The organism is Iningainema tapete BLCC-T55 (assembly GCF_014698965.1).
Taxonomy (GTDB): Bacteria; Cyanobacteriota; Cyanobacteriia; order Cyanobacteriales; family Nostocaceae; genus Iningainema; species Iningainema tapete.
In genome coordinates this window covers 1-57,671 of record NZ_JACXAE010000093.1, presented here as the reverse complement: position 1 = coordinate 57,671, position 57,671 = coordinate 1, and the positions used below count along the sequence as shown (strand labels likewise).

The window sequence follows — 57,671 nt, the reverse complement described above, 5'->3', positions numbered from 1 at the left end:
TTACTATCTCTCAGTCATTTGCTTGAGCAAAAAGTACAGATGCAGTTGGTAATTGAACCAAATATTCCTAATATTCCTAATGGGTTTAGCGATGTGTTTTTATATAATCCTTCGCCAAGATTTAAATCTGAGCTTGAGAAGATAGCTCAGCTTGATAGTGTTTACAAAAAAGGTAGATTATGGCGAGTGAGTCAATAAAGGCAGAGGGCAGAAGGAGCAATTAGTATGTTAGCGCCAAAAAAATTATTCAATAATTGGATTTTGCGGATTTTAGTTATTCAATTTGTAGGGTTGTTGATTGTGGGTATTTTTACTCTTCGTGGTAATTTGAGTACTCATGATTTGAGTTTATATTATAAATCTTCGCTTTATTTAATAGAAGGTAAGTTACCTTACAGAGATTTTGCGTTGGAGTATCCTCCTTTTGCTTTGGTGGCTTTTGCAATACCGCGAATTTTTACATTGGGATTAACTAATAATTACTATATATATGCATTTTTCTTTTTATTAGAAAATATAGTATTTAGCACCATTAATATGTTGTTAATGCTAAAACTTATGTCATCATACTCTCAACGAAAAAAAATAATAGCGTTAGCATTTTATACACTGTTTGCTCTCTGTATTGCACCAGTTATGCTTTGGCGATATGACTTATTTCCTACAGTATTAACTGTTTTAGGTTTAGTAAGTGTTATATCTACTCGCCCAACAGAAGCTGGTATTTCTCTTGGATTTGGGATTGCGGCTAAACTTTATCCGGTAATTTTGCTACCTATATTTACTGTATACTATCTTGCTAACAAAGCACACCGTGCCTTGTTAAATTTATGGATAGGAACAATAGGTACAGTAGGTCTAATTTTACTACCATTTTTTATAGTAACTCATGAGCGGCTATTTTCTTTTTTGAGCTACCATAAAGCACGTGGTTTGCAAATAGAATCTTTTTTCGCTGGTATAATTGCCTTTGGGCATAGGTGGGGATTAATAGAAGCTAAAACAGTTGCTAGTTACGGTTCGCGAGATATAGTTTCTCCTCTAAGTAATACGGTGCTGCATTTACTGCCTTGGTTCTTTATTGTTATATATGGTGTAATGTTAATCAATTGCTTTTACCGATTTAGACAAGAACGTTTCACAAGCGAATTGGTAAAAAGTAATAGTTTGATAATATATACAATGCTGGCTTTGTTAATATTTATTATTACTAATAAGGTATTTTCTCCTCAATATCTTGTCTGGATAATTCCCTTGGCAGCACTTTTGAATTTACGTCAAGCATTTTTAATGTTGGCAGTTTGTATCACTACCTACATAATGCTGTCAGTCGGGAGTTTTCGGCAGCTAGATTATGCAAAAGTATTATGGCTAAATTTACGCAATTTTTTAATATTAGGATTAAGTATATGGGTATTTTTAGATAACCGTCCACATATCAATTTACGAGCTAATAGCCAGCGTCTAACAAGGACGGAGATTTGAAAATTAACCACAGATTAACACAGATGCACACAGATGAGGACACTATCTTGCGGGAGTTCCCCCTCCTGTTGAGGCATATGTCCGTTAATTTATCGGTGTTTATCTGTGTGCATCTGTGGTTAAAAATATTCATTAATCAAATGGCAAGAATTATAATCTAAAATGGTATATATGTTTGGCTAACAATTATCTGTGTCTACCGCAATTGATGCTATTCTTGAGCGTGCCCTCATGGGCAATGATTTATCTCCTGAAGAAGGAGTGGTATTATTACAACAAACTGACCCAAGTGCGATCGCTACTATTCGTGATGGAGCTGATAAACTACGTCAACAACAAGTGGGCGACACTGTTACCTACGTAATTAACCGTAATATTAACTTTACCAATATTTGTGAGCAGCACTGTAGTTTCTGTGCTTTCCGTCGAGATGAAGGTGAAGAGGATGCTTACTCGTTAGAAGAAGTGCAAATTTTAGCAAAGGTAAAAGATGCTGTAGCGCAGGGTGCAACAGAAATCTGTATGCAAGGGGGATTGAATCAAAAAGCAAAGGTGAATGGTAAATCTTTACTTTATTACCTAAAGTTAGTGGAAACTATTAAGCAGGAATTTCCCCAATTACACCTACACGCTTTTTCTCCTCAGGAGGTACAATTTATCTCACGAGAAGATGGACTTGAGTATATTGATGTAATTGCAGCTTTGCAGAATGCTGGGGTTGACTCAATGCCGGGAACAGCAGCTGAGGTGTTGGATGATGAGGTGCGGCATGTTATTTGTCCAGAAAAAATTGATACGGCGACTTGGTTGGAGATTGTCAGTACTGCTCATCAGTTAGGTTTGCCTACCACCAGTACAATGTTATCGGGGCATATAGAGACAAAAGAACAACAAATCAAACATTTGGCAAAATTGCGCAGTCTTCAACAAACAGCTATTCAGCGAGAGTATCCCAGTCAGATTAGTGAGTTTATTTTATTACCTTTTGTTGGCAAAGAAGCGCCCAAACCATTACGTCGCCGTGTGGGAAGAGATCAGCCAGTTTTAGCAGATGCACTACTACTTACCGCTGTAGCGAGAATTTTTTTGGGCAATTGGATTCAAAATCATCAACCAAGTTGGGTAAAGCTAGGTTTAGAAGGTGCAACTCAAGCTTTAGGTTGGGGTTGTAACGATATTGGTGGTACATTGATGGAAGAACACATCACGACAATGGCAGGCGCGATTGGTGGTACTTGCATGTCGGTAGAGTCTCTGCAAGGTGCGATCGCTTCCCTCAAGCGACCTTATCAACAACGTGATACTCTTTATCGAAGAGTTACGAATTATTTCACTTCTAATCCCTGTACAGACGCCCCGGCGGGGCGTCTCTACGATGATGATCCCTACGATCCCAATCCAGGATACCATTGACGTTGATTTACGTATTTCACACTCATGTTTATGAAGCGTTATTGGTCACGTTTGCTTGCCCTGGTTCTGGTTGTGGTGATTGGCTTAGTGGGCTGCTCTAGTCCAGATGGTTTATCAGGGAATTATCGCCAAGACACTTTAGATATTCTTAATATCCTGCGCAATACCCTTGAGTTGTCACAAGATTCGCCTGATAAAACATCACAACAAGCACTGGCGCGGCAAAAAATTAATGATTTTGCCGCACGCTACCAGCGCAATAGTTCCGTTGCTGGTTTGAGTTCTTTTACAACTATACGTACAGCCCTAAACTCTCTGGCTGGACATTATAGTTCTTACCCCAATCGTCCTGTGCCACAAAAGCTCAAGAACCGTTTGAAAAAAGAGTTTGATCAAGTAGAAGCGGCACTAAAACGAGAGGCTTAACCAACTCTTTACATTCTGCCTTTGAGTAAATCAGTAAATTTGGCAACAGAAATAGGGGTAATGAAGTCTCTTATGTGTGGGCTTCAAAACCCCTATTGTTAGTTTAAAATTTTATACACGCAAACAAAATTGCACCCAACTAGGTGTGAGTTAAAGTAAAAATTAATTTTGTCCTTGTAGTTTTACTTATGTCCAAAAGTGTCTTGAATGTTGCAACAATGTTCTGGCGACGCCTGTTGGTTGTTCTTGTGAGCAGTTGTCTGCTGCCTACCCACGTCAAGATTCAACCAGCACAGGCGCAGTTAACAGAGTTGTGTCAATTATCACCCCAGGCAGCGCAAGAAAAAGAAAACTTACGGTTGTCAGCAACCAAAGGCAATCAAGAAGCACAAAGCCGCTACCAACAATTGCTGCAACAACAAGCACAAGCTTTGCAAGAATGCCGCACGCGCAATTGGCCGCAAGTTCAAGCAATTTGGTTACGTTTGTATCCTTGTGATGCTCAACCGGGAGCAATCGATCAAGTTATGGATCGCATTGTCAACAGAGGGTATAATCAAGTATATTTGGAAGCTTTTTATGATGGGCAAGTACTGTTGCCCAAAGCAGCTAACCCGACGGCTTGGCCTTCTGTGGTTCGTAGCGCAGGCACAGAAAATGTAGATTTGCTAGCGATGGCAATTCAAAAAGGGCGCGAGCGCGGTCTGAAAGTTTATGCTTGGGCTTTTACCACTAATTTCGGCTATACTTACGCTCAGCGTCAAGATCGAGAACGAGCGATCGCCCGTAATGGCAAAGGTCAAACTAGTTTATATGTTGTCGATAACGGCTCTCAGGTATTTATCGATCCCTACAACTTGCAAGCAAAACGTGACTACTACCAAATGATACAGGAAGTGATGCGTCGTCGCCCGGATGGGTTGCTACTTGACTACGTGCGCTATCCACGCCAAGCAGGCAGCGATTCTATTGCCACGAAAGTCACAGATTTATGGTTATACAGTGAAGCCACTCAGCAAGCTTTATTTCGTCGGGCGTTAAATGAAAAAGGATTGGAATTAATTCGTCGCTATTTGAGTAAAGGACATATTACCGCAGGAGATGTAGCAGAAGCTGATAAACTTTATCCTCAAGAAGCAGAACCTTTATGGCAAGGACGTATTCCGCCTTCTGAACAAAAGGCGATCATTCCTGTTACTAGTAGACAACCAAATTTGCAACTTGAATTGTGGCAGCTTGCAGTCGCCCACGCCATGCAAGGTATCCTTGATTTTGTCAATTTAGCTGCTTATCCAGCACAGCAACAAGGTGTCCCCACAGGAGTTGTATTTTTCTCTGACGGCAACCAAATGGTCGGTCAAGGCTTTGATTCACGCTTACAACCTTGGGATCGATTTCCAAGTACCTTTGAATGGCATCCAATGGCTTACGGAAATTGCGGGAATGTTAATTGTATATTAGCGCAAGTACAGCGAGTCATCAACCAAGCAAAACCAGGTACTCAAGTAATTCCAGCATTAGCCGGTCAGTGGGGACAGTCAATTACTGGGCGTCCATCTCTAGAAGCGCAAATGCAAGCACTTCGCCAATATGCACCACAATTAAGAGGAGTGAGTCATTTTGCTTACTCTTGGCAAGAACCCGATCACGATAACAATCGCAAATTCTGCCGCCTGTAGTAATAGACATATCCAAAAAATAATGTAGAGACGTTCCGCCGGAACGTCTCTACAAAGATTGCAGATAATACTTTCTTTCAGTCCGTTTTAATGGACTTGCGCTCTTAGCCCTTACATAAGTCAAGGCGTATTTATTTGTTTTTATGAAAAATCTATCAAAAGTATGACGTTTGATTTTTGATTGTACTTCATCATATTTTTGAAAGCATTAAAAAAACTTAGTTGTCAGGACTCAGAACGCAGCATCAATTGGTTGAGGATTCAAACTTCCAACCAACAAGTATTAGTCAATAAAAACAAAAAATTTAATCCAGATTTTTCAGCATCTTATAGGTATAAAGCTTTAATTAGCAAGAAATCGAAGATAGAGAAACCAGGTTTCTCAAAGAAACCGGGTTTGTGATAGCTAGCATTTGCAATTCACATGGGATTGCTATATCAAAAATAAGTTATTGCATACTATGATTCCTAAAACTGGGTTCAAGTTTTTGGCGATCGCTGTGATAATCATTGGTATATTTTTTCGCTTTGTCAATCTGGACAAAAAAGTTTATTGGTTTGATGAAACTTATACATCATTAAGGACTTCTGGCTACACAATGTCAGAAGTAGTTGGACTTTGCAATGGTAATGCAACTAGTATCGAAGATTTACAGAAATATCAGCATCCTGCTCCAGGAAAAACCTTAACAGATACTATTAAATCTTTGGCAGTAGAAGATCCTCAACATCCTCCACTATATTATTTAATGACGCGATTTTGGGTGCAAAATTTTGGCAGTTCAGTCGCGGTAATCAGAAGTTTGTCTGCAGTGATTAGTTTACTAGCGTTTCCATGCATATATTGGCTATGCGTGGAATTATTTAAGTCATCACTGATTGGATGGGTAGCCGTGATGCTGCTGGCTGTGTCGCCTTTTCATGTGTTGTATGCACAGGAAGCACGAGAGTACAGTTTGTGGATTGTGACAATTTTACTGTCAAGTGCAACTGTACTCAGGTCAATGCGAATCAACACAAAGCTTAGTTGGGGAATGTATACAGTAACAGTGGCATTAGGATTATATACATTTTTGTTTTCTGGGTTTGTGACAATTGCTCATGGTATTTATATAATTACTTACGAAAAATTTCGATTCAGCAAGAAGGTTATTGCTTATCTGGGGGCTTCTTTATTGGGAGCTTTAGCTTTCCTACCTTGGGTTTTAGTGGTTATTACTCATTCAGAACAATTTAAAAATACAATCAGTTGGACAGATAAGAAGATTTCGCTGTTCAAACTAATAATGATATGGGGGATCAATCTTAGCCATTTTTTTATTGACTTGGGTTATGAGTTATTTCATAAAAATAATAACTTTGTTTGGAAAATTATTATAGGTGTTTCGATTTTACTCAGCTTAATTTTAGTAGGATATTCAATTTATTTTCTATGTCGTAATACTCCTAAGCAAATTTGGTTATTTGTCTTAACATTAATTGGTGTGACAGCGCTACCTTTGATCATACCAGATGTAATTTTGGGCGGGGTGCGATCGCAATCTCCTCGGTATCTCATCCCAGCTTATTTGGGTATTCAGCTAGCTGTTGCTTACTGTTTAGCGACAAAGATGAGTTCCATTTCGATCAGAACGTGGCAACTTATTACAGTTGCGCTGATATCATCTGGAGTTATATCTTGTGCAATCAGTTCTCAAGCAGAAACTTGGTGGCTTAAATATAGCGGTTTGTATACTCCTCAAGTAGTTAATATTATCAATCAGACTACCCGTCCACTAATAATTAGTTCTTGTGACGGAATTTGGTCTTTAGCAAGTGAACTATCTTTAAGTTATTGGCTGGAACCAAAAGTAAGATTTCAATTTTTGAAACAGTCAAACCCGCTCCAAATTTCTCCTGGTTTTACTGATATTTTTTTATATAATTCTCCCACCAATCCTCTCTCAACAACACTACAGTATAAATTGGAGAAACAGCACTACAAAATAGAGAAAGATATTTACCCCACTGAGTTGGGTTTATGGAAAGCCTTGAACTGAAGTTCAAGGCTAGTAGCTCAAGTCCCTTAAAACGGACTAAAAGAGTTATACCGTTTCTCCAAAAACTGGCTACATACGATCCCCTCTTACCCCCCCTTAATAAGGGGGGGTTGGGGGGGTTGGAGAGATCAGATGTGTGAAAACGATTATTTGTCCCAACCTACTTATGTGCATGTGACATCAAGGAGACGGAACTGCTACTCGATTGCTGGGAACAATCTGTGGCTGATAGGAAAAAACCTCTCGGCTGTTGGGTTTTACGGTTACCTTCAGCCATTGCACATCGTTGTTATCGTTCGCTGCACTGTTGCCAAATGTCTCGACACGAGTGAAGTTCTCAAGGCGTCTGCCTTGAGCATCCTGAAATGGTTTGTCAATGCGGAAGTAGTGCGAGTCACCGTGTACGTAAGCAACTGGTTTACGGAAAGCAATTACCTCATCGCGCAATGCTAATAAATAGCTCTGGAACCCATCAGGCTGCCCATCGGTTTGGGCAAGTGTCTTCGGATCGCGCACAGGTGCTCTAGTAGGATCGCTGAGATCCCATCCTGGATTGCCTTGGGAGATCAACATGACTGCTACCGAATTGTCTGCTTTTGCCACTCGGAAAGTTTCTTTCAACCATGCAATATTAGCTGCGTTTCGCGCTTCGTACTCTTCGGGATCAGGTGCAGTGTCGCATAGGTTGTTGCACGAACCCTGGACATTGAGTGTGGCATAAGTAACCTTACCGACTTTCCAACGGCGGTTCTCAACACAGGGTACAGCAGTGTTGTTTGCACTCAGGCATGATGCGGAGGTTTGCACCTCTTGGGCTAGTTGACGCTGTCCAAGGGTAAAATTCGTACTGAAGAATACCTGACGCTCGTAGTCAAGGCGTTCGCGGGAGTTGAATCCACCGTTGGAGGGGCGATCGCAGTCTGTCCAATCGTTGTCACCTGGTGTGAAGACTGCTGGTGCTTTCAGGGCATTGAAGTAGCCGAGCGACTGGGTGTAGAGAGCATCGTCGCAGGTAGTCGGCGTGATCGAGTTGGGTGTAGAGTTGCCCGCTTTCAAGTCGCCATTGTGGGCTGTGAAGGCAAGGTTTTGCGCGTTCATGTCAGCAATCAAGTTCGGGACTCCCGTCGTCGCCTGTATATCTGAGTATGGTAAATCGCCCCAAAGTCCGATCGCGTATGACTTGTTCTCACTCTCGTTCTTGTTCTTGCTGGCAGTAGCCATTGTAGAACTTGCTAGGAACGGTACAGTCAGTGCTATTAAGCACATTTTACGTAGCAAACGTGCATTGGTGATACGTTGAAACACTGGGTAGCTATTTGTCATCATTTATAATCCTTAATTATTCTTTGGTTTCGCAAGCGCATTGATTGTTAGCCCCTGCCCATGCCATTCGAGTCAGTAAATTAGAATACCGGATTGTTGATGACAGTTAGGTTATAGATGGGTTAAAAATTCGCTAATTCCCAGCAATCCGCCTAGAACTGCAGTTCTGGGCTGGACAGCTTAAGTCCGTTTTAATGCACTAAAAAGCAACTGTTTAGTCGGTTTTAACCGACTTGAGCTATGCAGCCCTGTACTTGAGTACATGGCGATCGTGTATAGAAATAGCCAGACTCTGCTATTGACTCCTTAAACAATGACAGAAAGCAACCGGATGGACAGAATAGAAAACCAGCTAATTGATATGCGCTTAGTGGTGAGCGCTTTTCTCGAAACTGTTACTTATCATCAGCGCAATTTTGAAAGGATGTAGCGCAATTTTGAGTCTAATAATAACAAGCTTACAGTTCTCATGACCGAAATTAGAAATATTCGAGCTGATACGCAAGCAATTCAGACTGACAAATATTCTGGAAATTAAACTGTAGTTAACTGAATCACATATTTACAAAAGATATATATAGTGAGCTGTCTTCTTACTTGAGCTATGCAGCCTAGAAATTTATTTCTAGGCGGATAAGAACGCAGATGCAAGATCTGAGGATATTGAGATGCCTATCCCGGTTTCGCAGGAGAAACCGGGCTTGTTGGAATGGGCAATTTGTACAAATCAATCACCCTTGAATTTGGTTTTTCAAAGCTTGCAAAGAAGCCCAACGGCGATCAACAGGTTGATTGGAATTATTAGCGGAACTTGGTTGAATACCAGGACACTTGTTATCACATAATTGTCGTTGGGGTATAGCTAAGCACATTTGCTCATACAACCATTCACTGGGATAAAAATATCCGTGAGGTGAAAGAGTTTCTACCAAATCTTCCAGAGCTACTTCTCGCTCTAAGGGCAAGTTATCTGTTTCGTTAGCTGCTTCATCTAACCAGACAATTTCTGTTGTATCAACAACCAAACGATGATTATAATTTTGCAAGCAGCGGTTACAAGTGCAAGTAATGATTGCTTCTGCTTGACCGGATACTTCCAGGTAATTGCCGTTGTGCTGAACACGTAAGCTACCGCGAACAGGCGTTAAAGTTTCCAATCCAGGGAGAAACTCTTGAACCTGAATCTCCTCTGTCCGCTCCGGGGCTTTAGTTAGCTGCGGAATAAAAATTGCGTCCATAGGATTTGTGAGACATCCTCACTTGAAATTTATCTATCATCAGCGCTCGGCTGAAAATACATCTTTAAGTTTAGCTTTTTTACTATGCACTTTTAAGAATTATTTGATTCGGATTGCCGAATTGTTTGGAGACGGAGACGCCCCACCGGGGCGTCTCTACTATCTGAATCCACGGCGTACAACTAGATGACGGTGAGGTTCTTTGCCTCGGCTGAAAGTTTCCAAATCATCAAAGTCCTTTAAAAAGGTATGGATTTGACGACGCTCTGCCGAACTGAGGGATTTAATTTCTACTTCTTGCCCAGAGGAACGTACTTGTTCGGCGGCTGATAAAGCCATATCACGAATTTCCGCTTGTCTCTTGACACGGTAGCCATTCAACTCAACAGTGTAAGAAGCTTGCTGCTCATATGCTTGGTTCAAATTGAGAATAGAATTAGCTAAATACTGAATGGCATCTAGCACTGAACCATCGGAACCAATAAAAGTCCGAATTTGTTCTGGCGTGAGGTTACTGTCATCAATTGTCAACCAGTAGCTATCTGGTTCTGGTTCTTGAGTATCCCCGTAACCAAAAGTGTTTGTTTCCAACTCGCTCTTAATCTCAACAGATACGCCAGTTAGTTGCAGGAGTGTTTTTAACCACTCTTCACCTCTTTGCATCCGAGTATCGGTCATCATTAACCTGTAGCCTTTTTCTTAGAACTTTTTGGTTCAAATGGCAACGCTTTTTGTTGTGTGCCTTCTGCCTCTTTTTCTTGTTGCTCTACAATTTTTTGTAATTCCTCTGGCAAAGGTTCGCGAGAGAGGATATAGGTTTGTAGAGTTTGGAAAATGTTACCTATAACCATATACATCAGCACCCCAGCAGGTAAGGGGAAGAACAAAAACATTCCGGAAAATATAACTGGAGTGATTTTGTTTACTGTGTCTTGCTGTGGGTTGGCACTTGTAGAATTCTGCCCAGAAAGTACTTGGCTAACGTAGAGGGTGATTCCAAACAAGACAACCATTGAGACAATATCCCAGTGGATTGTGCCGTCTGGATCAATTGCACCTACTCTGCCTAAAGCATCAATGAACAAAAATCCTTGGTTTGAGGCTAATCCGGGAACTGTTGCTTGAATTGTTACATCTCCCGGTTGCAAAGCTTCTATGTTACCTTCGGGATCTATTTTGATCCTGTCTTCCCCTTTGGTAATTTTCCATTCGGGGATTAATTTAGTTTCAGGATGTTCTGCCAAAAGTTCCTGAAATGGCTTGCCAACGGTAGTTTGATACACAATCTTGGTGTGTTCTCCTACCGCTAATTTATTACCTCCGGGAAGAATAGCACTTACCTGAACGTGTTCCCCTTCAGCAATGTAAACGTTTTGGGGAGGAGTCGCAAAGGCTTGGGGTTGAATTCGTTCGATTTGTTCAGTAGGTAAAATTTGTAAATTTAAATTGTAGTTAACTGAGGCAAAAGGCGATCCCCGTAATGTAGCAAATAGCGCTAACAAAACTGGCATCTGCAACAGTAAGGGAAAACATCCAGCTAATGGATTGCCAAATTCTTTTTGGACGCTGAGCATTTCCTCTTGCTGTTTTTGCGGATCGTCTTTATAGCGCTCTTTGATTTCTTGCATCCGCTTTTGCATTAGCGGTTGTACAACGCGCATCCGTCGCATGTTGCGAATTGAGCCTGCACTCAAAGGATAGAGCGCAAAGCGAATTAATAATGTTAATGCCACAATTGCCAATCCATAGCTAGGCACAATGCTATAGAACAAGTCTATGATTGGCAGCATTACATTATTTGAGAGGAACCCGATACCAAAGTCCATTATTCACCAATTCAACCGAGGTAATGTAATTTAACTGAATCTAATTTATCTAAATCGTGATTGAGGTGCGACTATAGTCACACTACGGATAGCCGCACAAAGAGGAAACAGAGCAGGGGAGCTATTTCTTTGCTCCACTGCTGTAGTTGGGGTTTTTTGCTGCAACTTTTTCTTCAATATAGTCGTAGATTTCCCGAAACTTGGGAATAGCCCGCATTTCCAGACGACTACCATCTCTTAAAGTTAGTACCATATCTCCCCACATGCCAATACCACGGGGAACTTTAACGATTTTGACAATTTCTGAGTAGATTACGTCAGAGCGATCGCGTCCTTGCCATCCGCCTGTTACGGAAACTCGGCGATCGGTAATGCGAAAGCGTAGCCACAATGCTCTCACAATTGCGCCCACAGTCAAGGGTAAGCCCACTATAGTTAATCCAATGAGGATATTGATAATTAGATCCCCAATATGAGGCCCACCTTCAAAATAAACTTCTTCACGAATGCCCATTGAACACCTCCGCTTGTGCCAACAACTGCTCTAATTCTTGCAGAAATTGTTGGCTTCCGCACTCAAGTTCTGCTGCTGTTGGTTTTACAACAACTACTAGCCGCCATCCCGGTGATAATTTGGGCAATAATCCATACATGAGTGCGGCAATTTGACGCTTGATCCGGTTGCGTACTACTGCTCTTTTGCTGACTTTTGTGCTAATCGTAATACCAATTTTGACGGGAGGAAGATGCGATCGCTCTGTTTGTGGCGGCATCTTCGGGGCAGTATCCTGAGAGGAAGATGTTTTTGCTGATGGTCTTAAAGCTCTCAATGTTAAGTGAGAACCATGACGACGAATTCCTTCAGTGAAAACTGCCTGGAAATCTTTTCGGGATTTTAGCCGATATGCTTTGGGCAGAGCCACAACTGCAACTAGACACTTAAACGATGACGCCCCTTTCTTCGCCGCGCTCTAATCACGTTTCTACCATCTGGTGTCCGCATTCTGGCTCTAAATCCAGAAGTTCTCTTTCTTTTTCTGTTAGTTCCGCCTAAGGTTCTTTGCATAATTCTTGCCTCTTACTTGTAGACGATTTTTATAAAAAATCACGATTTATAATTATATCATATGTCTTATTTGTCTGCAACCCTTGTAGAGACGTTCCATGGAACGTCTCTGATTGCTAAGAAATACTAATAATCCAAGTACCGATGTAACGGGTTAATGGTACATCGCCCGGAGATTGCACCGAGCAGTTGAAGTAGAAAATTCCACCAGATGCTGGGTTTTTCACATTCGAGAGCACAACTTCAACGTTATTACCTGCGGGAATCGCCTCAGCCGGGAAAATTTCAATTACGCGATTATCCTTATCCCACTTCACATCAGACAAAGGAATTTTTTTATCTTTAACTCTCACCTCAACATTCTTGGTATCAAAGCTTCCTTTATAATATTCAGGGTAACTAATGACAAAATGAGCAACAGCTATTCTCAGCTTCTTATTAGAAATTCTTAATCTGTAACGATCCCAACCATTTATCTGACCACCAAAATCCAAGCGATATTGCAACTGATTCTCACCTTTAACACCACTAAATAGTGTCAAACCTGGTAAACTCTGCGCCCAGCTAATAGCTGGGATCCCAGCTAGCAAACAGCCACTAACAGCTATGGCAGAAAGTAAACGTCGCATAGTTAAGCTCCTCATGGGGTAGAAAATTTGTCTGTATAACAGCTCGTGCTTCGTAATTAAACTGTACTACTTAACTGTTTGAGACGTGGAACGCCTGTAAAAAGTGTCCTTTGATGGGATTGTATTTCAAAATATGAACTAAGTGTATCTAAATTTAATACATTTGTTGTAAAAATTGAACAACAGCCTGGGTCATCACTAGTAAACTTGGGCTATGTCGAGCAAAAAAGCTTGAATCACAGCAGGAATGATGAAAACATGACTGGGATAAGATATTGAGAATTAAAAAATATTGCACCATGTAAAAAATTGAAAAGAAAATTTTTAAATCCCTAAAAGAAGTTGAAGACAAACAAGCAAGATCAAGGGATTAACATAGGATGTGCAATAGAAGACCTTCCTTAAATTGCCTAAAGCGCAACATCCAGCCAGAGCCATTAGGCTTGGTCTAGATAAGTAAATGCGATCTAATGGTTCAATATACTAGGCAAAAACCAGGTTTAATAGCCGTCACGTCCACGAATGAGTACACTTCCTCACTAGAAAAATTTCCCACCTTGCAAATAATAGGTATTTATCTCAAGGAGATTTCATGAGATTAGCAGTTGCCAAAGAAATAGAAGTTTGTGAACGCCGTGTTGCCCTCATTCCTGATACAGTTGCCAAATTGGTAAAACAAGGTGTAGAGGTATGGGTAGAAGCTGGAGCAGGTGAGCGAGCTTTCTTTAGTGATGAGGCTTATGAGAAGGCAGGAGCCAAAATTATTGCTGATACTACCACATTGTGGGGCGAAGCAGATATTTTGCTCAAAGTTAGCCCACCCCAAGAGCGAGAAAACGGACGCTCGGAAATTGACATGCTTCGCCCTGGGGCTGTACTAATCGCATTTCTCAATCCTTTAGGAAATCCATCTGTAGCACAGCAACTAGTAGAACGCAAAGTAACTGCTTTCAGTATGGAGCTGATCCCCCGTACTACCAGAGCGCAAAGTATTGATGCATTGTCATCACAAGCGTCAATCGCCGGTTATAAGGCGGTACTGATTGCAGCAGCAGCATTACCAAAATACTTCCCCATGTTGACAACAGCAGCAGGTACGATCGCCCCAGCAAAAGTGTTTATCATGGGAGCAGGCGTAGCTGGGTTACAAGCAATAGCAACCGCCAGACGCTTGGGAGCAGTAGTAGAAGCCTTTGATATCCGCCCTGCTGTTAAAGAAGAAGTACAAAGCTTGGGGGCAAAATTTGTTGAAGTCAAACTAGAGGAAGAAACAACAGCAGCCGGAGGCTACGCCAAAGAAATTTCTGAGGCTAGCAAACAGCGCACACAAGAAGTTGTTACCGAACACGTTAAGAATGCTGATGTAGTAATTACTACAGCCCAAGTACCTGGTAAAAAAGCACCAATTCTGGTAACAGAGGAAATGGTGGCACAAATGAAACCAGGTTCGGTAATTGTCGATCTTGCCGCCGAACAAGGTGGTAACTGCGCCTGTACCGATCCCGGTAAAGATATTGTCTGGAATGGTGTTACAATTATCGGCCCGATTAATTTACCATCTTCGATGCCCGTTCATGCCAGCCAATTGTACGCTAAGAACCTTACATCGTTGCTGCAACTGCTGATTAAAGACAAAGCTTTGCAAATCAACTTTGCCGACGACATCATCAATGCGGCTTGCATTACCCACGAAAGTGAAATTCGCAACCAACGGGTTAAAGATTCCCTTCAAGCTTTAAGTGGTGTTAAGTAATTAGGAATATAGCAATCCTATTTGAGTTATGAACCGCCAAGACGCCAAGAGCGCCAAGAGGAAATTGTTGTGTTTGCAAATCATTTAGGACTGCTATAGAAGACTGGCTAATAGGTGATAGAGCAATTAGCACGTAGGAGTTTTTCCCAGAATGACAGAAGCATTAATAGCAGCTTTGTTTGTATTTGTTTTGGCATCTTTTACTGGATTTGAAGTGATCAACAAAGTACCACCTACTTTGCACACCCCTTTAATGTCGGGTTCAAATGCGATTTCTGGCATCGCTGTACTTGGGGCAATAGTAGCTTCTGGTGCAAGAGACACAAATTTATCAGTGATTCTCGGTTTGATTGCTGTGGTACTAGCAACCGTCAACGTGGTGGGTGGTTTCCTAGTCACAGATCGAATGTTGCAAATGTTCAAGAAAAAGGCAACCAACTAATAGTTAATGGTTAATGGTTAATAGTTAATAGCAATTACTCAATTAACCATTAGCAATTAACAATTAGCAATTAGCAATTAGCAATTAACAATTAGCAAATACCACTGACTATGACTGACTTTCTACCAACTGGAATTCAACTAACGTACTTAGTCGCAGCATCCCTATTTATTCTGGGGTTGAAAAAGCTAGGTTCACCCGCAACAGCGCGGCAAGGTAATGTAGTAGCAGCTGTTGGAATGCTTTTGGCAATTGTGGCAACACTGCTGGATCGGCAGGTGTTGAACTATGAGATGATTTTGTTGGGATTGGCGATTGGTTCGGCAATAGGCGCGATCGCAGCTTATAAAGTCCAAATGACAGAAATGCCCCAGATGGTGGGTTTACTCAACGGATTGGGAGGTGCAGCTTCTGCCCTCGTCGCCGTAGCTGAATTCTGGCGGTTGTTGGCAGGCTCAGAGCCAATACCTCTTGATGTCAACATCTCCATGCTGCTAGATGTGTTAATTGGTGGTGTCACCTTCACGGGTAGCTTCGTTGCCTTTGCGAAATTGCAAGGAATCATGAGTGGTTCCCCGATTACATTTCCCTTCCAGCAACCCTTCAATGCTTTGCTGCTAGTTGCCTATGTAGTAGGCAGTGCCTTTCTATTAATCTCACCTGGTAACCTACCTGTATTCTTGGCAGTAGTTACTGTTTCCCTAGTGCTGGGTGTGATGTTCGTCATCCCCATCGGTGGCGGCGATATGCCCGTGGTAATTTCGCTGTTAAACTCGTTGTCGGGGATCGCTGCTGCTGCTGCTGGTTTTGTGGTGATGAACAACATGTTGATCATCGCTGGTGCTTTGGTAGGAGCTTCTGGTTTAATCCTTACCGAAATTATGTGTAAGGCGATGAACCGCTCTCTATTCAGTGTGCTGTTTAGTGCTTTTGGCACAGGCTCTGCTGGTGGTGGAGCTGCTGCTTCCGGTGGTGCAACTGATAAGAGTGTGCGCAGCATCGATCCAGAAGAAGGCGCAATGATGTTAGGTTATGCTCGTTCTGTGGTAATTGTTCCTGGATATGGGATGGCAGTAGCTCAGGCGCAGCATAGTGTGCGTGAGTTAGCGGATCAACTGGAACGCATGGGCGTTGATGTGAAGTATGCCATTCACCCGGTTGCTGGTAGAATGCCAGGACATATGAATGTGTTGCTGGCTGAGGCGAATGTGCCTTATGAGCAACTGCATGACATGGATGATATTAATCCCCAGTTCGATCAAACTGATGTGGCGTTGGTGATTGGCGCAAATGATGTAGTGAACCCAGCGGCGCGGAGTGATGCGAATAGTCCGATTTATGGAATGCCGATCTTAGAAGTAGATAAGGCGAAGCAAACTATTGTGATTAAGCGCGGCATGAGTGCAGGTTTTGCTGGTGTGGATAACGATCTGTTCTACAAGAATAAAACCACAATGCTCTTTGGTAGCGCTAAGGATATGGTGGCAAAGTTGGTTTCTGAAGTGAAGCAACTTTAAGCATTTTGGATTGAGCGATCGCCCTTTTTCTTCCTAGCCCCCCTTTATAAGGGGGGTTGGGGGGATCAACAACGTGAAGCGCATGGCGTCGATCCCCCAAGCCACATTCGGTTATTTTCAAATCCAAAATTACTCTGGATGAGGCGTTGGCTAATATTCAAGACGCCATTCGTGAATATTTGGTAGCATTGGAAGATAGATTACAAGATGTAGAAATTCATGAAATTGAAGAGTGTTTGGGGTTTTGAGGCTATGAAATTTTACACATTATTAGGGCTTCTGACTGAATTAGATAATCTTAGCTTAGAAGAATTACTAGAAGTCAAAGAAAAGGTTGATAAGTTAATACAGTCAAAAACCTCTAATGTTGCTGTTTTTGGAAATATAACTCCTCCGCATCGAACGGGTGATTACACGGACACTAAACATCCCGACCATAAAAATGTCGAAGTATTCTTCTTTAAGGGGCATTACTCTGGAATAGCTCAAGATAGTGACATTGTTGTTTCATCAATAAATCAGGTGAACGACCAAAATGACATGCAAGCTTTGGATTCAATGATTAAGCTTGTAGATGAGTGGCTACAAGATGATTCAGGATATGACGAGGAAGTTTATCCTCTAATAGAAGTTGGTTTAATTCAAGATTGAAATGTTATTACGACTAATGTTAAACATATAGAACGTTTTGCAGTAAATAATGAGTTAGAGGTAGTTGATTGGGTAACTACCTTGAATAATTTTGTTGATAAACAGTCATCTTAAGGCTGTAATTAATTTTTTTGAACCTTTGGGAAAAGGGAAAAAGGTTGTAAGATAGATGAACTTGTAAGGAACCGCCAAGACACTGAAAACGGCAAAAGAATAAAAGATTGAGCGTAATGAAGAGGGATAAGTTCTTACAAATTAGGTCGTCTATAAACTTTTAAGCTGTAAGATGTTGAAGGACTACTTCCATACAGCTTTACTCTGATAAAATAGCTACCAGGATTAAGATAAAAGTTATTTAGAAACTCACTAGCTGTGCCACTATTATTTGTTCTCTGGGAAGTTTTCAAAGGCTCTCCATTTTCTTTGACAATTTCTAAATCAGCATCAGCAGTTAAATTGTATAGTGAAATATCAAATTTACTTGCTGTCTGAACCCAAATTTGATATTCTTGTTTGCCTGTACTTGTACTACCAGAGACTAAATTACCTTGGTAAATAACCTGTTGACCTGTAGATAATGAAAATGGATAGTAAGATAGCAAATTCTTGTAATAATTTACTTTTTCTCCTAGTTTTCCGCCTTCTGTGACAAGTTTTTCCCTATCTGCTGATAGTTGCTCGATTTTGTTTTGTAGTTCTTTAATTTGTTCTTTATAATCTCCTGTTGATGAAGAAATTTCTCTTTCAAGTCTATTAGCTTTTTGATACTGATTGAAACAAAGTATCCCTAATCCTATAATAGTTACTGAAGCAATTGCTGACAGACTATTTTTATATCTTGTAATTGCTGTTACTTCTGATTCTAAACGAGTTTTTAAAGTAGTAAATTCTTTATTTTTTGATTCTAATTCAAATGTTTTTTTATCTAATTTAGATTTTTTAGTTTTTATTTCTGATTCTAATTCAGAAACTTTTTTATTTAATTTAGAATTTTCAGTTTCTAATTCTGTTAACATTTTTGGTACACTTTCAGTTTTTACACTCGACTTTTCCTCCAACAAACTTTTATAAGTTAAATATTCTATGAATAGATCTTGTCTACCACAACACTCGCAGCCAGAAGGTAAATCTTCTGAGATAAATTCATGACTACATCTTATACACTTGTATTTTGGCATTGCTCTAAATTCTTATGGTTTAAGAGTTCCACGAATTCTGCTACTTTTTAAAGTTCCGTGTAGTCTACTTTTCCCAGATCCATTAAACTTGCTTTTATCTTCATCTGATTCACTTAACTCATGTTCAAGTGGTATACCATTGTCGTAGAGATTCTTAATAATGCGATGCACATCAGCAATTAGTGGACGCTTATTTGGATCTAAATCTAGCATTGTATCAATTAATTTATAAACCCCTACTCCGACTAAATCTTTACCAGAGTTAATAATCGTCTTTGTTTTAATACCCGTTCCTTTTAATCGAGAAGATCCAGGTGTTTTAGACTTCCTACTATCATCATCTCCATAGATAGGAATTATAAGTCTTTCTCCATTAAGAACTGCTTCATACGCATAAGGATAGGTACTAGAAAAAACTGGCAGTTTACCAGTCCAGTATTGGCAAAAGATTAAACCAAGTGAAAATATGTCAGAGCTTTTTGTAGGTATTGGAGTTGCACCATTAGTAGCAACATATCTACTAAATTCAGGTGAATAGTAAGCTGCATCACCAACAAGTAAATCAGCTTCTATTGACTCACCTTCAAGTATACTGCTGTCAAAATCTATTATCTTAGCAATTAGATTACTGCTGAATTCTTGAATTAGGATATTATCTGGCTTCAAGTCTAAGTGAATAATTCCCTTCGAGTGCAAAATCTTCAGTGCAAAAGCTGCGGTTAACATTACAAATAAACGATCCTTAGTTTTCAAGGTGTGAATTTTGCCAGACATCGAACTAGTATCAACTTTTTGGCAAACCTTGAAAAAGTGACTACCTATATCTGGATCTTTTCCATCAGCAAAAAAATCAACGGTTGTTACAACTAAACCACCTTCACCGCAGCTAGAAAGCGCTTCTTGAATAGCTATATGTCTTTTAGCAAATTCCTCACACTGCTTTCTTCTTTTCTGTTTATTTTTCTCACTTCCAGGTGCGCTTACACCAGGGTAGACAGGATTTAAAAACTTTTTAATAAAATATTCTGTACCGTTATACTCTACAAAACCCCACTGGCATTGACCTGCATTAGCACTATCAAAATCACGAGTTACTACATATTTTTCTGCAATTACATCTCCAATCTTATACGACATGATTTCCTATTCCTGTATTTAAAAATCTATTTAAAGTCTATCCTACTTATGTTGCCTTTAATTTCTTTTCAATCTCATTACATAAATTATCAATTTCTTGAACCTGTTGATATTTTTGTTCTACTTGATATAACTCCTTTGCTTTAAGTAAATTTTCTAAAGCGATTTCTAATAAATCTTGTTGCTTTTGGCTATATCCAATAACATGAAAAGCATAAGCGCAGTTGGGAACGTTTTGAATGATTTCATGACATACTTGAATTACTTTATCGTAATTACGATCTCCTAGCAGAGCTTTTAAATATATGTATTTATCTTCGCTAGTTTTAGTTATATATGGATTAGAAAGCGCTTTTTCAAAAAAATTAACAGCTGTCTTGTGATGTCTAGATTTAAAGATATTAACATAAACTTTTTGCTCGAAGAAACCTAATTCCGTGTAAGCACAACCGAGTTTCCATTCAGTATCACAATTATCTGGATCTAATCGTAATGCATTACTATATTGATAAATTGCTAGTTGATATGAGTTCATTTTCCAGTATTTGTCACCTTGTTCTAATAATTTTACTACTTCCTTTTTGTTTAATTGCTCTCTATCTTCACCGAAAGATTTTTGCTGAAAAGTATCATTTACTTTTACTTGTTGCTCATCTTCATATTCTGATGTTTTCACCACTTTTTGAGATTGTTTATGATGAGAAACTAAAGGTTCTTGATTATATTTAGTTGTCAAATATTCACTTTTTATTTTTTCTTCATAATTCTGTTTATAAATGCTCCAATGTGTTTCTAGTTTTTGGTAATCATCAATCTGGTAGCTAAAACGATCTCTGATTATTGCGAAACGTTGTTTATACGAATCTTGCAAAGCATGAAAACTCTCAAAGCCAACAGATCGTAAGACAAGAGAAACATCATCTTGCTTAATCTTTGTATAAGCATCTAACAGTAAATTTTGCCAATCAGTAAACGACTGACACTGAATCAAAGTCTCTAAAAGTAGCTTTTCAAATGCCCAAGGTGACTCTAAGTATTGAAAACAACCATCTGTACAAGCAAGGACACAGCCATTTTCTGAAAACTCCTCAGTTTTAAAATTAATTCGCCAGTTAGCATTCATATCTGCCGTTAAATATTGAGACATTGGTGGATCTTCACGTATTAACTTGAATGCATCATTTTCTATCGTCAGATCATCTTTTGTCAGCTGCTGTAACCCTTTTGTTGGACTTAAAAAATAAATGCGGGAATCTCCTATCCAACCTAAACTTAACCGGAATGAATTATTGGCTGGAGTTATATAGGATATACTAACAAGCGCTAGAGTTGTACACAAGCGTTTGCCAGCCATCGTGCCTTGTAGCCTTGATTGTTTAATTTTAGTATCTGCGTTGGTTTTTAATAGATTGCATATATCTTTTTGAAGCTGAGTAATATCCTGCTCATTAAAATGTCCATATCTTTGTTGCAAAAATTGTTTTGTAATCCGAGAAGCCAAACTAGAAGCAATCTTCCCTCCTGTCATTCCATCATATCCAGCAGACCTACCACCTAATCCATCAAAAACACCCATCGCTACTGTTTTTTGATATGGGACAACTACAGGTTCGCCATCTTCGCCTCGCTCGTTGATGGCTTCGAGAAAAACACATAAACCAAATTCACAATTCATGGGTTCAAGGCTCAAAATATTAACAAAGGGCGTTGGTAACACAAAACATATATGAGCTAGTAAATTATGTCAGAAATCTTAGACACTGCTAGCGATCGCGTCTAGGATTTCTGAAAACTCAAATTCTTCCAAACCCGACCCCCCTTTAGAAGGAAAATGTATAGCGTTATCCCAGCTACAACCAATTACAGACCAAGGATTTGTATCTGGCGCATATAAAATTAGACGTTTGGCACTTTTTGGTATTTCAGACCAGTAGTCGGTTAATTCATCGAATGTTTGCGGAATCTCTTGAGGATAGTGGCTTGGCTTTAATCCTTTATCCAGACTATGAGCGCTGGCATCAGTCCACATCAATATAACGTATCGTTGCTTTGCAAAATCTTGTGCTTTTTCCCAGTTTGACGTCAGAGCTAATCCCAAAGCTTCTAGACCGTTTTCCGGCTCATCCCCGCCTCCCTCCGCTACAATTTCAGATATAAAAGCGGCAAAGTCAGAGGCTTGAGTTCTCAAGTTTAAAAAATTGGAACAGACCATTACTTTTTCTGCTGGATCTGCCCAATAATCTCGAAAGACTATTACTTTAGCTCGAAGTTGATCGATTCTTTTGTTTTTTTCTGCCATCTTCGCCTCTAGCTTATCATAGAAGCTGAGTGCTGATGCCTTAACCTCCTCTATTATGGGAAACATTGAGCCTGTGCCATCGATACACATTACCAAATCAACAGCATATCTTACACCTGGAGTATTAGTGGCTGTAGTCATCGATAGTTGCCTCTATTATGTTAATCTGTTACCGAATACACAGGTAAATTATAAGGCAATTAGTCAATAATTTTTCAGGCTAGTTTACGTAAGTATAAACAGCATGGCAATTAATCTATGTTACTTATAATGATAACAGCCTATTTAGTAACAAAAGTTATTCTATTGTCTTAGATATATTTAGTAAAGTAAAGATATATGAATAAATATTTGATAATATTTAACAAAATTGTCTTATCAGTATTATCTACAGTATGCTTAGGATTAGTTACTTGTTATAAATGGTATTTAAATTACAAAACTCAGCGAAAGCAAAAAATTTTACTAAAGGCTCGTAAGAAAAAACAACTAATCCAATTGGCAGAGATATTAAAACAAGAACTAGATAAATATAAGGGCATAAGGTCTGATGAAGAACTTGAAAAAATAAAACAAGTTATAGATAGATGCCTAGATGAAAACAATTTAAAGGAATTAACAAAATTTTACTGTCTTCTCTTTCCAAAAGAAGCGAAGGAAATTGAAAAGTATTTTAATAAATTTGAATAGATTTGATTTTTTAGGAGTAAAAATTACTAAATGAATGAGATACCCAGTTCTAAATATTTTGGTATATTTTTAATGGATTTTATTAATGCTATTCGAGACAAAAATTTAGAATGGTATGAGAAAACAGCAGATAGAACGAAAGCTCTTAAAGAGAAAAATGAATTATCTTCAGTACAGATTGAACAAGCAATCAAAAAATCAGTGCAAGATTTTGAACAGGAAATAGCTCTTAAGAAAATAACATATGATCAACAGATGGAGAACGCCAAACTTAAAGCAAAGAAAACTATGCAAAAGTATGAAAAATTTTTAGAAGAAATTGATGAACTAAGAAATAGAATTCAAGAATTTTATCCAAATATGCCCTTACCCCTAGTGTCTTTAATTCATCATCATGCTAGTCAATTACTAGATGAAATGTGGCAAGCGTCTGAAAATAAAAGGGAACTTAATTGTAAAAAAGAGTTTATTCAGTTTTTAACGGTAGTGTATGAAGATACTGACCCTACAGCACTAAAAGGAAACCCTCGTCTTCCTTTGAGAATTCTGAAATATATAGAAGAAAGTAAATAAATTTTTTACTTCTTTACTACTTTTTAAAAAAAGCGTAAGGATTCCAGTGTGACACTCCTACACCGATTGCAAAGCAATACGGTGTAGGCTTCTAAGTCCTGTTAAAATTTCTGTTGCTTCTTCAGGAACATCTCCAAGTACTCGCTCGAGGGCGATCGCATCAAGCCTGTCCTAAAATAAGGGTGGGCAGGACAACCCACCCGAGAAGAACTATATTGAACGTAATTAAGAATCGCGATCAAGTCCTAATTTTCCTGAATATCGGGATTTTGTGAAAGTAATTGCTGAAAATCGGCAACTGAATTGACACTTACCGTCTCTAAATGCAGCCTTTGCAATTCAGAAATATCCTCAATGTTATTGATAGCTTTAACTAACTCATCTGGTACTGTTTCAAACCGCTTCTGCAACAAACTAATGATGTTGGATTGAAGGGTTTGTCTAGTTGCCTTTTCCATTGCCATCAATTCCATATTGCTGAGTAATGGCATTTTTCTGTCCTCCTCATAACGTCTAAGTCTTTCGTTAAACTTTTGCTGTAACTCTGTTGGTAATGTCATCATCTTGTCAATCATCTGAAAGAGTTTGATGATCTCCTGTCGCTCAAAACCTCGCTCATATAATCCGCGAACTAAACTCCATTTCCACTGTTCTCTTTCTGGTGATTTGCCCCCTGTGGCTTTTGTTTTCAAGTGCGCCATTGCAATGACAGCAAAGGGATTTGTGCTTGCCTCTAAATCCTGCCACTGTGACTCATAATCTAATAGTTTAACAATTGGATACTTTAGACTAACTTCACAACCACCTAAAGTATAACCATAAGATGAAGGTCGCCAATTAGAGCGCTCATCTCCTAATATTGCTAGACTAATTACAGGCTTTTCGTAAAGGTCGAAGGCACGGTAATTATAAATATACATGCGTTTAGCAAATTCTGACTCCTCTTGGCTTTGCACTTCAATATGAATTAAGATCCAAGTTTCTTGATTATTATGTCGCCACACCTGATACAATTTGTCGGCAAAACGTAAACCAGAGTCAGATGATGCTGTAATCTGTTGGAGTTCCTTATCTAGTGAATTCGGGAGTTTGCTCCAGTCTATCAAAGCATGAACTTGAGGGAAAAAGAACTCTAAAAAAGGCTCAAAATATTCTTCTAGAGCTTCTTTCCACGGTTCATCATAGTTGGCATTGGGTTCTTTCATCACCTTAGTTAAAAGCGGTACCGGAAATAAGGTGATAATTATATTACCTCAAAACACGCAAGAGAGACGCGAAATTTGAGCCAGTGCGTTACCTTGGGAAACAAAGTTGAAGCGTAATGGTAACAAATTGATAATTGACTTGTTCACTAGGTCTAACGTTACCAAAGTTGTACCTCCTCCTGAACCCAGAGAAATGGCGTAAATCGTACCATCTAGTGACTGCGCCAGATTACTGTACCGTCGGTGCGGTATTAGTTGCGGTAAACCTGAATCAGCACCAAAACTTAATACCCCCTGTATTGAGGCTAATGGATACCAATAAAAAAGGTGGAGTACTTAGAGAAAACGCCTATTATTGATTGCTCAAGACTGCATCTTCTTTGCTTCTCCCTGCAAAATCCCAATAATCGTCCGCGTGACAAACTCCAAATCCTGCGGTACTGGATGCAGTGGTAAATACTCTACCACATGATGTGCTGCGCGATCGTACAGACCAAATCGCCAAATTTCCCCGGTTGAAACGGCACCGTACAAAATTGGATTCTCACTTTCTACCCAGCGATCAAGCGCAATTAATTCAACGGCAAGTTGAGTAAAACCTTTGGTCAAATCCGATTGTTTTGCTTCAATAATCAGAAGATTACTCGGACTGGGAATATAGTAATCAAGGGAGCCTTTTAACCAATTGCTCACATTAACCGTATACTCAATATTGATTGAATAGTCTAAAAAATCGCAAATCTGATCGAGCAACGGAAAAATCAATGCCTCCCGGCGGGCTTGTTCAGTGGTTGTATTTACCCGTTTCAGTCTGCGCCGCATACTCTGTGTGAGTTCAGCTAACCAATCTAATTCACATTGCGTGTAGGGGAGATCTTCGCGATCGCTGCGCTCGATCGTACAGCCCAAATCTGCCAAAATATCTTCAGGTGAGTAAGGCAAATCAAAATACTTGCTAAAGGTATAGGACTCTTTTGGATCTAAAACCTTGGGCATGGTGTCGTCCTGACTAAAACAGTATGCTTATTCTATCGAAGCTAGTGGGCGATCGCTAGGACAATTTCTCCAGTAAATCTGAGCTTAATGGGTTAATTTTCACTAACGCACTACTTCAAATGGAATCGACATCACGGCTAATTTATTTGTATCAACTCCACGTTCTCCGTCAGGAAGTTGGATATTATCAGCACTAGTTGCACTGCGAGTGCTTCTATCTAAATCATCAAGTAGGTTATTAGTTAAATTTAAAAATTCATCTCCGGTTGCTGTTATTGGACTGCGTTTACCAGCTTGTCCTTGAGAAGCCGCGAGTGTTTGTAGTTTGTCAAGTAAATCGCGTAAAGGTATTGGACTGGCGATGATAAGTATTTCTGAAAAGCCCAATGGTTCACCAATATTCATCCTTGTTCCGGTTCGTTGATGTTCGGGCTTGGGAATTAATACTTTACTTCCTGCTTCTATTGATGCGGCTAGTATAGTGTCCTCCATCCAATCATAAGGAAAGAGAATCGCCATGTCTCCAGCACTATCTATACCTAAAATACTGACATAAAGGGGTACTGATTCTTTATTTTGAATCTGGAAGGCAATTTTCGTTTTCAAGGGTAATTTTGGTATACCGACGGAAATATTTACTGGTTTGGTTGGTGTTGATTGGTTTCCCGTTTCATTATTTAGCTTGGCACCACGAGTTGTAAAAGTCTCGGCAAGGAGTTCTTGACTATCAGCAATAATCATCGAAACAGAAATATTTATTTTTGATGTATTTTTGTTGCCAAGAATGTCTTTAACAATTCTAGCAGCCCAGAATGATTGAAGTTTTGGTTGTAAGCGTTTAACTGCTGTAGTTACTGTTTCTCCTGCATCGCCAAAGGAGTTAACAATAATGGCATCTAAGGAAGGTGTAAATAAACCAAAGCTACCCACCGCAGGTAAATTTGGTATGCGTTGTTTCTGTAATTCCTGATATTTGGCTTGAGTCATGCGAGCAAATATATATTGCACTTCCTTTTGTCGTAGAGGTAGGGCTTCGATGCTGCGTATTGCCTGTAGTGCTTGTTTCGCCTGAGTAATAGTATTACTATCAAGAGAACTGTCATCTAGTCCGATTTTTAAAGTTATATTTTTTGGGATAGTGCGGATACGTTCTTGTAAAAGTGTTCCTTTAGCTAATGTTGTTTGTGTGCGCGTGGTATCGAGTAATTTACCTTTAGCAAATAAGCCCTTGCGTGATTCAATTTGCACCTGTCCGCGTGGTTCTCCTTTTTCATCGACAACTGTTAAAGTTGCGCTTTTGTTAAAACCTTCTATACTTTGTGATTCAATTCCACCCAACCATAAATTGACTTGGTTGCCATTCACACCCGTGACTACGGCTTCTGCAGGAATCTTTCTTGGAGGTAAAAAGTATAATGGGGTGTTAGCATTTTTGATATTTGTTTCTATTTCTGCTTCTTGAAAACCACCTGTGTTCGATGCTAAATTCTGAGCATTGCGGCTAACACCTGCGAAAGTTCTTGCAAAAGATTCATTTCTATTTAGCTGCCAAAGATATTGAGTTAAAGCGTAGGTAAAAGCCCCTGCACTGAAATCACTAAATTGACCATCTACAGCAAATTGGTCACGTTTTGCAGCTGCAATTACGATTCCTTTAGCAACGTTTTTGCGGCGTTTGTTGATAAATTCTGGTTGTGAAAGTCTGGTTTTCGCCAACAATTTACGCTGTTCCTCATATTCTGCATCACTGGGTAAGAAATTACTTCCACCATCGCGGGATCGAACAGCAAAATTTCCCCGTTTTGTACCCCCTGAGTGACAGCAATCTAACACCACGGTGACGTTTTCGGTTTGCAATGCGTACATGAGTAAAAACAGCGTGTGTCCCATGATATCTTGTACTACACCACCATTTGGAGGTAAGGAACTATCAACGGGGACAATTGTACCGTTGACTCCATCGGGCATATCTTTGTCTCTGTCTTTTACCCGCGAACCATGTCCGGAGAAGTGGAATACCACTACATCACCGGGTTTGGCTTGCTTGATCAGGTGTTCGTCAAATGCTTGTAAAATGTTTTGGCGTGTGGCTTGTGCGTTGATCAAAGTGAGAATATTTTTTTCATTAAAACCAAAGCGGTTGGTTAGTAACTCCTGTTGTAAGGAAACGTCGGTTACGCAACCACCTAGAGGGGGTATGCCATTTTTGTAATCGTTAATTCCCACAAGTAACGCCAGTTTGCGGGGTGTATCTTGTGCTAGAGCTTTTGCGTAACGTTTTCCTTGACGCATAATATCTAACTGGCTAATACCCATTGTGGCTATAGCAGAACCAGCGAATTGGATGAATTGACGGCGTTTGATGTGGGACATGGTGATTTTGGATCTTAGTTGCGCGATTTTGGTTTGTTTGGTTATTTGTATTTCTGGGAGTGAGGGAGTTTCTCTCGTTACAAGGCTCTGACTTGTTTCTCTCGTTACAAGGCTCTGACTTGTTTCTCTCGTTACAAAGCTCTGACTTCTCTCTCGTTACAAGGCTCTGACTTGTAACGTATTTCCGGAGGCTCTGCCTCCAGTGCAGGGTGGGAAGTGGGTTAGGTCATTCAGCCTCCCCAATGAGAGTAAAAGCTGCCCATTGTGATGGACTTGAATATTTTTTCTTGGTGTCAAGCATAGCTTTTCTTAATGCTGTGGCTTTGTCCATTTTTCGTTGCAAGTTTTGATAAAATTCGGTCATTAAAAATGCGGTTGAACCATCATCTACAGACCACAGGGAGACGATGACGCTGGGTGTACCTGCGCTGATTAAAGAGCGAGATAAACCGATAACACCGTCCCCTGTAATTTTTCCTCTACCTGTATCGCAAGCACTGAGAACTACTAAATTGGCGTTGAGTTTTAGATCGAGAATTTCGTCTGCTGTTAGGAGTCCATCGCGTTTTTTATCTTCTTTGCTTAGAGGGGATGAGAGGGAGGTAGGATTTTCTGGTGTTAGAGCAATGGAACTATCTAAACCCCGAATATCATCAAATAATCCGTGGGTGGCAAAGTGAATAATTTGTGCTTGGGGTAAGCGTTCGACTACGGTGGATTCTGTAGCTTGCTTGCCAATTAAGGGTTGGATTTTAAATAAATTGGCGATCGCTATTGCTTCTTTTTCTGCGCCAGCTAAAGGTGGTAATTGTTGCGGCGTTTCGCCAACTTTTATTGGGACTTTAGGCATGATGGGATTACCCACAATCAGCATCTTATTAGTCTGTATGGGTTTGTTTCCAAGTTTTTGATGTTGTTTTTTTGTTAAATCTAAAACCTGAATTGATGGAGATGTGAGGATGGTGTGTTTTTCTATCAGATATTTGCCGTTTTCGTTTTGTAATGCAGGGAAGGGAACTAGAAATAATGATTCTTGAGGGATGAATACTACTCTGTCGGTTTCTTTTTTCGGTAACAAGTCAGCGATGGGTGAGATTAATATTTCGTGGAGTTTTTGTAAGCATTTCTTTTGATTTTCTGGATTTGGTTTAGGTACGTTTTCAATTTCAACGCTTCTGACACTAATTGAGCGACGGCTGATTTTAACTAATTGCTCTAAATTTGTCTTTTCTTTCTGCCATAAAGGTTTGAAGTCGGCTTTGCGGAAGATCGCTTCACCTGTGGGCTTGATTACCCATATGTATAGTTCTGATTCTTTGGCTTGTTGTTTACCTGCAGTTTTGAAACTATCATAAATAATAGAATATTGAACGAGGGTAGCATTTTGTGATTTGGCAATTTGTTTAATTTGCTCAATTGTTGCGTCTGTGGAGGAAGAAACATTACCATTAGGGTCAAGACGACTAGCCAGTAAATCGACAAAAGCCCTTGCGCGTCCACTTTCTGCAACTTCTAAGGCTGCATCGGTTTGATTTTGGGCGATCAGCACTTTTTGTAAGATACGATAGGTGCGTGCTTGTTGCTCAAAAATGGAAATTTTAAAATCATCCCGATTACCTAATCTACTCCGTTGAGACTTCCAAACCTCAATCCCCTGTTTTAGGACTTTTTCCGCTTCTGCAAACTTCCAAGAGTAGAACAAAGCAGCTCCCAGATTATTCAGCGTAACACCTTCAACTTTACGAACACTGATTTCTTTAGCGATTGCTAGGCTTTGTTCGTAGAACTCAATGGCTTTTTGATAGTTCCCAAGTCCAGAGTAAGCATTTCCTAGATTAAGCAATCTTACACCAACCAAAGCGCGATTGCCGATTTCTTTAGTAATTGCTAAATTTTGTTGGTGAAACTCAATAGCTTTTTGATAATTTTCAAGTTCAGAGTAAGCATTTCCTAGATTACCTAGCGCACGAGCTTCAGCAGCGCGATTACCAATTTCTTTGGCAATTGCTAAATTTTGTTGGTGAAACTCAATAGCTTTTTGATAGTTCCCAAGTTCAAAGTAAGCATTTCCTAGATTACCCAACGCACGACCTTCACCAGCGCGATCGCCGATTTCTCTAGCGATTGCTAAACGTTGTTGGTGGAATTCAATGGCTTTTTGATAGTCCCCAAGGTTATAATAAGCAACCCCTAGATTCCCCAGAACACGACCGACAGAATCACGATCACCGATTTCTGTGGCAATTGCTAATTCTTGTTGGTGGAATTCAATAGCTTTTTTATAGTCTCCCAGGTAACGGTAAGCAATTCCCATATTACCCAGCGCACCACCTTCATCAGCGCGATTGCCTAATTCTTTGGCGATCACTAAACTTTGTTGGTTGAAATCAATAGCTTTTTGATAGTCTCCTAGCGAACCGTAAGTAGCTCCCAGATTACCCAAAACACCACCTTCACCAGGGCGATCTTTAATTTCTCGATATATCTGTAATGCTTGTTCCCAAGATAGCAAAGCTGCTTTAAATTGACCATTTTGAGAGTGCTGAATACCTTGTTGGTTTAGTCTATCTGCTTCTGATTTCTGAGGATTACTCCTGATTTTTGCATCTGCAAGCATTTTCTGCACTAGCGCTTCTAATTCTGAGTCTTTAATTTCCCGTGCAATTGCTAAAGACTGTTTGTAGTAATTCATCTGTTTAGGATAATCCGGCAACCTAGAGTTAACCAATCCCAAACCAAGCAGGGCAAAACCTTCACCTCTACGATTTTTGATGTTCCGGTAAATAATAAGTGCTTTTTGAAAAGATTGTAATGCAGTTTCAAGTAGATGGGCTTGAAACTGCTGTATACCTAGTTGTAATAGCCTATCTGCTTCTGCTTTGCGGTCAGTATTAGTCTGCGCTAACACCTGCGACGCTGTAAATACCATCGGCAAGCTAGAACTTAATGAAGTTGAAGAAACAACCAACAAACAAATAAACACACCTAACCCAATTTTGCAGGAACGCATAGTCATAACCCCACACCATTACAACAAACCAATCAGCGTAAAAGCAGCCCAATTGCGAGGATTTGGATACTTTTTCATCGTTTCCAACATCGCTTGACGTAACGCACCCGCTTTATCCGTGTTTTTGCTTAAATTACCATAAAACTCAGTTATCAGAAATGCCGTTGCCATATCATCCACTGCCCACAAGGAACCAATGACGCTATCTGCACCAGCCACTAAAAAAGCACGGGAAAGCCCAATCACACCATCACCAGTAATTTTTCCTAAAGCTGTATCGCAACCAGTCAAGACAACTAAATCAGCTTTGAGCTTCATATTCTGGATTTCTTCAGTTCTCAACCAACCGTCATCTCGATCCGAAGAAGCAAGCGCAATCGCATCAGGAGAGTCTCCCTTCTGACAATTATTAGGAAAAGCATTGGCTGCTAAGTGAATTATTTTGGCATGTTCTATTTTTTGCGCCTTTTGGTAGTGCTACAGATTCCCGAACTTTTTCAAAAGTCGGGAATCTTGGCTTAGTATTTGCACTAACTAATTTGCTTTAAAAGGTCAAGTGCTGTCTTCATATTGTCGGTTTTACCTTCTTTCTTATACAGTTCCGCAGCTTGTCGTAAATCTGCAACTGCTCCTTGTTTATTACCTAAATAACCTTGAGTAATACCGCGCCAGAAATAAGCATGGGCAAAGTCTGGTTCCAGTTTGATTGTTTGATTAAAATCTGCTAGTGACTGTTCGTATTCTTTTAAGTGGAAGCGAGCAAAACCTCTCCCAAAGTATGAGTAATAAGATTTGGGTTCAATGTTAATTGCTTGGTTAAAGTCCTTGACTGCTGGTTGGTATTGTTCTAGCTGGGTGTATGCTAAACCTCGCATTATATAGGCTCCATAATTATTCTTATCCTGTTCTAAGACATTGTTACAATTTTCAACCACTTTGTCATAATTACCCTTTTCTAGGTACTCTTCTGCCTGATTTAGTAATGTCTCGATATTGTTACTATTTTCAGGGTTGGAGTTAGGTGTAGATTGGAGTTTAATTGAGGGTAGTTGTAGTTGTGGCTTGAGTTGAGGGTTAGCTTGAGCAATGAGCACTGGTTCGGGTTGTTCGAGGTTTTCTGCGAATACTTTGGGACTGGAAACAATTGTACCTAATACAGCCATGCCAAGTGCTAATGTGAATTTTTTCATTTTTCTGAGTCCTTGATATTGATAATTGTTGAGTGATGTTTGCTCAAGAGGAATAGATACGATCGCAGAGTGAATTACAATGTTTTTTCGCGTTCTGGAAGTCTCTTTTCTTCTCTTGTGTTTATGTATTTCTGAGGGAAAGGAGGATATGCAAAAATTTTGCGCTTTGGTGAAATTTTTTTGTTCTGGGAAGTTGATTTATCTACAATCCCTTTACTTAAGCCATTTCCAAGGAATTATCTATCCAGCCGTGACCAATCCTCAATTTTTAAACCTGGTACCTGAGAAAAATCTCGGTAGTTTCGTGTCACCACAACTGCATCATTCACTAAGCCAATTGCAGCAAAGAGATACATGGTCAGTATCTAGCAACCACAGGCTCATGCTGCACCATTTGTATCTAACTCGCGCTCTGTCCGCAATTCCTCAGCAAGCTCGGCAAACTCCTCATCTCCCTCAAACATACCAATAAAATCTGTCCAGGGATTATTTGAAACTTCTATCGTCAAAATCTCAATATTTGCTAGCCTTGCTTTAATTTTTTCCTGTACAGATGCGTAGGCGAAGCCCATCGAAGATATCGCATCCTCACGATTTTCAGCTTCGGCTACACAATCAGCTAACTCTGACACTGATGCTATAAAATGTCCTGAATCTAGCCGTTCAACTAGGACATGAAGAGGCAGCTTGTTTAAATTTGCAACGGATTGAAGATTCATAGACAGCGATCGCAACTTATTGTTTCCATCATAATCCCTATGCCAGTATTTACGATACCGCTCATGATATAAATGCCCAAACTCTTGTATAACAACAGTTTGGGGCTTAATGTCAGGCATCTTAAAGATGTGGTATGTCCCACTTCTCAAAAAGTTAAAAATTCTTAGTCTATGGTTGATTGGATTTACACCAATCCTTCACAATCTCTTCCCGCATCTTGGCTAAATCCGGTGAAGGGTTTTCCACTGAGTAAGCTTGCTGCAATGCATCCGACCACAATGGTGGTTCTTGTTTTAAAAAATAGTTCGCTTTTGCAAAAGCTATACCCTCAGCAGTTGTTCCTTTGCTTTTTTCTTGCTGCTCCAATTGTTGTAAATCATTGGTGATGCGCTGTCTCTGCTGCGGTTCCATGATTTTAAACCGGATATTTCCCGTCCACGATTGGTCAATAGCAGCTACTAACCAACTGTAGGTTTGACCAAGTTGCAAGGGTTTTCCCGTGTAAGTTGCATAAAGTTTTCCTATTTTAATATTTTCAGTTGCAGTCGGATCGGGAATACCTTGAGAAAGTCCGATTTTTTTAGGATTTCCCTGCCAAATTATAAATGGGCGATCGCTCCAAATCGTTTCGCCAAAATCTGGTGCAGCAACACAAATACCATGTATTGTTGGACGCGCTCCACCAGGTCCCCTTCCCACGGGAGGTTTTCTCCTAAAAATATTCCACCAAGAAAAAGATGGCTGTAGTGAACGGTTTTCTGCATGGGATGCTTGATGTGGTAAAGCGGGGATGAGCGTAGCAGTCATCATAGATATCATCAAGCTAGATAAAATCAAGTTGTAATTATTCATGAACTTTTCTCCGTAAAAAAGCTGTTATGAAATATGTCCAAACGGTGGCAGATGGTAAAAACCAAGGTAAAATAATAGCTAGGGATGATATGTAGATTTCCAAGCTGATAATTCCATAAACTCCTGTTAGTAAAGTAAGTAACATCAGCCATTGCCAGCGATACTGGAGATTTTTGCGTAATAAGTAGTAGAGATATTTTCCCATCAAGACAGCAATCCCCAATATCCAGACATCGGGAATGGGTATGACTAATCTCTGCCTGAGGAAATGATGCACCATATATGCATGAACTTCTCCACCAGGTATAATTCTGCGATTGTTTCCTTGTTGAAGTCGCCAAAAATCTAGTGCTGGGGGTAAATCGAAATTATCTTCTTTATCTATTGACATTCCTGCTTCCCCATATCCCCCTGGCGCGATGATAACTACTTGTTTTTGTATGTTTGCTAAAGGTGAATTTTTAGTGTCTTTATCTAAAAGCTGCCAAGCTGGGACAGATTCATAGACTTGATTTGGAGGGATAGAAAAATCAATGATAGGATGCAGCCACATTTGGGCAATTATAGTACTATAATCTGTGATTGGTTGCAACCGAGAACGGGGCGATCGCAAAATTGTATTATGTTTATTATGACTGAGATAATTATTTAACTGCTGCCAAAAATTGCTTTGACTATCTAGTTTGGGTTGGGGAACTTGCGGATTATTTTCACTAGCTTTCAATGAAGTAGATGTAGGATTTTCTAGCTGATGCGATAAAGCCAATAAACTGGAAAAACCTAATGGTTTTGAATGAGAACTTGAGGATGGTAATAATGATGGGAAAAGTGTCATATAACAAGGTATACGTTTTATCTCATCGCAAAATAATAGGCTAATTTCCCCATCTAAACTCCAGTTTAAATTAGCGATATCTGGTATAACAGTCTGCCATCCTCCCCCATCAGGCATAGTTCCTGCGAATACAAACCAAGTTGGATTGGGAGACGCACTAACCCCATTTTTTATCGACTGAGCTAAAGTTTTATCGTCTTGTGGATGATATCTATCTAAAACAAAGTCAACACCTACTACTCTCGCTCCTTTTTCTACTAGTTTATCAACTAAACTCGCAATATATCCACGGTTCATCGGTCTGGGATTAGTAATTTTACCTTCAGACTTTGTAATTGATTCATCATCAATTTGTACTAATAAAACTGGTGGAATATCCTGCTGAGTAAATTTTCCTGTTAGTTGTCTATAAACAGCTTGCACCCACAATCTACGTCCTAATAAGTTATTTTGGATGGGAATTTGTAAACTCATTAAGAATAAAGCTGCAAGTGCTATAGCTTCTTTTTGAGTTGGGATAATTTTTTTGAGCCTTTGTTTAATACCAAATGGTTCAATCCGAAATAGAGGCGCTTCTGGATGACGAAATAAAGAAGGGATTAAATAAGCACTTGGATATGTCAGGTTTTTCTCTGTTTTCAGATATTGAGATGCTAATAATAAAGCTTCATGAACATCTTTGAATTCAGCCAAAGCTTGTAAAAATCGTAGTAAAAATTCCTCTGCTACAGCATTATGAACGGGTTCGCGCATCACAGCCACTTGACTCAAACCCAAGTCAATCAAGGAGTTGGCAATATTCAAACCCTTACAGGAATTAAAAATCGCAAATTGTAAACCTCGTTCTACTGCGATCGCTAATAATGGTGCTACTTCAATAATCGATAAACTGACATTTTTGGCAATACTAATTTCTCCACCTGTTAAATTGTTTTCATTACTATGTCCAGCGAAAAATAAGATATCCCAACCTAAGTTTGAGGTAATAGCATCTTTGATTTCAGTTTTTAAGTCGGGAACACTTTTTTCTGGTTGCCAACCTACAAATTCCACATCAATAATGTGTTTTAGTTTACGTATTGCTTCCTTTTCAGCCTTAAAATCTAAGCCACTTTCATCACCTAAAATTGCTAACACGCGAACTTTGCGGGTGAGTCTATGATTTTGCTGTCGAAATCCTTGATGAATATTTATCGGTGTGCGAACAATGCGAACCTTACTAGAAGAAAGTGCAAATTCTGTACCAATTTCCCACGATTCCCAAGGAAAGCGTTCTAAATCTATGGTATTACAAGTAAGGAAAAGATTTATAGTCTGCGGTGAATCAGAAAGCGTTTCTATTTTTCCTTTCTCCCCTGCCACATTAGCTAATACCATACGAATTTCATATAATTCTCCGCAGCGCAACCATTTATGAAATTCTGGTAAAAATTTAGCTTCAGCTTGGACTAATTTTGCGTGCCAGTCAGTAGGAGGTGTTGCAATGACACCACTATCTGCAATCCTACCACGTACTGATTGTGTTGTGTAATTATTGTAATAATTTAGATAGGAACGTTGCCAATCTTGATAGAGGATAGTGAGATTTTGAGGATAGGGAATTGTGACGTTTAGCTGCTGTCCTTTTCCCCAAGTGAGTTCAAATAAACAAAGTTTTTCGATGTGTTTAACTTTGAGATAAAAATTAGTCATTTGTGATTGCTGATTGGTAATTCATTATTTATGAGTTGGGAGAGATGCAATTAATTGCATCTCTGGTGATTTTTATAAACCGTTACCAATTAAAATAAATGGTGCCCAGTAGTAAGGGTGAGAGTAACTACTTTTTCGTTGTTCTTTCCTGGGTAATGCACCAAGTTCTCTCTCTAAATGGACACCACGTTTAGCATCATTTTCTCCTGTATAGTGATTACCTTTGAGCAAACTTAATTGGGCTTGACGTAATGCTTGAGATTTCGTCATTTTGCCAGTAGCAAGATTTTTGTAAAATAGTTGTATTAGTTGAGATGTACTGAGATCATCAACTATCCACAGAGAAGCCATTACCGATTTAGCGCCTCGATTCATAAACTCGTAAGCAAGGGTGTTAATTTCTACACCGTCTTGAGGATCATCTTGATTTTTAGAAGTAGCAAGGGCTGTTTGACAAGCTGACAAAACAACTAAATGAATATCCTTTAATCCTATCAAGCTAGAAATCATAATCGGTGTTAATGGCTTACCAGTTCCCATTAAGATATAAGATTGTTCTGGGCTTGTGGAGTCAAATACACCGTGAGTAGCAAGGTGAAGAATTTTGTATTTGTTCAAATTATCTCGCAATATTTCAAAATTGAATATTTTATTTAAATACTCTTTTCCTGGATAAATTCCTTGCTTATCGTTGGTATTTTCACGAACAATAGCGTCTAATTCCTTGGGTACATATCGTAAAGCCCGGAAATGCTTATTGGAATTAGGATTTGAATCGGGAGCAGATTCCGATAATCCCATTGCTAAAAGGGGAGTAGTTTGAATATTAGTAGGTGGTTTCTCTTGCTCGTTAAAGCTTTCTGTAGTGACATTATGAATTGTGTATTTTTCGATTAGGTATTGCTTGCCATCATGAAGTGCGCTCATGGGAATATAGCGAATTTCTCTATGAAGGGTAAAAATCAGATTCTTTACTTGATTATCCTTTAATTCCACCTCTAATGGTTCAATTAGCCATTTGTAGAGTTGTTGGCTGACTGGCTGTATTTCGGCAATATCTTTTACACCACAGTAATAACCTTCTGGTTCACATTTTCCCATTAACTCACGAAATTTTTTGACTGTATTTCTTAATTCCTTCCTTGATACTGGGACTTTCTCTGTTTTGACTAGACCTTTTTCGCCATATACTTGTAACCACAATTCATTTTCCAATACCAAAGGATAAATCATCACGGTGTTTGCCCGTGTTTCCTTTGCTTGGGCTTCAACAATTGCTTGGGCTTTTGCAAATCCTGTCGGATTAAAGAATTGATCGTCTTTAGCACGATCATTCCGAATTTCTTTATCAATTTTCTGCAATTCTTTAAGAGACTGTTGGATTGAATCAGTAAGCTTATTATTAAGTTCAGTGCGTTGACTGCAATTAGTTCTTTCGCATTCACTTATCTGACTTGCTAAAGCAATTGTTATTTTTCCTTGTTCGGGAATCTTTGCTTCTGTGGGAGTCAGAGGGATATTTAATTTACCTTCTGCGACTCCTCTAGAACCTCTTGCTTCTCGAATTTCTTGTTCTTCGATGAGTAACCGTATTTGGAATGCTTCTTTATATCTTCCTTGAGAATTTAACAAACCTGCAAGTTGAGCATATATATCCGATACCTTCATTTTGTCGAAATCAATAGTTGAATTCAAGAAAGAGTTTTGTAATTCTTTGGGTAAACCTTCGATACCACGACGAATTTCTTCAAGTCTATTAACAGACTCCTTGTAGTAGGTAATGGCAATGTTAGGTTGGTTTAAATCCTGATAAACCCGTGCTAAACCAGCATAAATACCAGCATCTGCACCTTTTACTTGATTATCAGTTTGAATTGCCAATGCTTGCTGATAGGCAACTATTGCTTGTTCTGTTCTGCCAAACTTACGATGCAGACTTCCAATATTGCTGAGTGCTAACTTTTCCCAAACACTATTTTGGTTTTTTCTAGCAAAGTCCAAAAATGCTTGAGCAGATTCCATCGCTTTAGCATCATTATTAGATTCACTATAGCCAGCACTAAGAACTAATTTTGCTAACGCTTCTAAGCGTGGTTCTTTAATATCTGTAAAAATTGCTAATGCTTTTGTTGTTGAATCTATCGTTTTATTCGCTTCTCCTTGATAAAAGTAATTACTAGCTAGAGCTAATAAAAGTGTACCTTCACCCTGTCGATTGTTGAACTGTTTGACTATTGCCAATGCTTGTTCATAATACTTAGCACTACTTTTGTAGTCTCCTAGTTTGCTATAAATGTCTCCCAAAAAGTATAAGGTATCAACTTGAAGGATAGGACTTTTGAGTTGCTGTACAATTTTTAAACTTTGCTGTCTTAAATCTAAAGCTTGCCCATAATTATTAAGGGAACTATAAATACTACCTAATGCTGTTAAAGCTTGGACTTCCAATAGTGGATTTTTCAACTCACGGGCAGTTGCTAAACCTTGCTCGACTAATTGTTTCCCTTTAGTATACTGCCCAGTTAATCCGTATGCTTTACCTACAACAATTAAAACTTCTGCCTTTTTAACTGGATTATTTAACTTTTGGATTTTACCAAGTAGAGGTTCACCAAGGGATGTAATTTGTTGATATTGTCCCGTAGCTTCATAAATGCTAGCCAAGGCAGCTATCGATTCTATTTCTAAAGTGAAATTATTTATTTGACGTGAAATGCTTAATGCTTGCTCTGCTATTTTAATACCCTTGTCATATTCTCCTTGGAATTTATATACTTTACTAAGGTATATTAAAACACCTACTTCAAAAAATAAATTTGACTGCTTTCTTGTTAAAGCTAAAGCTTGTCGTGCTGTCTCAAATGCTTGATTCGTATCTCCTACATAAATGTAATTCTCAATAAGATTGAGCAAAACAATAATTTCAGTTCCAACCATTTTGCTTTGTACTATTTGCAGATTTTGCTGTGCTATTTCTAGAGATTTACTATAGTTTCCCTGACTAAAGTAAATGGCTCGTAGATTATTTAAAGCATCTTCTTCTAGAGAAGGACTTTCTACCCGCGTGGCTATAGCTAACAGTTGCTGTGCAGATTCTAGTGCAGAAGCGTGATTACCTTGTTTTGTGTAAGTATCGCTAAGTTGTTTTAATGCTTGTGCCTCGATTTTAGGTTCTTTTATTTGCCGTGCTATAATTAGAGCCTGGTTAATAACTTTAATTGCCTGGGGATAATCTTTGAAATCATTAGTGTGTGATTCACCTAAGTCAATCAAAGCTTCTGCATAATACTCTTTTATACCTGATGCTTGAGCTTTTTTGACTGCCTGTTGAGCAAAATCTAAAGCTTGATTCGATTTCCCAAGGACACTATAACTTGTCTGTAAGCCGCCCAAAGAAGAAATTTCTGCTTGGACACCATTATCCCGAAGATTAGATGGTAATTTATCAATCTTAATTTGCTGGGCTATAAGTAAAGCCTGCTGGTATATCTCAACTGCCTTTTCATGCTCACCCAAAATATTATAAGTACTAGCTAGAGATTTTAATGCAATTACTTCTCCCAATAAACCATATTCTTGGGGTAATTTGGATTTTTCTTCTCTTTTTATTTCTAAATATCGCTGGTTAACTTCTAATTGTTTATGATGTTCTCCTTGATATCGATAAATGTTGGCTAAGGCACCTAAAGCTGTTGCTTCAGTCACTAATGCTTTCAAATCACGAGCCATTCTGGCAGCTTGTTGTAAAGTTTCAATTGCCTTTTTATTTTCACGTAAAAAAGCATAAGCAGCACCTAAGTCACCTAAAGTCGATGCTTGAATTTCTGGCTTATTTAATTCTTTTGCAAGATTAATAACTGATGGAGCTAGTTCTATTACACGAGAATATTCTACTTTCGCCTGACTATATAATTCTCTAATAAAGAAGTCTACAGCTTTAGAATTATGACCTGCAATGATTTTATACAAAGCAGTCATTTGTCCTTCTTTATCTTTAAGCGTTTGGAAAATCTTTAACGCTCGTTGAAATAATTCAATTGCCTGGTCATCTTTATTTTGAAATAAATAAGTTTGCCCTATAACAATCAAGAAATTAGCCTTGTATGCGTTATCTTCTATTTCTGTTAGAAGTGGTAGGGCTGACTGATAAAATTGAAGAGCGCTGTCATACATCTTTTGCTCATTATAAGTATCTCCAATCTCTGCTAAGATACGACTTTCTAGAGATTTATCTTTTTCCTCTCGTGCAATACCTAATGCTTGTTTGTAGATTTTAATTGCTTGTTCATACTGATTTTGCCGGAAGTAAATGTTTCCTAATGCTCTAAGAATACCTAATTCTAGAGGCTTCTTTTTTAATTCTTGTGCAATAATAAGTGCTTTTTGATAATTTTCAATCGCCTGTGGATATTGTTTTTGTTGAAAAGAAACTTTTCCAATTTCTGTCAGAATATTAGCTTCTCGTGATTTATCTCTAGCTTCTCTAGCTACGGCTAATGCTTGTTCATATATTTGACTAGCTTGCTTATACTGTTTCTGAATAAAGTAAATATTCCCCATCATCTGAAGAATATCTGCTTCCTTTGATTTATCTTTGACTTCTCTAGCTAAGGTTAATGCTTGCTGATAAAATTCAATCGCTTTGCCATATTCTTTTTGACTGGAGTAAGCATCAGCAATATTATTAAGAATGATAGCTTCTAGTGATTTATTTTGAACTTCTCGCGCAATTACCAATGAATGCTGCCAAAATTCTACAGCACGAACATAATCTTGTTGACTGTTATAATGCCATCCAATATTTAATAGAACGCGAAACTCCCCATCTTTATTTCCCAATTCCCTATTTAAGATTAAGGATTGTTGATAAAATTCAAATTCACGTTTATATTCACGCAAATTCCCATAAACTATCCCAATTCTAAGTAATGTATACCCTTCGCGATATTTATCTTTGACTTCTTTATGAATAGCCAAAGCTTGTTGTAAAGTTTCTACAGCTTTAGGATATTGTTCTTGATTACTGTAAGCAAATCCAATATTACTTAGTGTCTTACCCTCACCTTCTCTATCTTTTACTTCTAGACGAATTGCTAAAGCTTGTTGGTAAAATTCTAACGCTTTGGTAGTATCAATTTTTAATCTATAACTTGTGCCAATATTATCCAAAACTTCGCCAACAGCACCTTTATCTTTAATTAATTTATACAGATTTACAGATTGCTGCAAAACTTCCAAAGCTTGTGTAGGTTGATTCAATCCGTTGTAAATCTCTCCCAATTTATTTAAAGTTGCCGCTTCCCCAGGTTTATCCCCCAATTGTCGCCGGATCTCCAACACCCGTTGATAAGTCAGCAACGCCTTGGGATATTCTCCACGCCGAAACTGCTGCACCCCATCCTGAAACAACTTATCCGCTTCCGCTTTCCGATCTGAACTTGTCGCAGTTTGTGCCAGTGTATGCTTGACTACCACATCACTTGCTGCCACTCCAACACCACAAGTCAGTGAAAACACTAAAGTAGCTAGGGCGAAACCCTTCAAACGGTTAGACATTGGTTACTCCTCTTGTATGTATGGCTACAGGCGATCGCTTGTTCAATCTCTTGTATTTCTGAGGGCAACCCAGGTTATGCAAAAATTGATGCAAAACTCGAAAATTCACCTCAGCATAGTTACGATACCTTGAGGAGATATTCCGTAGAAACACTGCTAGTCATTTGTAAAGTAAAGATATTGTGAAGAAAAGCCAAAAAAGTCTTTTTGAGGTATACCCAAATGTATGGGTCTAGGTTCAGCCCCAAGCGTTGGGCTAGGCAGTCCTTTATAATAGAAAAAATTCCGTAATATCCTTTGGAAGCCGCTATGAGCCTCGACGAACTCATCCAGGCAGCCAATCAACTGGACGAAGCAGACCTGGATCGCCTCGTCCAGCAGGTTGTCATCCTTCGTGCCTACCGCAAAGCAAACGTCCTGCCATTAGAAGAAGCTCAACTGCTCCATAAAATTAACCAATGTATCGACCCAGAACTCCGCGCTCAGTACCAAACGCTTCGTGCGAAAAAAGAAGCTGAAACTCTCACGGACGCTGAATACAACACCTTGATCCAACTCAGCAATCAAATCGAACAATTCGGTGCCCAACGCCTCGAAGCCCTCGCCAACCTCGCTCAACTTCGTCAAGTCTCCCTATCAGAACTCATGAAAACACTAGGCATTCAACCTGCTACTTATGTCTAGTGAAAATGTTCCAAAATTTTCTACCTCCCCAAATCAAACGCAAACGGTAATAAGGTAACCTCAACCCCATCCATCAAACTTACACTCACCAAAAACTTTTCATCCCAATTACCCACTACACAGGTAAAGATGTAAGAATCTTTACTTTCCACATTTAATCCCAGTTCCTCTAAAATACCCGTTTGGTCGCTGACCCTAAGTTTAATATTAGAAGGTAAATTACTTAAAGCAGGTGCGCCTAAAATTAATAATAAACTCCACTTCGGTTGCTCAGATTCTGCTACCAAATGCCAAGTTACCGCATACAACCGTAGAGGTATCCCAGCTAACAGTAAATCCTGATACGCACCCCTTGCTTGTATGGGAATTTCCAAACCCCTCTGTCGTAGTTGAGTAACAATTACCTCAAACTCTTCCGCTGGACTACGCATTGAACGCATTGCGGAAGCTGATGCAATTGGTAACAGCACCCAAGAAAGTTCCTGCGCTAATTCATCTAACTCATTCCACAACCAACGTCCAGCGTTGAGTGCTGGTTGGGTAATTAATTTGATTAAATCCTGTAGAGAAGTATTGACTGAAGGCTGATTTTGTGTTTCTAAATGTTGCTTTTGTAAGGTATAAACCCAATTCAGTAATTCTGGATTAGTAAACACAGCAGTTGCTTGTTCCCAGGTTAAAATATTGGATAATTCTCGTTCAGGCGATCGCAACTCAGGTAATAATTCCAGTAATTGATTTTGTACCGTTGCTAAAATCCCAGTTCGGTTTGTGGGAATTGCTGGTAAAGATATTGCTGATACTTCCAGACAACGGAAATATAGCAACAAACGGTCTGGATTATCATCAAAACACGATATTGGTAATTGATAATTCCAATCCGACTGTAGAGACGTTACATCTAACGTCTCCATCAATTCTGGATAGGATAAAAAAGCATAAACATTCGCTGCTTCTTGTTCTTCTAACACCTCCACCAAAACATAAAAATGGGGAATAAACTCAGGTAAATCAATAACGACTCTGGGTAAACTCACCATTTCATCGCTGAGACTACCAGTAGCAATCAGACAAACCTTAAATTCACCAACTTGTAAATTAGCAACACCATTAATAAAATTCGCCAAAGCTGGTTGTAAAATCGTACATTTATCTCGATTAGTCGCTACTAATTCTGTCCTTTCCTCTAACCATTGCTCAAAAGCAGATAAAGCCAAACAATTGAGATAAACTTGCCATTGCTTCAATTCATCAGGAATGCGATCGCTAATTTCTGCGGCTCCCTCAATATCATTAGATGATAAAGCGATCGCTGACGTTGGTAATGTTTCAAAATCTAGATAAGACATGGGTAAAATATTACTTTTTAGGTTATTCATAATTGATTATTGTCTTGTTTTCTAATATCGAGGTATTCACATAAACGTTCTGCAAAAATATCTGTTTTTAAATTGCTTTTCATCGTTCGAGATTGAATTTCTGCATTTTCGATAATCTTGCTGATTTCTGACGAAAGTAAAATTGTCAGTTGCTCATCTAATTGCTTCAAAGCTTTGACATCTGCATATACTTTAGCTTTTTCTTTCACCAAATCCTTTAAAGCCATCAACATTTCCTGTTGTACATCAGTCCGAATCTCCTTTAACTTCAATAACTTCGTCACTGCATCTTGCGCTCTCATTCCCAGTTGCTCGGCGATTTCCTTCATTGCTAACTTCTGACATTGAGATAGTTCGAGAGCAGTTAAAAACTTCTGTGCTTTATTTCCTTTTTTATGCTGTAATTGTCTTACTCTTGATTCTGTAATTTTGGCTAAAGCTTGCTGTAAAGAAATTTGAAATTGATGACGATAAAACTGCAAAAACTCAACTTGTTCGTCCTTTGATTCAACAATATCAATTATTGAGGTATCAATTTTTTCTTCTAATAAGGAATTAAACTTGCCCGGATTCACAGCATCTAGAGAATCTATTGCTAAAGAACCACCCCGAACATAAATTCGATACTCTCGTAATTGAGAAGCTAGCTTTTTCAACTTTCGTCTCACAGTTTCAGCATCAAATAATCGACCCGTTTTATTCATGATATATTGGGCAATATTTTCTAATTGTTCAGTAGTTGGTTCGGGACATATACTTCTTACCTTTTTTCTAATTTGTTGTAGCCTTTGAACGCGATATATAGTATGATAACTCTGGAGAAGATGCTGTGTTTCTTGAATTTCTATATCACTCAAAGTATAGAATTCCTTGAGAATACGCTCCAATTGCTTAAGTTGAGTATCATTTAAAATAGCCCAATCACTAATCAAATAAAGACCGCACTCCAATAGAAATTTATTTAATTCGGGATGCTGTTTTACCTTGATCGTCGCCCAAGTAGTCAAGCTACTTTGCTGCGAATCAAAACTCTGAAGAATTTGCCGAGCAAAACATTTATACTTACTTGCTGATGATAATTTACCATCATCATCTAGGACAAAAGGTAACAAATCACTGCAACGAAAATTATGCTTTTCACCAAATTTCCTGGCTAATTGCACACACCCTTGCTCTAAAATCCAAGAAAGAAAGCAAAGTAAACAACGCTCTGCAACCAAAGCTGTTTCGCTAAGTGCATTATTATATAAATGTAACAGTTGAAACTGAATATCCCTGTCAGGTACATCATCATCTAGTACCAAAGGGGCAAACATCTGTGTGAAAAAAGACATAGCAGCAGGTATTTCCAGAATTTTCTGCTTACCTCCCGCATCAATCCTCACTAAGTTCCAATATCTTGAAGCATTACCCATAAGTACTTTTATTTAAACATCATTGTTAATTGTCACATAGCAACTGCTCCTATACGCAAGAATTTATATCTTGATACATTTTATACTAAGTATCTGATTTGACAACAACTCCTGTCATCTTTTCATAATTCTGAGGAAATTGACCTTATGCAATTTTGGAAAATTGCATATCCTCCAAAAGCTGAGAAATACACATATCCAGCAAAATTAATCCAGTCGCAATTATGAAACGTTTCCTCTCAAGTCTGGTTTTAGCAGCTTGTCTCTGTTCCACCAATCTTCCCTTCATCCCTCACCAATACCGGGAACTCGCGCAAGCCCAAACAACAGATGAATTGTTTTATACATTTTACGGTCAAAAAATTCCTCTCAACTTGCGACGCGATCGCATTGCTGTCAGCTTTAAACCAACTAACACCCGCTCTCGCTCCATCCAACCTTTACACTTACAGTTACAACAGGATTTAAGACGTGGTGGTGGCAATACTCGCAGTATTAACAATAATGGCTTTGATATCGATGTAAAACCTTTGGGAGAAAATATTGCCCTGGTGAATGTAACGAACGGCACTCGTAGTTCCTTAAATTCAGTTCAACAGCAGATTCAAAAGCAGTCTTACGTAAAAGAAACTCTACCTATTTTAACGCGCAAATCGGAGGAAACATCCAGAGAAAAAGAATCTGAGCAAGTTATTGTTCTACCCAATGAGATTGCGATCGGCTTTGACCGGGATATGTCTGAAAGTCAAAGACAAATGGTATTATTGCGTCACGATTTAGAAGTGGTTCGCCCGTTGAGGTTTAGTAAAAATCGCTATTTAGTCCGTTCTAAGTCGGTATCCGGGACAGAGATTTTAAATGTGGCGAATCAATTAGAATTGGTGACAGGAGTGCAATCTGCTACACCAAATTTCATTCAAGCCACATCATACCAACAATCGAAACTATTGGCGAATCTCGCTAATTTACCAGAAACCCCGAACGCCAATCAACGCTTGGAACAGCAGTTAGCACAGTTACCCCAACCAAAAGACACACCTGTCCGTGCAAAATTACTGCCCTTGCAATGGCATTTAAATAGTACCCCAAAACGCGGTCAACTGTTAGCCCGTACTGATATTCGCGCAACGGAAGCATGGAAGCACAGTAATGGTGGACGTGGGGTTGTGGTAGCGGTAATCGATAGCTTGATTCAATGGGATCATCCCGATTTGGTACAGAATACCTATAAATCTGGAAATCATCCCGATAAGTTACCTGACGAAGAATACGGTTGGGACTTCTCTAGCAGTGGAAAAGGAGATGCAGACACACGCTTGAATTCTCAAGAATTAGCGCTCCTTCAAACAGAATTTCAAGATACTTTTAAATTACCTACTGACCAATTATTAAAGAAATATCAACAACTTGCCGATACATTCAAAAAACGCAATCCTAAAGCTTCTCCCAGTGAAATAGCACATTATATTCGGAATTACATTCGTCTTCAAATCAGTAGCGAGTTTCACGGTACTTGGTCTGCGGGGGTAATTGCTGCCAATTCTCCAGATAAAGCTGGTGTTCTCGGAGTTGCACCCAATACCCAAATTTTACCAGTGCGGGTGTTTGGCTTGGGTGGTGCGATTAATTCCGCTTCTTTGGTAGAAGCAATTGGTTATGCTGCCAGTAGAAATGTTGATGTCATCAATATGAGTTTGGCAGGTTTGCTTCCCGATGAGGGACTAACCGAACAAATTTTTGATGTATTGGATACTAACCGCAATTTAGTCATGATCGCTTCTGCGGGGAATGAAAATTTAGATGGTGTTGCCTTCCCTGCTGGTATTCCTGGGGTTGTATCGGTTGGTGCTACAAATATGACGGGTAATCGTACCTACTACAGCAGTTATGGTGGGGGATTAGATGTAGTTGCACCAGGGGGAGAAATCCAAAATGGTATGAGTGGGGGTATTTTAACTACAGGTGGCACTTGGCTGGATGGTTTTTGGCAAGGAATCTCCGTACCAGACAATTCTTGGGGTGTGGCTTTAGACCCTGTAGGTAAGTACGTTCAGGTACAGGGGACTTCTTTCTCGGCTCCCATTGTATCGGCAGTGGTGGCACTCATGAAGGGGGAAGACCCGAAACGACGTTTGAGTCGGGAGGAAATGGTGTCAATTTTGAAAAAGACTGCTACCTATGATGGACTCAACCTTTCTAAAGCGGATGCTAATCGCTATCGTCTGCAAAAAGAAGTCGGTTTTGGAACTGTTGTAGATACTCCAGTTTCACGACCTTCCGGTATTTTCCCAAAGGCGAAACCAGTGTCAGCCCAAGAGTATTTCTTCGGTCGTGGTTTAGTTAATGCTGATGCTGCGGTGCAGGCTGTGAAGCAGAGGTAGGGATAGGGGCGCTCATGCTTGCGCCGCCTGTGGGGTCAACAATCTCAAAAACCAGCAATCACCCACTTATTGCGATCGCGTCTCGTCTGTCCTAAAATAAGGGTGGGCAGGACAACCCACCCTAGAAGAACTATATTGAACGTAATTAAGAATCGCGATTGAGTCCTAATTTTCCTGACTATCGGGATTTTGTGAAAGTAATTGCTGAAAATCGGCTACTGAGTTGACACTTACCGTCTCTAAATGCAGCCTTTGCAATTCAGAAATATCCTCAATGTTATTAATAGCTTCAACTAACTCATCTGGTACTGTTTCAAACCGATAAAGCAAAATACTTATGATATTAGATTGAAGGGTTTGTCTAGTTCCCTTTTCTATTCCTCTCAATTCCATATTGCTGAGTAATGGCATTATTCTTTCCTCCTCATAACGTCTGAGTCTTTCGTTAAAGCCATCATCTTGGTGGAGACGCGACGCCAGTCGTCTCTGTCGGGAAACCCGGATGCAGCGCTGGCTCAACTTTCGCGTCTCTACTTATGTTTGCTAAGCTTACACTTATATGAGTGTCATCAATCATTGTACGAATCTGCCAAGGAATATTGGGCGCAGCTAGACGTTGGCGTAACTCCAAGGGAATCTCACCACCGAGTTTCTCTAAAGCGTCGAGAAGATTAACGATTAAATCCACCTCTTTAAGTTCGCAAGTTGAAAGACGATTTATAATTGGCGCTATAGCTTCCTTAATTCCTTTTTTAGCTAGATGCTCAGCTACCAAACCACCGTATTCTTCATTATTGGCAATTGCATCAAGCAGACAAGGCACTCCTACTCTGGAATTAAATTGTAAAAGTACTAGTGCTGCTAAAATTTTCGTCTCTAAATCATCCGATTCCTGAAGAAGTTTCTCTAAATGTGGAACAACCACTGAACCCAAAAGTTGCAATCTTTCTGCCACCAAAAAACGGTTTGGTCCCCGAATTAAAGCATCAACAGCTTTGCGGGCAAGAGAATTAACAATTTCTGTTGCCTCTTCTAACGCCGGAACCTGCTTTTCAACTTGATTAGTGTCTAAATTTTCGATAACTGAATCGAGGTTAAATCTGCTCATAACCTAACCCTTGTAACTAAAAACTCACCTTTGAGATTAGTGCCACCAGGAATAGAAAATATACTTCTGGAAGGAACTTCTCCAAGTATTCTAATGCCGTTGAATACAAATGCTGTTTCTTCCGAAAACTGAATTACAAACTTCTGCTTATCCCCAAAGACACCAATATTCATCAGTTGACTATCAGTAGCATCAGTACCCAAAAGCGTAACAAATATTCTACCTGGTTCACTGGCTAGAAAGGAATTGATGCCTTGTGCAAACCTGAGTTCGGTGACAATCACCTGCTCACCCACTTCAAGATTATCACTGTCAATTCCTGTAATACCTTTTATGCCATTAGCATCAGTAAAGTGGCTAAATAAGCGTCCTCCACCCAAATTGACAGTCATTGCAAATAGTAAGAGTACTGTAGAGACGCGAAATTTCGCGTCTCTACACATTCGGATGAGATTTCAAGAATTATCGCTTCTTCTTGGGAGCAGTGGTGCGTCGCGCTTCGTCGCGTTTTTCTTTTTCTTCGCGGCTCTTCTTGGCAGGAGAGGTGCGTCGCGTTTCGCGTTTTTCTTGATCTTCGCGACGACGATCGCGCCAACCTGCTAGTGTCAAATAACCAACACCACCTGTTACTGCTAGAAGCAGTACCAAAGCGATTACAGCCAAACTATCTAGAAGGAGTGGACTTTCCACGATTTTTCTACAATCCGTTACGACCCCAAACTACCATTGAAATTGACCAGGTGAAAACAACCAGTAAAGCAACCCAACCCAATGACAAAATATCCATAGCGGTACTTCTCAAGTAAGTTTAGAAAACGACTCTATTTTCTATCATACGAGAAACCCGCCGCCCAGATGAAATCAATTTTCGGGCTTTATGCTAATGGAATTTTTACAAGATGTCTATTAACCTGATGGCAGAACGCTTAGAATCTCTCAAAGCCGGATTAACCGCGAGCTTGTGCCTTACTTTAGCCTTCATCCTCACCTCTTGGTTCAATAGCGTAGTAGCCAAGTATTTTGAGATACTCAGCAATCTGCAAGTTAATACTCTAGATTGGCACTGGTGGGTGAGTGGTGCGATCGCTAGCTTCTCTGGCTTGCTGTTTGGTGTCACCTATCGTTATATCATACGGGATGATCAAAATCCGCAACTGAAAACTGGGGGAGTGCTTGCTTTTGGCTTGGTGCGAGGTTTAGCCCAGGTGGATGTGGGGCTTTGTTGTACCAGTAACGTTTTACCTTTTGTAGTGCTGGGTTTGGAGAGTGTTTTGTGGTTTAGTGTAGCAGCGATCGCTCTTGATACAGCTATACATCTCGGTTGGATAAAACCTTTCGCTCTAGCTGATGATTAATGGAGATACCAAAGGGAATAGCTAGAATGTTTATTACAACAGGCAACCATGTGTATGGATCGCTTGAGCCTGTTGCTAGCAAGATTTCGGGAGGAAAAATTTATATGCAGCTACCTAATACTCTTCAAACTCCCTCTTTTTTCCAGAAGCTTCAGTGGGTTACTAACCCTGTAGGATACATGGAAAAAGCGGCTCAGCAGTACCCCGACATTTTCACAGCGGAGATAGTTGGTTTTGGTGACACTCTAGTAGTTGTAAACAATCCCCAAGCACTTCAAGAAATTCTTACCAACGATAGAAAGAAGTTTATAGCTGTAGGTGAAGAAAACAAAATTTTGCAACCTTTAATCGGGGATTATTCTGTGATCATGCTGGAAGGAGAATCCCACAAACGGAGGCGACAAATTTTGATGCCCCCCTTTCATGGAGAGCGGATGCGTACCTACGGAGAGAATATCTGTAATATAGCGGAAAAAGTTTTTAGTCAGATACCACCAGGTAAACCCTTCTTAGCTCGTAAAGCCATGCAGGATATTTCCCTGCAAGTCATATTACAGGTTGTCTTTGGCTTGTATGAAGGTGAACGTTACCAACAGATCAAACGCTTACTAACATCAATAACAGAGATTTTTAGCTCTCCCCTGAATGCTAGCCTTCTTTATTTCCCCTTTTTACAAAAAGATTTAGGTGCTTGGAGTCCTTGGGGAAAGTTTGTGCACCTACGCTCCTCTATTGATGAATTACTCTACGCGGTAATTGCTGAACGTCGGGAGCATCCAGATCCAAATCGCGTTGATATTCTCTCCTTGCTGATGTCAGCTAAGGATGAACAGGGTAATTCGATGACGGATCAAGAATTGCGCGACGAGATGATGACAATGCTATTGGCTGGACACGATAGTACAGCATCAGCAATGGCTTGGGGATTGTATTGGATTCACCATTTACCAGAAGTCCGTGAAAAACTGCTCCAAGAACTAGATACTCTTGGCGATTGCCCAGATCCCACAAGCATAGTTCGGCTACCTTATCTCACCGCTGTCTGTAATGAAACTTTACGGATTTACCCAGTTGCTATTATGACGTTTGCTAGGGAAGTGCAAGAACCAGTAGAACTGCTGGGACATCACTTAGAGCCTGGTACTTTACTCGCTGGCTGTATTTATCTGTTGCATCAACGTGAGGATTTATATCCACAACCCAAGCAGTTTAAACCAGAACGTTTTCTGGAAAGACAGTTTTCTCCCTATGAATTTATGCCCTTTGGTGCTGGTGTGCGTCGCTGTATTGGTCATGCTTTAGCACCCTTTGAAATGAAGCTAGTCTTGGCAACCATCGTATCACGCTATCAACTCGCGCTGGCAGATCATCGACCAGAAAAACCGAGGCGACAAAATGTTACGCTTGCGCCTGCTGGTGGAGTCAAGATGGTAATTACAGGAAAGCGTGTGCGATCGCAGTCTCCCCAAGCTGCTTTAATAAATTAGAACCGTCCTAAAATCCGCGTATCTGAATGACACTGGCACTTGGCATGATTGAAGTTTATGGCGTTCCCACAGCACTTGAAGTAGGGGACGCTATGTGCAAAGCTGCCCGCGTAATCCTTGTCGGGTATGAAAATACGGATTTGGGAAGAATTACTGTTTTGATTCGGGGACAAGTAGGAGAGGTGAAGGTTGCTGTAGCCGCCGGAATTACAGCAGTGTCACGAGTTAATGGTGGCGAGTTACTTTCATATCATACTATTCCCCGTCCCCATGAAAATTTAGAATATGCTTTACCAATTTATCACTCGGCTTTGGTTGAGCAATTCAATTCAGATATCCGCTTTCCACCACCGTTATCAGCTTAAAAATTTATCCCCACACGATTTCCATATTCAGGACAAAACCAGGTAAGACATCTTCCCCTGATAATTCTTTTGGCGATTCTAAAACTTCTACTTCTTGCCCCTGGCAATATATTTCTACTTGGCGTGTTTTTCGATCAATTAACCAACCAAGTTTTACTTGATTATTCATGTATTCTCGCATTTTTTCTTGTAACTTTTGTAAAGTATCAGATGGCGACACTAACTCTAGGACAAAATCGGGAGAAATGGGAGGAAATTTCTCCTTTTGTTCAGGTGTGAGAGAATCCCATCTTTCTTGTTTTATCCAAGTTACATCTGGAGAACGAACGGCACCATTGGGGAGTTTAAAGCCAGTTGAAGAATCAAACACTTTACCAAGTTTTGTTTGTCGATTCCAGATTCCAAAATCAGCTGTAATTTCAGCATTACAGTTTCCTGTTTCTCCTCCCGTTGGAGCCATAATAATCAGTTCTCCCTTGGCATTGCGTTCAAATTTCACATCAGGGTTTTTCAGACAAAGTTCGTAGAATTGATCGTCGGTTAGTTTAATTACATCTGAGATATCTATAGTAAATGCGTTCATTTGCTGTTAAGATTAAGGTGATAATTATATATTGTATTTTAGCGTTGCAGCTATCAGAAACCCTGTTTCTTGGATAATACCCCCAGATCGAGAACATGGTAGCGATCGCTTCTGCTTACTATTGCCGGAATGTTTACTAGTAAAGCGTAAGCAACAGCAACTGAAACTGATTTCGACAACCATTTTATGCCACTTTTGAGTTGGTATTTTGGCTGGGTGATTTGTTTTTTCATGTCATCAATGCTTCCCAACCAGAAAGTAAAACAGTGCTTAACTACACATATTTTTTATAAAACGGCACTTAATTAAGCAAAAATTTTAGGCGAAACCAAAGCAGCAGAGAGTGTTTTGTCATAAAAGACACTCAAGCAATAAGAAAGACGCGGAGGCAGAGAAGAACGCATAAGAAAGAGTGGTGATCGCCTCCGGTACTGCGCGTTCGCAAAAGAACAACTTATCATCAAATATACGGGAGAATATCTTTAGAGCAAGTAGCCTATAAATTAACTATTACATAATAGCTGATTTTTTTATCTTTCATGATGGTAAAATTATTGCACTGTGTAACATTACTTATAAAAAATTTACCTAAAAGTCCTGATTTGGAGATGCGATATTAATGTGATTGAAAAGATTATAGGATTAAATAGGTGTAGACAACTAACATCTTGAAACATCAGGAGGGAAAGAGTTCAATGAACTTTTTCAAATCACAAAGTCTTTTTCTCGCCACAGTTATTCTGACTACAACGATTAGTGCAGGTGCTGCATCTGCTGCATCTTTTGAGATTGTGGGAGGACAGTTTGAGGATGGTACTACTTTTTCTGGAAATTTTGAAATTGACCCTTTGACAGGGACACTTGGTGATTACAATATCGCCACCAGCCGTACTCGAAATAGCGGTCTGAATTACATAAAGTTAGCTGAGGAATTGGGTAATGCAACGTCGAGGTTAAGTATACTTCCTGATAGCTTTGAAGTATCTTTCCGAACTTCATTTTTTCCGGTGGGACCGAGAGTCATCAACGAATTATTTTTAAATTTTCCTGGTTCTCCTGTTGGATTTAATGGGGGTGAAATTCTTTCAGGAAGAGAGTCTAGTCTTGTGACTGTTGGATGTATTGAAACTCTGGGATCTAATCCCGGCGGATGTGGACCTTTTGTGCGCTTTGTTTCAGCAGGAGCGGTTGTTAGTAGGCAAGTTTCTGAACCTGCAACTACCTTTGCCTCTGTGATTGGATTGGGATTAGCAACTTTGTTTACAGGTTCACGATGGAAACGGTTTGAGCCTGCCCAGTCGGATAGTTAAACGTTCTGCTATTAGATTAGAAAAAATCATTGGGACATGAGTTGTAAGGGAATCAAGTAAAAAGTGAAAAGAAATAATGTTTGGTTCTTTTTACTTTTTACTTTTTGATACTCTAATATTAATCAAATACGCCGACCGTACACCAATTGAATGAGAATCAGGATAATTAGACTTACAATGAGGGCATTCACCAAACACAGTTGAAAGCATACCATGTCTCGTTGGTTTAACACCGCAGGTCCATGCCAAGCTGATATTCACTATATGCTATCACCAACCAGTCGAGTGCCGAACTTGGAGCGGCTGATTGAACAACGTAGTTATTTTGTGATTCATGCACCGCGTCAAACAGGTAAAACCACCGCGATGCTAGCCTTAGCCAAACAACTGACGACTAGTGGACGTTACACAGCAGTTTTGGTATCGGTAGAAGTGGGAGCACCTTTTAGTCATGACCCAGGAGCAGCAGAAAATGCTATACTAGCAGCCTGGAGAGCGAATGCGAGATTCGATTTACCTCCAGATTTACACCCTCCTGTTTGGAATGAAGAGCAGCCAGGACAAAAAATTCAAGCGGCTTTACAGACATGGGCGCAAACTTCACCGCGCCCATTGGTGCTGTTTATTGATGAAATTGACTCTTTACAAGATGAAGCTTTAATATCTGTTTTACGACAGTTACGCGATGGCTATCGTAGTCGCCCCGACAATTTTCCAGTTTCTGTTGGGTTGATTGGTTTACGAGATGTGCGCGATTACAAGGTAGCATCTGGGGGGAGTGAGCGATTGAATACCTCAAGCCCCTTCAATATCAAAGTGCGCTCAATAACCTTGAGAAATTTTCATGCCAAAGAGGTACAAGAACTATACCAACAACATACCGACGATACCGGACAAGTTTGCACGAAAGCTGCAACTCAGATGGCATTTGATTTGACTCAGGGACAACCTTGGTTAGTGAATGCCCTAGCCAAAGAAATTGTCGAAGAGATGGTGACGGATACAAGTGTTGCAATTACACCAGAACATATATTAACAGCAAAAGAAGTATTAATAGCACGTCAAGATACTCATCTAGATTCTCTAGCTGAAAAACTTAGAGAACCAAGAGTTAAAGCGATTATTGAGCCAATTCTTGCCGGACTTACATTAGGAGATACACCATCGGATGATCGACAATACTTGATTGATTTAGGATTATTGCGACGTGACCCAACAGCCGGATTGACAATAGCAAATCCTATTTATCGCGAGGTAATACCCCGTGTTTTAGTCCAAGGTACTCAAGACAGTCTACCATACATTAGTCCCAGTTGGCTCACTTCAAACGGTGAAATTGACACCGATGCCTTATTGCAAGCTTTCATCGCCTTTTGGCTCCAGCACGGAGAACCATTACTCAGTAGTGCACCATACCACGAAATCGCACCGCATATAGTATTAATGGCATTTTTACACCGCGTCGTCAACGCAAGTGGAACCTTAGAACGTGAATATGCAATTGGACGAGATCGCATGGATTTATGTCTAAGATATAAAAATCTCACTTTAGGAATCGAGTTAAAAGCTTGGCATAATAAAAAAGGAGACCCACTTGAAAGCGGTTTAGAACAATTAGACTCTTATTTAGCACGCTTGAGAGTAGATTTTGGTTGGCTAATTATTTTTGATCAACGTTCCAAAGCACCACCAATCGAAGAGCGTTTAACAACACAAATTGCCACCACCAAAAATGGACGCTCCATTACAGTTGTGCGTGCATAGCCCCAAACAACTGATTTACTTAGTAGAGTTTAGCTATGCACTTTGTATAACTTTACCATTTGTGGAGTGGAGTCCAATCACCAGAGGGGACAAAACTTGCCCAATAGTAAGGATGCTGATAACTTGGGTTGGAGAGCATCTCAAGTTGTGCAGCTCGCAATGCCTCATGTCTGCCCTTACCTGCCTTCAATCCCTGGTAATATTTCACCATTAGTTCCTTTGTCCCCTTATCGTCCACTTTCCACAAACTCAAAACCTGACTTTGAGCACCAGCAATCACTAAAGCACGACGCAATCCATACAATCCATCCCCCACCTTCACATCACCCAACCCTGTTTCACATGCGGATAGCACAACTAATTGAGTACCACGTAAATTTAGTCCAGCGACTTCCAATGCTGTAAGTACACCGTCGTTAGCACCAGCCAAAACTTGATTACGATTGTTAGCACCAGCTAAGGCTAATCCTGAACGCAACAAGGGATTTTCCAGATTCAAAACTTTTAAAGGTTTGCCCAATTCATCATTGACGGGTTTAACTTCAGTATCAGGTAGAAAGAAACCGTGGGTAGCAAGATGTAATATACTGGGAGCAGTAAGCTGTTTAATCGCAGTTTCCGTAGCTTCTTGACTTAGCAGGAGTGTAGTGTTAGGAAAAATAGCTTGGACTTTTTCTGCTTCTTCTTTGGTATTGGTTAGTGGTGTAAAACTTATAGAAGCTAAGTCATTAGAGCGTCGATTTTCCACACTTCTTACTGTATTTGACTTCGGTGCAGTGGCTACTGTCTGCTGTTGATCATAGTCAATAGCGGCAAACACAATTGGACTAGAGCGGCTGTTGGCAACAGATTGTAACTGTAGCAAATCTCTAGCACTGGTAAGATAAGAGAACGCATAACGTTGAATTAAGTATTTACCCTGCTCATCCTGTAGTGCTTCAAAAGGAATCAGCGTTAATTGCCCATCTGGTGATAGTAGTAAGTGACGCGCATCTCCCAACAATGGACGAATCGGTGCCATAATGAGTTTATCTGCACTACGAGCAAGTTGCTGAATTTGTGGGATAGCATTTTTGTTTGCACCCTCAACATGTTCAACATTAATTCCGCGAGCGCCTAAACGTGCCAAAGCTGTTCTCAAAGATGTGATCGACTTATCAATGGTTGCAGCATCTCCTAAATCAACCCACTTTGGTTCACCGGATGAGCGCAATACAGCAGCAGCATAACGCGGGTTGCCCTTTCTTTGGTTTTGTTTAGCTTTAGGATTGAACGGCTGATACTGCACAATTTCAACTATTGCTGCATCTTGAGGTATCTTAGCTTGAATAGCTTCTAACTCCACTGGCTGTGTTGCATTACGGAATTCAGCACTCTTAACGCTGATAACTTCTTCTAAACGTTCTTTTTGAGCTTCCAGTTGCTGATACTGCGCTTGATAATCACTCACACTTTGCGTTCCCTGTTCTTTATATACTAATGTTGATAGTTGCTGTTGAACCATCAGCCACTCATCAAATAATTTTTGTGTTTCTGGCGTTGAAGCTAATTGATTGCGTAATGTTTGTATGCTTTCTGTAACAGCATCTAGTACCAGCCCCTTACGGCGTAGTACTGTGGTAAGTGCTAAGCGTGGTATTTTCAGATTGTGAGAAGCTTTTTGGAAGGACAGGGAAATGATACCATCGGTTGACGATGTAAATGTTCTGGCATAGTCTTGTTTTCTTTGCTCTGAACCTACAGCTTTAATGAGTGCTAAATTCTGGTTTTCAATTGCTAGCCCACTAGCAAAGAAATCAGTAGCACGGGTGATATCGCCTTTTGCCCAGTACAATCCAGACAAATTGTTGAAGCTTAGTGCAACTAAAGGATGTTCTTTACCTAGTACTTTCTCACGAATAGCGAGTGAGCGCTGATACAAATGCTCTGCTTTTTGATAATTTCCCTGTCCATCGTACAAGTAAGCCAAACTGACTTTTCCCGTTAAGTCTCGAAAAGCTTACTCACAAAGGATTATGAAGAAGGGACACTATATACGGTACAGTAA

General features: G+C 39.7%; 51 protein-coding genes (1 of these 51 running past the window's edge). 19 read left to right on the top strand and 32 right to left on the bottom strand.

Features of this window, described 5'->3' with window-relative positions; translation table 11 throughout:
• The 6 genes from ICL16_RS31300 to ICL16_RS31275 form a co-directional block, all read left to right on the top strand.
• On the top strand, positions 1-198 hold the 3' portion of the coding sequence (locus ICL16_RS31300) for a glycosyltransferase family 39 protein (RefSeq protein ID WP_190835494.1). Its footprint begins 1,398 nt before the window's first position; 198 of the gene's 1,596 nt are visible here — the last part of the coding sequence; its start codon lies beyond the left edge, outside the window; the stop codon is at positions 196-198.
• A gap of 27 nt (positions 199-225) precedes the next feature.
• The gene (locus ICL16_RS31295) at positions 226-1,485 is read left to right on the top strand and encodes a glycosyltransferase 87 family protein (protein WP_190835493.1); all 1,260 of its coding nucleotides are present in this window, start codon (positions 226-228) and stop codon (positions 1,483-1,485) included.
• A 192-nt stretch (positions 1,486-1,677) separates the two neighbouring features.
• Positions 1,678-2,898, top strand: a complete 1,221-nt coding sequence (gene cofH, locus ICL16_RS31290) for a 7,8-didemethyl-8-hydroxy-5-deazariboflavin synthase subunit CofH (protein ID WP_337907162.1) — start codon at positions 1,678-1,680, stop codon at positions 2,896-2,898.
• A 30-nt stretch (positions 2,899-2,928) separates the two neighbouring features.
• Positions 2,929-3,324: a photosystem II protein Psb27 gene (gene psb27 / locus ICL16_RS31285; RefSeq protein ID WP_190835492.1), complete on the top strand. Its 396-nt coding sequence runs from the start codon at positions 2,929-2,931 to the stop codon at positions 3,322-3,324.
• Positions 3,325-3,512: 188 nt separating this feature from the next.
• Positions 3,513-5,003 carry a family 10 glycosylhydrolase gene (locus tag ICL16_RS31280; RefSeq protein ID WP_190835491.1) on the top strand — a complete coding sequence of 497 codons (1,491 nt, stop codon included), beginning with the start codon at positions 3,513-3,515 and terminating at the stop codon, positions 5,001-5,003.
• A gap of 461 nt (positions 5,004-5,464) precedes the next feature.
• A complete protein-coding gene (locus ICL16_RS31275; protein ID WP_190835490.1) occupies positions 5,465-7,042 on the top strand; it encodes a glycosyltransferase family 39 protein in 1,578 nt (525 codons plus the stop codon).
• A 180-nt stretch (positions 7,043-7,222) separates the two neighbouring features.
• Here the strand turns inward: ICL16_RS31275 and ICL16_RS31270 are convergent, their stop codons facing one another.
• From ICL16_RS31270 to ICL16_RS31235, 8 genes are all read right to left on the bottom strand, one after another.
• Positions 7,223-8,368, bottom strand: coding sequence for a hypothetical protein (locus ICL16_RS31270; RefSeq protein WP_190835489.1), 1,146 nt, complete (start codon positions 8,366-8,368; stop codon positions 7,223-7,225).
• A 728-nt stretch (positions 8,369-9,096) separates the two neighbouring features.
• A complete protein-coding gene (locus ICL16_RS31265; protein ID WP_190835488.1) occupies positions 9,097-9,603 on the bottom strand; it encodes a YceD family protein in 507 nt (168 codons plus the stop codon).
• 159 nt (positions 9,604-9,762) lie between these two features.
• Positions 9,763-10,284, bottom strand: coding sequence for a Jag family protein (locus ICL16_RS31260; protein ID WP_190835487.1), 522 nt, complete (start codon positions 10,282-10,284; stop codon positions 9,763-9,765).
• A complete protein-coding gene (gene yidC / locus ICL16_RS31255; protein WP_190835486.1) occupies positions 10,284-11,429 on the bottom strand; it encodes a membrane protein insertase YidC in 1,146 nt (381 codons plus the stop codon). Before yidC ends, ICL16_RS31260 begins: the two co-directional genes overlap by 1 nt.
• A gap of 121 nt (positions 11,430-11,550) precedes the next feature.
• On the bottom strand, positions 11,551-11,943 hold the full coding sequence (locus ICL16_RS31250) for a PH domain-containing protein (RefSeq protein ID WP_190835485.1): 393 nt from the start codon (positions 11,941-11,943) through the stop codon (positions 11,551-11,553).
• The gene (rnpA, locus tag ICL16_RS31245) at positions 11,930-12,352 is read right to left on the bottom strand and encodes a ribonuclease P protein component (RefSeq protein ID WP_190835484.1); all 423 of its coding nucleotides are present in this window, start codon (positions 12,350-12,352) and stop codon (positions 11,930-11,932) included. The genes ICL16_RS31250 and rnpA overlap by 14 nt, the downstream gene beginning before the upstream one ends.
• 8 nt (positions 12,353-12,360) lie before the next feature.
• Positions 12,361-12,495, bottom strand: a complete 135-nt coding sequence (gene rpmH / locus ICL16_RS31240; protein ID WP_202895809.1) for a 50S ribosomal protein L34 — start codon at positions 12,493-12,495, stop codon at positions 12,361-12,363.
• Positions 12,496-12,611: 116 nt separating this feature from the next.
• On the bottom strand, positions 12,612-13,124 hold the full coding sequence (locus ICL16_RS31235; RefSeq protein WP_190835483.1) for a DUF2808 domain-containing protein: 513 nt from the start codon (positions 13,122-13,124) through the stop codon (positions 12,612-12,614).
• A gap of 592 nt (positions 13,125-13,716) precedes the next feature.
• Here ICL16_RS31235 and ICL16_RS31230 point away from each other — a divergent pair.
• The 4 genes from ICL16_RS31230 to ICL16_RS31215 all read left to right on the top strand — a co-directional run bounded on the left by ICL16_RS31230 (position 13,717) and on the right by ICL16_RS31215 (position 17,487).
• A complete protein-coding gene (locus tag ICL16_RS31230) occupies positions 13,717-14,877 on the top strand; it encodes a Re/Si-specific NAD(P)(+) transhydrogenase subunit alpha (RefSeq protein ID WP_190835482.1) in 1,161 nt (386 codons plus the stop codon).
• Positions 14,878-15,028: 151 nt separating this feature from the next.
• Positions 15,029-15,319: an NAD(P) transhydrogenase subunit alpha part 2 gene (locus ICL16_RS31225; RefSeq protein ID WP_190835481.1), complete on the top strand. Its 291-nt coding sequence runs from the start codon at positions 15,029-15,031 to the stop codon at positions 15,317-15,319.
• Between the two features lie 110 nt (positions 15,320-15,429).
• Entirely contained in the window at positions 15,430-16,836 is a 1,407-nt protein-coding gene (locus ICL16_RS31220; RefSeq protein WP_190835480.1) for an NAD(P)(+) transhydrogenase (Re/Si-specific) subunit beta, read from the top strand.
• Positions 16,837-17,088: 252 nt separating this feature from the next.
• Complete coding sequence (locus ICL16_RS31215) at positions 17,089-17,487, top strand: hypothetical protein (protein WP_190835479.1); 399 nt, start codon at positions 17,089-17,091, stop codon at positions 17,485-17,487.
• A 248-nt stretch (positions 17,488-17,735) separates the two neighbouring features.
• On the opposite strand, the gene ICL16_RS31210 is transcribed toward ICL16_RS31215, so the two are convergent.
• Genes ICL16_RS31210 through ICL16_RS31195 form a run of 4 tightly spaced genes read right to left on the bottom strand, consistent with a single transcriptional unit; the run spans position 17,736 to position 22,242 of the window.
• Positions 17,736-18,665 carry a PPC domain-containing protein gene (locus tag ICL16_RS31210; RefSeq protein WP_190835478.1) on the bottom strand — a complete coding sequence of 310 codons (930 nt, stop codon included), beginning with the start codon at positions 18,663-18,665 and terminating at the stop codon, positions 17,736-17,738.
• 12 nt (positions 18,666-18,677) lie between these two features.
• Entirely contained in the window at positions 18,678-19,802 is a 1,125-nt protein-coding gene (locus ICL16_RS31205; RefSeq protein WP_190835477.1) for a protein kinase domain-containing protein, read from the bottom strand.
• A gap of 46 nt (positions 19,803-19,848) precedes the next feature.
• Positions 19,849-21,519, bottom strand: coding sequence for a tetratricopeptide repeat protein (locus ICL16_RS31200; protein WP_190835476.1), 1,671 nt, complete (start codon positions 21,517-21,519; stop codon positions 19,849-19,851).
• Positions 21,520-21,555: 36 nt separating this feature from the next.
• Positions 21,556-22,242 carry a vWA domain-containing protein gene (locus ICL16_RS31195; RefSeq protein ID WP_190835475.1) on the bottom strand — a complete coding sequence of 229 codons (687 nt, stop codon included), beginning with the start codon at positions 22,240-22,242 and terminating at the stop codon, positions 21,556-21,558.
• A gap of 198 nt (positions 22,243-22,440) precedes the next feature.
• Between ICL16_RS31195 and ICL16_RS31190 the strand changes: the two genes are divergently transcribed.
• Together ICL16_RS31190 and ICL16_RS31185 are read left to right on the top strand one after the other, a co-directional pair.
• Positions 22,441-22,791 carry a hypothetical protein gene (locus ICL16_RS31190; RefSeq protein WP_190835474.1) on the top strand — a complete coding sequence of 117 codons (351 nt, stop codon included), beginning with the start codon at positions 22,441-22,443 and terminating at the stop codon, positions 22,789-22,791.
• Positions 22,792-22,821: 30 nt separating this feature from the next.
• On the top strand, positions 22,822-23,364 hold the full coding sequence (locus tag ICL16_RS31185) for a hypothetical protein (protein WP_190835473.1): 543 nt from the start codon (positions 22,822-22,824) through the stop codon (positions 23,362-23,364).
• A 245-nt stretch (positions 23,365-23,609) separates the two neighbouring features.
• On the opposite strand, the gene ICL16_RS31180 is transcribed toward ICL16_RS31185, so the two are convergent.
• The 10 genes from ICL16_RS31180 to ICL16_RS31130 form a co-directional block, all read right to left on the bottom strand.
• Complete coding sequence (locus ICL16_RS31180; RefSeq protein WP_190835472.1) at positions 23,610-24,569, bottom strand: RpnC/YadD family protein; 960 nt, start codon at positions 24,567-24,569, stop codon at positions 23,610-23,612.
• A gap of 363 nt (positions 24,570-24,932) precedes the next feature.
• A complete protein-coding gene (locus tag ICL16_RS31175; RefSeq protein ID WP_190835471.1) occupies positions 24,933-25,565 on the bottom strand; it encodes a hypothetical protein in 633 nt (210 codons plus the stop codon).
• 102 nt (positions 25,566-25,667) lie between these two features.
• Positions 25,668-27,938, bottom strand: a complete 2,271-nt coding sequence (locus tag ICL16_RS31170) for a caspase family protein (protein WP_190835470.1) — start codon at positions 27,936-27,938, stop codon at positions 25,668-25,670.
• Positions 27,939-28,164: 226 nt separating this feature from the next.
• Positions 28,165-30,954 carry a CHAT domain-containing protein gene (locus tag ICL16_RS31165; protein WP_337907161.1) on the bottom strand — a complete coding sequence of 930 codons (2,790 nt, stop codon included), beginning with the start codon at positions 30,952-30,954 and terminating at the stop codon, positions 28,165-28,167.
• 12 nt (positions 30,955-30,966) lie between these two features.
• The gene (locus tag ICL16_RS31160; protein WP_337907163.1) at positions 30,967-31,404 is read right to left on the bottom strand and encodes a CHAT domain-containing protein; all 438 of its coding nucleotides are present in this window, start codon (positions 31,402-31,404) and stop codon (positions 30,967-30,969) included.
• Between the two features lie 74 nt (positions 31,405-31,478).
• On the bottom strand, positions 31,479-32,138 hold the full coding sequence (locus tag ICL16_RS31155) for a tetratricopeptide repeat protein (RefSeq protein ID WP_190835468.1): 660 nt from the start codon (positions 32,136-32,138) through the stop codon (positions 31,479-31,481).
• Between the two features lie 380 nt (positions 32,139-32,518).
• Positions 32,519-32,977 carry a type II toxin-antitoxin system HicB family antitoxin gene (locus ICL16_RS31145; protein ID WP_238361038.1) on the bottom strand — a complete coding sequence of 153 codons (459 nt, stop codon included), beginning with the start codon at positions 32,975-32,977 and terminating at the stop codon, positions 32,519-32,521.
• Between the two features lie 49 nt (positions 32,978-33,026).
• The gene (locus ICL16_RS31140; RefSeq protein ID WP_190835467.1) at positions 33,027-33,710 is read right to left on the bottom strand and encodes a hypothetical protein; all 684 of its coding nucleotides are present in this window, start codon (positions 33,708-33,710) and stop codon (positions 33,027-33,029) included.
• Entirely contained in the window at positions 33,703-36,237 is a 2,535-nt protein-coding gene (locus ICL16_RS31135) for a CHASE2 domain-containing protein (protein WP_190835466.1), read from the bottom strand. Before ICL16_RS31135 ends, ICL16_RS31140 begins: the two co-directional genes overlap by 8 nt.
• Positions 36,238-36,309: 72 nt before the next feature.
• A complete protein-coding gene (locus ICL16_RS31130) occupies positions 36,310-41,793 on the bottom strand; it encodes a CHAT domain-containing protein (RefSeq protein ID WP_190835465.1) in 5,484 nt (1,827 codons plus the stop codon).
• A gap of 309 nt (positions 41,794-42,102) precedes the next feature.
• On the opposite strand from ICL16_RS31130, the gene ICL16_RS31125 reads away from it, so the two are divergent.
• Entirely contained in the window at positions 42,103-42,477 is a 375-nt protein-coding gene (locus ICL16_RS31125) for an STAS/SEC14 domain-containing protein (RefSeq protein WP_190835464.1), read from the top strand.
• Between the two features lie 20 nt (positions 42,478-42,497).
• On the opposite strand, the gene ICL16_RS31120 is transcribed toward ICL16_RS31125, so the two are convergent.
• On the bottom strand, positions 42,498-43,856 hold the full coding sequence (locus ICL16_RS31120) for a DUF1822 family protein (protein WP_190835463.1): 1,359 nt from the start codon (positions 43,854-43,856) through the stop codon (positions 42,498-42,500).
• Positions 43,853-45,271 (bottom strand): hypothetical protein, encoded by a 1,419-nt coding sequence (locus tag ICL16_RS31115; protein ID WP_190835462.1) that lies wholly within the window; start codon positions 45,269-45,271, stop codon positions 43,853-43,855. Before ICL16_RS31115 ends, ICL16_RS31120 begins: the two co-directional genes overlap by 4 nt.
• 224 nt (positions 45,272-45,495) lie before the next feature.
• Here ICL16_RS31115 and ICL16_RS31110 point away from each other — a divergent pair, with 224 nt between their 5' ends.
• Complete coding sequence (locus ICL16_RS31110; RefSeq protein ID WP_190835461.1) at positions 45,496-47,652, top strand: S8 family peptidase; 2,157 nt, start codon at positions 45,496-45,498, stop codon at positions 47,650-47,652.
• A gap of 165 nt (positions 47,653-47,817) precedes the next feature.
• Here ICL16_RS31110 and ICL16_RS31105 read toward each other — a convergent pair whose 3' ends face one another.
• From ICL16_RS31105 to petN, 5 genes are all read right to left on the bottom strand, one after another.
• On the bottom strand, positions 47,818-48,063 hold the full coding sequence (locus ICL16_RS31105; RefSeq protein WP_190835460.1) for a hypothetical protein: 246 nt from the start codon (positions 48,061-48,063) through the stop codon (positions 47,818-47,820).
• 43 nt (positions 48,064-48,106) lie between these two features.
• The gene (locus ICL16_RS31100) at positions 48,107-48,760 is read right to left on the bottom strand and encodes a hypothetical protein (protein WP_190835459.1); all 654 of its coding nucleotides are present in this window, start codon (positions 48,758-48,760) and stop codon (positions 48,107-48,109) included.
• Complete coding sequence (locus tag ICL16_RS31095; protein WP_190835458.1) at positions 48,757-49,152, bottom strand: hypothetical protein; 396 nt, start codon at positions 49,150-49,152, stop codon at positions 48,757-48,759. Before ICL16_RS31095 ends, ICL16_RS31100 begins: the two co-directional genes overlap by 4 nt.
• Before the next feature lie 70 nt (positions 49,153-49,222).
• Positions 49,223-49,450 (bottom strand): hypothetical protein, encoded by a 228-nt coding sequence (locus ICL16_RS31090; protein ID WP_190835457.1) that lies wholly within the window; start codon positions 49,448-49,450, stop codon positions 49,223-49,225.
• A 7-nt stretch (positions 49,451-49,457) separates the two neighbouring features.
• Positions 49,458-49,547, bottom strand: coding sequence for a cytochrome b6-f complex subunit PetN (gene petN / locus ICL16_RS31085; protein ID WP_190835456.1), 90 nt, complete (start codon positions 49,545-49,547; stop codon positions 49,458-49,460).
• A gap of 112 nt (positions 49,548-49,659) precedes the next feature.
• Here petN and ICL16_RS31080 point away from each other — a divergent pair, with 112 nt between their 5' ends.
• The 3 genes from ICL16_RS31080 (at position 49,660) to ICL16_RS31070 (ending at position 51,967) form a co-directional block, all read left to right on the top strand.
• Complete coding sequence (locus ICL16_RS31080; RefSeq protein ID WP_238361037.1) at positions 49,660-50,115, top strand: hypothetical protein; 456 nt, start codon at positions 49,660-49,662, stop codon at positions 50,113-50,115.
• 104 nt (positions 50,116-50,219) lie between these two features.
• Positions 50,220-51,602: a cytochrome P450 gene (locus ICL16_RS31075; protein ID WP_190835514.1), complete on the top strand. Its 1,383-nt coding sequence runs from the start codon at positions 50,220-50,222 to the stop codon at positions 51,600-51,602.
• Positions 51,603-51,628: 26 nt separating this feature from the next.
• Positions 51,629-51,967 (top strand): carbon dioxide-concentrating mechanism protein CcmK, encoded by a 339-nt coding sequence (locus tag ICL16_RS31070; protein WP_190835455.1) that lies wholly within the window; start codon positions 51,629-51,631, stop codon positions 51,965-51,967.
• Positions 51,968-51,971: 4 nt separating this feature from the next.
• Here ICL16_RS31070 and ICL16_RS31065 read toward each other — a convergent pair whose 3' ends face one another.
• Positions 51,972-52,550, bottom strand: coding sequence for a Uma2 family endonuclease (locus ICL16_RS31065; protein WP_190835454.1), 579 nt, complete (start codon positions 52,548-52,550; stop codon positions 51,972-51,974).
• A gap of 53 nt (positions 52,551-52,603) precedes the next feature.
• Complete coding sequence (locus ICL16_RS31060) at positions 52,604-52,783, bottom strand: hypothetical protein (protein WP_190835453.1); 180 nt, start codon at positions 52,781-52,783, stop codon at positions 52,604-52,606.
• A gap of 462 nt (positions 52,784-53,245) precedes the next feature.
• Between ICL16_RS31060 and ICL16_RS31055 the strand changes: the two genes are divergently transcribed.
• Together ICL16_RS31055 and ICL16_RS31050 are read left to right on the top strand one after the other, a co-directional pair.
• A complete protein-coding gene (locus ICL16_RS31055; RefSeq protein WP_190835452.1) occupies positions 53,246-53,860 on the top strand; it encodes a hypothetical protein in 615 nt (204 codons plus the stop codon).
• A gap of 213 nt (positions 53,861-54,073) precedes the next feature.
• Entirely contained in the window at positions 54,074-55,624 is a 1,551-nt protein-coding gene (locus ICL16_RS31050; protein WP_190835451.1) for an ATP-binding protein, read from the top strand.
• A gap of 52 nt (positions 55,625-55,676) precedes the next feature.
• Here the strand turns inward: ICL16_RS31050 and ICL16_RS31045 are convergent, their stop codons facing one another.
• Entirely contained in the window at positions 55,677-57,593 is a 1,917-nt protein-coding gene (locus tag ICL16_RS31045) for a CHAT domain-containing protein (protein ID WP_238361036.1), read from the bottom strand.
• Positions 57,594-57,671 lie beyond the last annotated feature (78 nt).

Excerpts from the sequence above, each read along its gene's own strand:
- ICL16_RS31295 (WP_190835493.1), top strand. The coding sequence starts at position 226 with ATGTTAGCGCCAAAAAAATTATTCAATAATTGGATTTTGCGGATTTTA.
- psb27 (WP_190835492.1), top strand. The coding sequence starts at position 2,929 with ATGAAGCGTTATTGGTCACGTTTGCTTGCCCTGGTTCTGGTTGTGGTG.
- ICL16_RS31280 (WP_190835491.1), top strand. The coding sequence starts at position 3,513 with ATGTCCAAAAGTGTCTTGAATGTTGCAACAATGTTCTGGCGACGCCTG.
- ICL16_RS31275 (WP_190835490.1), top strand. The coding sequence starts at position 5,465 with ATGATTCCTAAAACTGGGTTCAAGTTTTTGGCGATCGCTGTGATAATC.
- ICL16_RS31270 (WP_190835489.1), bottom strand. The coding sequence starts at position 8,368 with ATGATGACAAATAGCTACCCAGTGTTTCAACGTATCACCAATGCACGT.
- ICL16_RS31265 (WP_190835488.1), bottom strand. The coding sequence starts at position 9,603 with ATGGACGCAATTTTTATTCCGCAGCTAACTAAAGCCCCGGAGCGGACA.
- ICL16_RS31260 (WP_190835487.1), bottom strand. The coding sequence starts at position 10,284 with ATGATGACCGATACTCGGATGCAAAGAGGTGAAGAGTGGTTAAAAACA.
- yidC (WP_190835486.1), bottom strand. The coding sequence starts at position 11,429 with ATGGACTTTGGTATCGGGTTCCTCTCAAATAATGTAATGCTGCCAATC.
- ICL16_RS31250 (WP_190835485.1), bottom strand. The coding sequence starts at position 11,943 with ATGGGCATTCGTGAAGAAGTTTATTTTGAAGGTGGGCCTCATATTGGG.
- rpmH (WP_202895809.1), bottom strand. The coding sequence starts at position 12,495 with ATGCAAAGAACCTTAGGCGGAACTAACAGAAAAAGAAAGAGAACTTCT.
- ICL16_RS31235 (WP_190835483.1), bottom strand. The coding sequence starts at position 13,124 with ATGCGACGTTTACTTTCTGCCATAGCTGTTAGTGGCTGTTTGCTAGCT.
- ICL16_RS31230 (WP_190835482.1), top strand. The coding sequence starts at position 13,717 with ATGAGATTAGCAGTTGCCAAAGAAATAGAAGTTTGTGAACGCCGTGTT.
- ICL16_RS31225 (WP_190835481.1), top strand. The coding sequence starts at position 15,029 with ATGACAGAAGCATTAATAGCAGCTTTGTTTGTATTTGTTTTGGCATCT.
- ICL16_RS31220 (WP_190835480.1), top strand. The coding sequence starts at position 15,430 with ATGACTGACTTTCTACCAACTGGAATTCAACTAACGTACTTAGTCGCA.
- ICL16_RS31215 (WP_190835479.1), top strand. The coding sequence starts at position 17,089 with ATGAAATTTTACACATTATTAGGGCTTCTGACTGAATTAGATAATCTT.
- ICL16_RS31210 (WP_190835478.1), bottom strand. The coding sequence starts at position 18,665 with ATGCCAAAATACAAGTGTATAAGATGTAGTCATGAATTTATCTCAGAA.
- ICL16_RS31205 (WP_190835477.1), bottom strand. The coding sequence starts at position 19,802 with ATGTCGTATAAGATTGGAGATGTAATTGCAGAAAAATATGTAGTAACT.
- ICL16_RS31195 (WP_190835475.1), bottom strand. The coding sequence starts at position 22,242 with ATGACTACAGCCACTAATACTCCAGGTGTAAGATATGCTGTTGATTTG.
- ICL16_RS31190 (WP_190835474.1), top strand. The coding sequence starts at position 22,441 with ATGAATAAATATTTGATAATATTTAACAAAATTGTCTTATCAGTATTA.
- ICL16_RS31185 (WP_190835473.1), top strand. The coding sequence starts at position 22,822 with ATGAATGAGATACCCAGTTCTAAATATTTTGGTATATTTTTAATGGAT.
- ICL16_RS31180 (WP_190835472.1), bottom strand. The coding sequence starts at position 24,569 with ATGAAAGAACCCAATGCCAACTATGATGAACCGTGGAAAGAAGCTCTA.
- ICL16_RS31175 (WP_190835471.1), bottom strand. The coding sequence starts at position 25,565 with ATGCCCAAGGTTTTAGATCCAAAAGAGTCCTATACCTTTAGCAAGTAT.
- ICL16_RS31170 (WP_190835470.1), bottom strand. The coding sequence starts at position 27,938 with ATGTCCCACATCAAACGCCGTCAATTCATCCAATTCGCTGGTTCTGCT.
- ICL16_RS31165 (WP_337907161.1), bottom strand. The coding sequence starts at position 30,954 with ATGACTATGCGTTCCTGCAAAATTGGGTTAGGTGTGTTTATTTGTTTG.
- ICL16_RS31155 (WP_190835468.1), bottom strand. The coding sequence starts at position 32,138 with ATGAAAAAATTCACATTAGCACTTGGCATGGCTGTATTAGGTACAATT.
- ICL16_RS31145 (WP_238361038.1), bottom strand. The coding sequence starts at position 32,977 with ATGCCTGACATTAAGCCCCAAACTGTTGTTATACAAGAGTTTGGGCAT.
- ICL16_RS31140 (WP_190835467.1), bottom strand. The coding sequence starts at position 33,710 with ATGAATAATTACAACTTGATTTTATCTAGCTTGATGATATCTATGATG.
- ICL16_RS31135 (WP_190835466.1), bottom strand. The coding sequence starts at position 36,237 with ATGACTAATTTTTATCTCAAAGTTAAACACATCGAAAAACTTTGTTTA.
- ICL16_RS31130 (WP_190835465.1), bottom strand. The coding sequence starts at position 41,793 with ATGTCTAACCGTTTGAAGGGTTTCGCCCTAGCTACTTTAGTGTTTTCA.
- ICL16_RS31125 (WP_190835464.1), top strand. The coding sequence starts at position 42,103 with ATGAGCCTCGACGAACTCATCCAGGCAGCCAATCAACTGGACGAAGCA.
- ICL16_RS31120 (WP_190835463.1), bottom strand. The coding sequence starts at position 43,856 with ATGAATAACCTAAAAAGTAATATTTTACCCATGTCTTATCTAGATTTT.
- ICL16_RS31115 (WP_190835462.1), bottom strand. The coding sequence starts at position 45,271 with ATGGGTAATGCTTCAAGATATTGGAACTTAGTGAGGATTGATGCGGGA.
- ICL16_RS31110 (WP_190835461.1), top strand. The coding sequence starts at position 45,496 with ATGAAACGTTTCCTCTCAAGTCTGGTTTTAGCAGCTTGTCTCTGTTCC.
- ICL16_RS31105 (WP_190835460.1), bottom strand. The coding sequence starts at position 48,063 with ATGCCATTACTCAGCAATATGGAATTGAGAGGAATAGAAAAGGGAACT.
- ICL16_RS31100 (WP_190835459.1), bottom strand. The coding sequence starts at position 48,760 with ATGAGCAGATTTAACCTCGATTCAGTTATCGAAAATTTAGACACTAAT.
- ICL16_RS31095 (WP_190835458.1), bottom strand. The coding sequence starts at position 49,152 with ATGACTGTCAATTTGGGTGGAGGACGCTTATTTAGCCACTTTACTGAT.
- petN (WP_190835456.1), bottom strand. The coding sequence starts at position 49,547 with ATGGATATTTTGTCATTGGGTTGGGTTGCTTTACTGGTTGTTTTCACC.
- ICL16_RS31080 (WP_238361037.1), top strand. The coding sequence starts at position 49,660 with ATGTCTATTAACCTGATGGCAGAACGCTTAGAATCTCTCAAAGCCGGA.
- ICL16_RS31075 (WP_190835514.1), top strand. The coding sequence starts at position 50,220 with ATGCAGCTACCTAATACTCTTCAAACTCCCTCTTTTTTCCAGAAGCTT.
- ICL16_RS31070 (WP_190835455.1), top strand. The coding sequence starts at position 51,629 with ATGACACTGGCACTTGGCATGATTGAAGTTTATGGCGTTCCCACAGCA.
- ICL16_RS31065 (WP_190835454.1), bottom strand. The coding sequence starts at position 52,550 with ATGAACGCATTTACTATAGATATCTCAGATGTAATTAAACTAACCGAC.
- ICL16_RS31060 (WP_190835453.1), bottom strand. The coding sequence starts at position 52,783 with ATGAAAAAACAAATCACCCAGCCAAAATACCAACTCAAAAGTGGCATA.
- ICL16_RS31055 (WP_190835452.1), top strand. The coding sequence starts at position 53,246 with ATGAACTTTTTCAAATCACAAAGTCTTTTTCTCGCCACAGTTATTCTG.
- ICL16_RS31050 (WP_190835451.1), top strand. The coding sequence starts at position 54,074 with ATGTCTCGTTGGTTTAACACCGCAGGTCCATGCCAAGCTGATATTCAC.